Source organism: Flavobacterium hydrocarbonoxydans (assembly GCF_009789235.1).
GTDB classification, from domain to species: Bacteria; Bacteroidota; Bacteroidia; order Flavobacteriales; family Flavobacteriaceae; genus Flavobacterium; species Flavobacterium hydrocarbonoxydans.
Genome location: NZ_WSTB01000001.1, coordinates 115,344 through 173,014, shown reverse-complemented (window position 1 = coordinate 173,014; position 57,671 = coordinate 115,344). Strand labels below are relative to the sequence as shown.

At 34.5% G+C, this 57,671-nt stretch carries 60 protein-coding genes (1 of these 60 only partly in view); 18 read left to right on the top strand and 42 right to left on the bottom strand.

Annotation, left to right across the window (positions count from 1 at the left end; translation table 11 throughout):
• From GON26_RS00785 to GON26_RS00745, 9 genes are all read left to right on the top strand, one after another.
• Positions 1 to 353, top strand: the 3' portion of a protein-coding gene (locus GON26_RS00785) for a hypothetical protein (RefSeq protein WP_160372835.1). The gene continues 253 nt to the left of window position 1, outside the view; only the last 353 of its 606 coding nucleotides appear in the window; its start codon lies beyond the left edge, outside the window; it ends in the stop codon at positions 351 to 353.
• A 152-nt stretch (positions 354 to 505) separates the two neighbouring features.
• Positions 506 to 1,042: a hypothetical protein gene (locus tag GON26_RS00780; RefSeq protein ID WP_160372834.1), complete on the top strand. Its 537-nt coding sequence runs from the start codon at positions 506 to 508 to the stop codon at positions 1,040 to 1,042.
• A gap of 47 nt (positions 1,043 to 1,089) precedes the next feature.
• Positions 1,090 to 1,476, top strand: coding sequence for a hypothetical protein (locus GON26_RS00775; RefSeq protein WP_160372833.1), 387 nt, complete (start codon positions 1,090 to 1,092; stop codon positions 1,474 to 1,476).
• 59 nt (positions 1,477 to 1,535) lie between these two features.
• The gene (locus GON26_RS00770) at positions 1,536 to 2,030 is read left to right on the top strand and encodes a hypothetical protein (protein WP_160372832.1); all 495 of its coding nucleotides are present in this window, start codon (positions 1,536 to 1,538) and stop codon (positions 2,028 to 2,030) included.
• A gap of 36 nt (positions 2,031 to 2,066) precedes the next feature.
• Positions 2,067 to 2,453, top strand: coding sequence for a hypothetical protein (locus GON26_RS00765; RefSeq protein WP_160372831.1), 387 nt, complete (start codon positions 2,067 to 2,069; stop codon positions 2,451 to 2,453).
• A 1-nt stretch (position 2,454) separates the two neighbouring features.
• Entirely contained in the window at positions 2,455 to 2,988 is a 534-nt protein-coding gene (locus tag GON26_RS00760) for a hypothetical protein (protein WP_160372830.1), read from the top strand.
• A gap of 100 nt (positions 2,989 to 3,088) precedes the next feature.
• The gene (locus tag GON26_RS00755; protein ID WP_160372829.1) at positions 3,089 to 3,682 is read left to right on the top strand and encodes a DJ-1/PfpI family protein; all 594 of its coding nucleotides are present in this window, start codon (positions 3,089 to 3,091) and stop codon (positions 3,680 to 3,682) included.
• Positions 3,683 to 3,729: 47 nt separating this feature from the next.
• Positions 3,730 to 4,170 (top strand): hypothetical protein, encoded by a 441-nt coding sequence (locus GON26_RS00750; protein WP_202110809.1) that lies wholly within the window; start codon positions 3,730 to 3,732, stop codon positions 4,168 to 4,170.
• Positions 4,171 to 4,228: 58 nt separating this feature from the next.
• Positions 4,229 to 4,744 (top strand): hypothetical protein, encoded by a 516-nt coding sequence (locus GON26_RS00745; protein ID WP_160372828.1) that lies wholly within the window; start codon positions 4,229 to 4,231, stop codon positions 4,742 to 4,744.
• A 176-nt stretch (positions 4,745 to 4,920) separates the two neighbouring features.
• Here GON26_RS00745 and GON26_RS00740 read toward each other — a convergent pair whose 3' ends face one another.
• From GON26_RS00740 to GON26_RS00730, 3 genes are all read right to left on the bottom strand, one after another.
• Positions 4,921 to 5,655, bottom strand: coding sequence for a hypothetical protein (locus tag GON26_RS00740; RefSeq protein WP_230407874.1), 735 nt, complete (start codon positions 5,653 to 5,655; stop codon positions 4,921 to 4,923).
• A gap of 316 nt (positions 5,656 to 5,971) precedes the next feature.
• Positions 5,972 to 6,406 (bottom strand): DUF6526 family protein, encoded by a 435-nt coding sequence (locus GON26_RS00735; protein ID WP_160372827.1) that lies wholly within the window; start codon positions 6,404 to 6,406, stop codon positions 5,972 to 5,974.
• A 41-nt stretch (positions 6,407 to 6,447) separates the two neighbouring features.
• Positions 6,448 to 6,942: a DNA-deoxyinosine glycosylase gene (locus GON26_RS00730; protein WP_160372826.1), complete on the bottom strand. Its 495-nt coding sequence runs from the start codon at positions 6,940 to 6,942 to the stop codon at positions 6,448 to 6,450.
• Between the two features lie 184 nt (positions 6,943 to 7,126).
• Here GON26_RS00730 and GON26_RS00725 point away from each other — a divergent pair, with 184 nt between their 5' ends.
• Positions 7,127 to 8,149, top strand: coding sequence for a helix-turn-helix domain-containing protein (locus GON26_RS00725; protein WP_160372825.1), 1,023 nt, complete (start codon positions 7,127 to 7,129; stop codon positions 8,147 to 8,149).
• Positions 8,150 to 8,294: 145 nt separating this feature from the next.
• On the opposite strand, the gene GON26_RS00720 is transcribed toward GON26_RS00725, so the two are convergent.
• From GON26_RS00720 to GON26_RS00695, 6 genes are all read right to left on the bottom strand, one after another.
• Positions 8,295 to 9,494, bottom strand: coding sequence for an NAD(P)/FAD-dependent oxidoreductase (locus GON26_RS00720; RefSeq protein ID WP_160372824.1), 1,200 nt, complete (start codon positions 9,492 to 9,494; stop codon positions 8,295 to 8,297).
• 1 nt (position 9,495) lies between these two features.
• On the bottom strand, positions 9,496 to 9,963 hold the full coding sequence (locus GON26_RS00715; protein WP_160372823.1) for a low affinity iron permease family protein: 468 nt from the start codon (positions 9,961 to 9,963) through the stop codon (positions 9,496 to 9,498).
• Between the two features lie 15 nt (positions 9,964 to 9,978).
• Entirely contained in the window at positions 9,979 to 12,792 is a 2,814-nt protein-coding gene (locus GON26_RS00710; protein ID WP_160372822.1) for an AsmA family protein, read from the bottom strand.
• A 92-nt stretch (positions 12,793 to 12,884) separates the two neighbouring features.
• Positions 12,885 to 13,703 (bottom strand): MlaD family protein, encoded by an 819-nt coding sequence (locus GON26_RS00705; RefSeq protein WP_160372821.1) that lies wholly within the window; start codon positions 13,701 to 13,703, stop codon positions 12,885 to 12,887.
• Positions 13,704 to 13,736: 33 nt separating this feature from the next.
• Positions 13,737 to 14,516 (bottom strand): ABC transporter ATP-binding protein, encoded by a 780-nt coding sequence (locus tag GON26_RS00700; protein ID WP_160372820.1) that lies wholly within the window; start codon positions 14,514 to 14,516, stop codon positions 13,737 to 13,739.
• A gap of 1 nt (position 14,517) precedes the next feature.
• Positions 14,518 to 15,276, bottom strand: coding sequence for an MlaE family ABC transporter permease (locus GON26_RS00695; protein ID WP_160372819.1), 759 nt, complete (start codon positions 15,274 to 15,276; stop codon positions 14,518 to 14,520).
• A gap of 619 nt (positions 15,277 to 15,895) precedes the next feature.
• Here GON26_RS00695 and GON26_RS00690 point away from each other — a divergent pair.
• The gene (locus GON26_RS00690; protein WP_160372818.1) at positions 15,896 to 17,296 is read left to right on the top strand and encodes a M20/M25/M40 family metallo-hydrolase; all 1,401 of its coding nucleotides are present in this window, start codon (positions 15,896 to 15,898) and stop codon (positions 17,294 to 17,296) included.
• Between the two features lie 454 nt (positions 17,297 to 17,750).
• Here GON26_RS00690 and GON26_RS00685 read toward each other — a convergent pair whose 3' ends face one another.
• The 14 genes from GON26_RS00685 to GON26_RS00620 all read right to left on the bottom strand — a co-directional run bounded on the left by GON26_RS00685 (position 17,751) and on the right by GON26_RS00620 (position 28,281).
• Entirely contained in the window at positions 17,751 to 18,428 is a 678-nt protein-coding gene (locus GON26_RS00685) for a YiiX family permuted papain-like enzyme (RefSeq protein WP_160372817.1), read from the bottom strand.
• A gap of 222 nt (positions 18,429 to 18,650) precedes the next feature.
• Complete coding sequence (locus GON26_RS00680; protein ID WP_160372816.1) at positions 18,651 to 19,550, bottom strand: hypothetical protein; 900 nt, start codon at positions 19,548 to 19,550, stop codon at positions 18,651 to 18,653.
• 21 nt (positions 19,551 to 19,571) lie between these two features.
• A complete protein-coding gene (gene kdsA, locus GON26_RS00675; protein ID WP_160372815.1) occupies positions 19,572 to 20,390 on the bottom strand; it encodes a 3-deoxy-8-phosphooctulonate synthase in 819 nt (272 codons plus the stop codon).
• A gap of 244 nt (positions 20,391 to 20,634) precedes the next feature.
• On the bottom strand, positions 20,635 to 21,132 hold the full coding sequence (locus GON26_RS00670) for a DUF6169 family protein (protein WP_160372814.1): 498 nt from the start codon (positions 21,130 to 21,132) through the stop codon (positions 20,635 to 20,637).
• Positions 21,116 to 21,265 (bottom strand): hypothetical protein, encoded by a 150-nt coding sequence (locus GON26_RS00665; RefSeq protein ID WP_160372813.1) that lies wholly within the window; start codon positions 21,263 to 21,265, stop codon positions 21,116 to 21,118. The genes GON26_RS00670 and GON26_RS00665 overlap by 17 nt, the downstream gene beginning before the upstream one ends.
• A 51-nt stretch (positions 21,266 to 21,316) precedes the next feature.
• Positions 21,317 to 22,117, bottom strand: coding sequence for an arylamine N-acetyltransferase family protein (locus tag GON26_RS00660; RefSeq protein ID WP_202110808.1), 801 nt, complete (start codon positions 22,115 to 22,117; stop codon positions 21,317 to 21,319).
• Positions 22,118 to 22,137: 20 nt separating this feature from the next.
• A complete protein-coding gene (locus GON26_RS00655) occupies positions 22,138 to 22,590 on the bottom strand; it encodes a 2-dehydro-3-deoxyphosphooctonate aldolase (protein ID WP_160372812.1) in 453 nt (150 codons plus the stop codon).
• A gap of 283 nt (positions 22,591 to 22,873) precedes the next feature.
• Positions 22,874 to 23,149: an ATP-dependent Clp protease adaptor ClpS gene (locus tag GON26_RS00650; protein WP_160372811.1), complete on the bottom strand. Its 276-nt coding sequence runs from the start codon at positions 23,147 to 23,149 to the stop codon at positions 22,874 to 22,876.
• Between the two features lie 30 nt (positions 23,150 to 23,179).
• The gene (gene prmA, locus GON26_RS00645; protein WP_160372810.1) at positions 23,180 to 24,013 is read right to left on the bottom strand and encodes a 50S ribosomal protein L11 methyltransferase; all 834 of its coding nucleotides are present in this window, start codon (positions 24,011 to 24,013) and stop codon (positions 23,180 to 23,182) included.
• A 182-nt stretch (positions 24,014 to 24,195) separates the two neighbouring features.
• Positions 24,196 to 24,948, bottom strand: coding sequence for a triose-phosphate isomerase (gene tpiA / locus GON26_RS00640; RefSeq protein WP_160372809.1), 753 nt, complete (start codon positions 24,946 to 24,948; stop codon positions 24,196 to 24,198).
• A 158-nt stretch (positions 24,949 to 25,106) separates the two neighbouring features.
• Complete coding sequence (locus GON26_RS00635; RefSeq protein WP_160372808.1) at positions 25,107 to 25,601, bottom strand: TlpA family protein disulfide reductase; 495 nt, start codon at positions 25,599 to 25,601, stop codon at positions 25,107 to 25,109.
• Positions 25,602 to 25,891: 290 nt separating this feature from the next.
• Positions 25,892 to 26,344: a hypothetical protein gene (locus tag GON26_RS00630; RefSeq protein WP_160372807.1), complete on the bottom strand. Its 453-nt coding sequence runs from the start codon at positions 26,342 to 26,344 to the stop codon at positions 25,892 to 25,894.
• A gap of 205 nt (positions 26,345 to 26,549) precedes the next feature.
• Positions 26,550 to 27,650: a BT_3928 family protein gene (locus GON26_RS00625; RefSeq protein ID WP_160372806.1), complete on the bottom strand. Its 1,101-nt coding sequence runs from the start codon at positions 27,648 to 27,650 to the stop codon at positions 26,550 to 26,552.
• A 91-nt stretch (positions 27,651 to 27,741) separates the two neighbouring features.
• Positions 27,742 to 28,281, bottom strand: a complete 540-nt coding sequence (locus GON26_RS00620) for a DUF1599 domain-containing protein (RefSeq protein WP_160372805.1) — start codon at positions 28,279 to 28,281, stop codon at positions 27,742 to 27,744.
• 281 nt (positions 28,282 to 28,562) lie between these two features.
• On the opposite strand from GON26_RS00620, the gene folP reads away from it, so the two are divergent.
• The gene (gene folP, locus GON26_RS00615; protein ID WP_160372804.1) at positions 28,563 to 29,387 is read left to right on the top strand and encodes a dihydropteroate synthase; all 825 of its coding nucleotides are present in this window, start codon (positions 28,563 to 28,565) and stop codon (positions 29,385 to 29,387) included.
• Between the two features lie 61 nt (positions 29,388 to 29,448).
• On the top strand, positions 29,449 to 30,081 hold the full coding sequence (locus GON26_RS00610) for a hypothetical protein (RefSeq protein ID WP_160372803.1): 633 nt from the start codon (positions 29,449 to 29,451) through the stop codon (positions 30,079 to 30,081).
• Positions 30,082 to 30,115: 34 nt separating this feature from the next.
• On the opposite strand, the gene rlmH is transcribed toward GON26_RS00610, so the two are convergent.
• The 8 genes from rlmH to GON26_RS00570 form a co-directional block, all read right to left on the bottom strand.
• Complete coding sequence (gene rlmH, locus GON26_RS00605) at positions 30,116 to 30,589, bottom strand: 23S rRNA (pseudouridine(1915)-N(3))-methyltransferase RlmH (protein ID WP_026982293.1); 474 nt, start codon at positions 30,587 to 30,589, stop codon at positions 30,116 to 30,118.
• A gap of 94 nt (positions 30,590 to 30,683) precedes the next feature.
• Positions 30,684 to 30,986: an antibiotic biosynthesis monooxygenase family protein gene (locus GON26_RS00600; RefSeq protein ID WP_160372802.1), complete on the bottom strand. Its 303-nt coding sequence runs from the start codon at positions 30,984 to 30,986 to the stop codon at positions 30,684 to 30,686.
• Between the two features lie 208 nt (positions 30,987 to 31,194).
• Entirely contained in the window at positions 31,195 to 32,610 is a 1,416-nt protein-coding gene (locus GON26_RS00595; protein WP_160372801.1) for an amidohydrolase family protein, read from the bottom strand.
• A 225-nt stretch (positions 32,611 to 32,835) separates the two neighbouring features.
• Positions 32,836 to 33,120, bottom strand: a complete 285-nt coding sequence (locus GON26_RS00590) for a GNAT family N-acetyltransferase (RefSeq protein WP_160372800.1) — start codon at positions 33,118 to 33,120, stop codon at positions 32,836 to 32,838.
• A gap of 6 nt (positions 33,121 to 33,126) precedes the next feature.
• The gene (locus tag GON26_RS00585) at positions 33,127 to 33,522 is read right to left on the bottom strand and encodes an OsmC family protein (RefSeq protein ID WP_160372799.1); all 396 of its coding nucleotides are present in this window, start codon (positions 33,520 to 33,522) and stop codon (positions 33,127 to 33,129) included.
• A 5-nt stretch (positions 33,523 to 33,527) separates the two neighbouring features.
• Positions 33,528 to 34,409, bottom strand: coding sequence for a pirin family protein (locus GON26_RS00580; RefSeq protein ID WP_160372798.1), 882 nt, complete (start codon positions 34,407 to 34,409; stop codon positions 33,528 to 33,530).
• Between the two features lie 185 nt (positions 34,410 to 34,594).
• On the bottom strand, positions 34,595 to 36,862 hold the full coding sequence (locus tag GON26_RS00575; RefSeq protein ID WP_160372797.1) for a glycosyltransferase: 2,268 nt from the start codon (positions 36,860 to 36,862) through the stop codon (positions 34,595 to 34,597).
• On the bottom strand, positions 36,843 to 37,901 hold the full coding sequence (locus tag GON26_RS00570) for a glycoside hydrolase family 130 protein (RefSeq protein ID WP_160372796.1): 1,059 nt from the start codon (positions 37,899 to 37,901) through the stop codon (positions 36,843 to 36,845). The genes GON26_RS00575 and GON26_RS00570 overlap by 20 nt, the downstream gene beginning before the upstream one ends.
• Positions 37,902 to 38,679: 778 nt before the next feature.
• On the opposite strand from GON26_RS00570, the gene GON26_RS00565 reads away from it, so the two are divergent.
• Positions 38,680 to 38,841 carry a DUF1328 domain-containing protein gene (locus GON26_RS00565; protein ID WP_160372795.1) on the top strand — a complete coding sequence of 54 codons (162 nt, stop codon included), beginning with the start codon at positions 38,680 to 38,682 and terminating at the stop codon, positions 38,839 to 38,841.
• A gap of 132 nt (positions 38,842 to 38,973) precedes the next feature.
• Here the strand turns inward: GON26_RS00565 and GON26_RS00560 are convergent, their stop codons facing one another.
• The 6 genes from GON26_RS00560 to GON26_RS00535 form a co-directional block, all read right to left on the bottom strand.
• Positions 38,974 to 39,183 (bottom strand): hypothetical protein, encoded by a 210-nt coding sequence (locus GON26_RS00560; RefSeq protein ID WP_160372794.1) that lies wholly within the window; start codon positions 39,181 to 39,183, stop codon positions 38,974 to 38,976.
• A gap of 11 nt (positions 39,184 to 39,194) precedes the next feature.
• A complete protein-coding gene (locus GON26_RS00555) occupies positions 39,195 to 39,575 on the bottom strand; it encodes a DoxX family protein (protein ID WP_160372793.1) in 381 nt (126 codons plus the stop codon).
• 292 nt (positions 39,576 to 39,867) lie between these two features.
• Positions 39,868 to 41,286: a TolC family protein gene (locus tag GON26_RS00550; RefSeq protein ID WP_160372792.1), complete on the bottom strand. Its 1,419-nt coding sequence runs from the start codon at positions 41,284 to 41,286 to the stop codon at positions 39,868 to 39,870.
• Between the two features lie 130 nt (positions 41,287 to 41,416).
• Positions 41,417 to 44,581 (bottom strand): efflux RND transporter permease subunit, encoded by a 3,165-nt coding sequence (locus GON26_RS00545; protein WP_160372791.1) that lies wholly within the window; start codon positions 44,579 to 44,581, stop codon positions 41,417 to 41,419.
• An 11-nt stretch (positions 44,582 to 44,592) separates the two neighbouring features.
• Positions 44,593 to 45,735 carry an efflux RND transporter periplasmic adaptor subunit gene (locus tag GON26_RS00540; protein WP_230407873.1) on the bottom strand — a complete coding sequence of 381 codons (1,143 nt, stop codon included), beginning with the start codon at positions 45,733 to 45,735 and terminating at the stop codon, positions 44,593 to 44,595.
• Between the two features lie 321 nt (positions 45,736 to 46,056).
• Positions 46,057 to 46,650: a TetR/AcrR family transcriptional regulator gene (locus GON26_RS00535; protein ID WP_160372789.1), complete on the bottom strand. Its 594-nt coding sequence runs from the start codon at positions 46,648 to 46,650 to the stop codon at positions 46,057 to 46,059.
• Positions 46,651 to 47,562: 912 nt separating this feature from the next.
• Here GON26_RS00535 and GON26_RS00530 point away from each other — a divergent pair.
• The gene (locus tag GON26_RS00530; RefSeq protein WP_160372788.1) at positions 47,563 to 48,012 is read left to right on the top strand and encodes a response regulator; all 450 of its coding nucleotides are present in this window, start codon (positions 47,563 to 47,565) and stop codon (positions 48,010 to 48,012) included.
• Between the two features lie 15 nt (positions 48,013 to 48,027).
• Positions 48,028 to 52,041 (top strand): PAS domain S-box protein, encoded by a 4,014-nt coding sequence (locus GON26_RS00525; RefSeq protein WP_202110807.1) that lies wholly within the window; start codon positions 48,028 to 48,030, stop codon positions 52,039 to 52,041.
• Positions 52,042 to 52,252: 211 nt separating this feature from the next.
• On the opposite strand, the gene GON26_RS00520 is transcribed toward GON26_RS00525, so the two are convergent.
• Genes GON26_RS00520 through GON26_RS00510 form a run of 3 tightly spaced genes read right to left on the bottom strand, consistent with a single transcriptional unit; the run spans position 52,253 to position 53,422 of the window.
• Positions 52,253 to 52,627, bottom strand: a complete 375-nt coding sequence (locus GON26_RS00520) for a DoxX family protein (protein WP_160372787.1) — start codon at positions 52,625 to 52,627, stop codon at positions 52,253 to 52,255.
• Between the two features lie 7 nt (positions 52,628 to 52,634).
• Positions 52,635 to 53,099, bottom strand: coding sequence for an SRPBCC family protein (locus GON26_RS00515; protein WP_160372786.1), 465 nt, complete (start codon positions 53,097 to 53,099; stop codon positions 52,635 to 52,637).
• 2 nt (positions 53,100 to 53,101) lie between these two features.
• Entirely contained in the window at positions 53,102 to 53,422 is a 321-nt protein-coding gene (locus GON26_RS00510) for an ArsR/SmtB family transcription factor (protein WP_160372785.1), read from the bottom strand.
• A gap of 245 nt (positions 53,423 to 53,667) precedes the next feature.
• Between GON26_RS00510 and GON26_RS00505 the strand changes: the two genes are divergently transcribed.
• Positions 53,668 to 54,984 carry a gluconate:H+ symporter gene (locus tag GON26_RS00505; RefSeq protein WP_160372784.1) on the top strand — a complete coding sequence of 439 codons (1,317 nt, stop codon included), beginning with the start codon at positions 53,668 to 53,670 and terminating at the stop codon, positions 54,982 to 54,984.
• Positions 54,975 to 56,411: a gluconokinase gene (locus GON26_RS00500; protein ID WP_160372783.1), complete on the top strand. Its 1,437-nt coding sequence runs from the start codon at positions 54,975 to 54,977 to the stop codon at positions 56,409 to 56,411. Before GON26_RS00505 ends, GON26_RS00500 begins: the two co-directional genes overlap by 10 nt.
• An 83-nt stretch (positions 56,412 to 56,494) precedes the next feature.
• Here GON26_RS00500 and GON26_RS00495 read toward each other — a convergent pair whose 3' ends face one another.
• Both GON26_RS00495 and GON26_RS00490 read right to left on the bottom strand, forming a co-directional pair.
• Positions 56,495 to 56,920, bottom strand: coding sequence for a response regulator (locus GON26_RS00495; RefSeq protein WP_160372782.1), 426 nt, complete (start codon positions 56,918 to 56,920; stop codon positions 56,495 to 56,497).
• An 81-nt stretch (positions 56,921 to 57,001) separates the two neighbouring features.
• Positions 57,002 to 57,433 carry a hypothetical protein gene (locus GON26_RS00490; RefSeq protein WP_160372781.1) on the bottom strand — a complete coding sequence of 144 codons (432 nt, stop codon included), beginning with the start codon at positions 57,431 to 57,433 and terminating at the stop codon, positions 57,002 to 57,004.
• Positions 57,434 to 57,671: the final 238 nt, after the last annotated feature.

The following is a 57,671-nucleotide window of genomic DNA, read 5'->3' as shown; positions in this document are numbered from 1 at the left end:
ATTGGGAAATGGGCGGTGCAACAGCGACAACAGTTTCTTATCAGACAGGTGATGCAAGTTTATATTTAAGTTCAGGCGGTGGTGTTATTGGTGGCGGACAACATCAAAATGTAAATAGTGCAGCAAAACAATTTGTAAGTTTAGCACAAACATTTCTCGACAAGACAACTAAAACAGAAAAGACACCTTTACCATCAACTGACGAAGTGAAGTTTTACTTTTTGACCAACAAAGGCGTTTTCGTTGGACAAGAGACAATAAAAAATTTCGAAAATAATTCCTCTTTCTGGCTAAAATTATTTGAAGAAGGAAATAATATATTAACAGAACTTCGCAAGACAAGTGAGAAATAAATTGCGCATATCTGACAGATGTTTCGTCCTGAAAAAAGTTTACTTATTTATACCTAATCCTAAAATAGATTTACAACTCATCATTAGTCCTGCTCTCCGAAGTCTTCCTTAGGAAAAGCTGCGCATTCTATGATAAAAAAACGAAATAATCTTTGGAAAAAACAATATTTGAAACTGAAAGAATTCCATTTAAAGAAAGATGTAAAAAGGATATTAAAATTAAAATTTTTGCCTTTTTATTTTTTGCATCAATCCCAATATTTTCTTCTAGTGAATTTAATATTATTTCAATATTATTTATTCTCTTTTTTTTATTTGTTTTCTTATTTATAACTTATAATGAATCAAAAGAGTTTGTATATAAAATTGAATTTGAAAATGAAAAGATAAATATATTTGGTAGTAATTTTGACAATGATTGGATTGAAATATTTGAAATTAAGAAAGTAAACATCCAAATTAGAAAACATGTATCAAAAACGGGAAGTGTCATTGGATATACGATAATATTCAAAAGCGGAAAGAAAAAAATCACAATAAACAGATTATATAATTGGAATAATTTTGATTTACATCAGATATTCACAGAGTTTAAAAAAATCAAAGGGGAAAAAATAATAATTGATGAGAAATCATTAATAGATGGAATAAAGAAAAAAGCTGAAGATGAAGACGAGTGGGAACAGTAAGTACTTAAAGATGAATTAACCTTTAAAATAAAAACCAAAAAAAAAACATGACTAAAAAAATTGTTTTAATAGCATTATTATTACTAGGTTCAATAGGATATTCACAATCATTGGATTGTAGTAAATTCAAAAACGGAAAATTTTATAATACAAGTTTTCCTAGCTCCTATTTTGTCATTAAAGACGCAATTATGGAAGATATTGACAATGACGTTGTTCTTTGTACTTGGAGCTTATACTGGCTGAGCGATTGTGAATATGAAGTTGTTTGTACTAAAAGTATGATCGAGAATATTACAATTGGAGAAAAAATAGTAGTAACAATTACAGATATAAAGGATGACTGCTTCAAATTTAATAGAAAATTAATAGGCAAAAAATTTGATGATGGTTCAGACACAGTGAGTTTTTATAGCTGCATTAAAAAAGATTAATAGCCCAGATATTGAAGTAAACCCTGCTAGAGCGAGCATACAGGAAGAAAAACAGAAGTATGAAACAAAATATTAAAATCCCTTTTAGTGAGAAATTTAATTATACTATATTCTTATTATTCAGCTTTGGAACTCCTATAATTATTGCTTCAAAATATGATTTAGAAAATAGACTAAAAAGTATTATGATAATGTTTATTTTATTATATTTTTTAGGTTTTTACTGCATTTTTAAAATTTATCAATATATTAAATCAAGCTTTTTTGAATGTACTCTAACAATCGAAAAAAAAGAAATAATTATAGAAAAGCTTGGTGAAGAAAAATATTTTAAAAACTTACCTAAATTTGAAAAAAGTATAATAAGAATGCATTATAAAAAATATGCTTTGGGTCTAGACTATGAAATAAATTTTTACTTAACTGAAAACCAAATTGAGTTTAACGCATTTTGTAATCAACGAAGTGGAATTTTCGATTTTGGAACTCGAAAAAGAATACTTAAAAAAATAAATGAATTCTTAAAACAAAATTGCACAGCCTACAGCCCTTGATAAAGGAGTATCTTACTCCTGAACACAATTTCATATATGAAACCAAAAATAATGTATATCGAAAATAAATCCGAAGGCCATAATGGTTTGGCTTGGATTGGACTCGTTGAATTTTCGAAATCAGGACAAACAGTTTATTTTGACAATAAAGCGTTGAAAAAATTCAAAACAACTGGAATAAGTGGTAATCATTATGACATAGAAACCGGTGAAGAGTATTGGGTTTCGGGGGTCAAAAAAAATGGTGAAGACCGACATAAATATGGTGGGGGAAAAGTAATGCTTGATAAGAAATCGGTTGAAGAATATTTAAAGTTTATAAATGCCGAAAATGTTGATGAGAAAAAATTTATTTTAATTGAATTCAGTAAAACGGATAAAAGCAGGTTTGACGAAATTGAAAATGCTGAAATGGGAATTTAAAATGAAGAAAACTTTAAAAATATTAGGTATAATAATCTTTAGTATACTGCTATTATTCATCTGTTCCTATTTATATCTTACAGATTTTGGTCGAAAAGGAATTCTTTCAAATGAGCCAAGGAATTCAAAAATTGAGATTCCGGTAACATATAACATTGGTTGGTGGGCTTATCAAGATGATCTAACAATTGATAGCTTAAAAATTGTAATAATAGAAAGCAAACTTAATTTGTTCAATTCAAAATCATTAATTTCTTATTCAGTTTATGGAAAAATGAAATATGACGGTCATTGGGAACCAGAAATAAAAAATGTTCATTTATCTGAAAGAATTGAAAAGGATAGTGTAAAAAACCGAATTATTGAAATTACACCTATTATCTCCGTAAAAGAAAATGAGACACTAAAAGGTGGAATTAAGCAATTTAAATTTAAGAACGAGCATACTATAATATCGAACCAATGGGGAAATAACACCATTAAATTTATTTGTGGAAACAAAGAACAGATAATAATATTGCAACAAAGAAAATAAAAATACTACCGAAACAGTTACAGCTGATTTGGCAATTGGCATAGTCTCAAACCAGATGTAGTCCCAGAACGTTTGCAATAATTTTAAAAGACACTAGATTATGAACATAGCAGTTTTACTATTTGACGACTTTGAAACCTTAGATGTTTATGGGCCTGTAGAAGTTTTTGGGCGGCTATCAGACTTATATACGATTAAGTTTTATTCGCTAAATGGTGGACAAATAGAAAACAGACATGGAGTTTCTGCCTTGACTGAGAAATTGGAAGACATTAAGGAGGACTTGGAAATTTTTATAGTTCCGGGTGGCATGGGCACAAGAAAAGAAGTTGAAAATAAATTACTCATAGACAAAATAAAAGAAATAGCAACATTCAGCAAATTTGTATTGACTGTTTGTACGGGAAGTTCACTACTTGCCAGGACTGGACTTTTAGACAATAAAACAGCAACTTCAAATAAACGGGCTTTTGCCTGGGTAGTTACAAATGGTGCAAATGTAAATTGGAACGAAAAAGCACGTTGGACCATTGACGACAAATATTATACATCATCGGGAGTAAGTGCCGGAATAGACATGACATTGGGTTTCATAAGTGACCGACACGGAATTGATTTTGCAAGACGAATTGCAGTTGAAATAGAATATAACTGGACGGAAGATAAGGACAACGACACTTTTAAAGTGGAATAAAATACCCTGCTAACGCGAGCATCTCACTCATGAACACAATTTTGCATATGAAACCAAAAATAATGTATATCGAAAATAAATCCGAAGGTCATAATGGTTTGGCCTGGATTGGACTCGTTGAATTTTCGAAATCAGGACAAACAGTTTATTTTGACAATAAAGCGTTGAAAAAATTCAAAACAACTGGAATAAGTGGGAATCATTATGACATAGAAACCGGTGAAGAATATTGGGTTTCGGGTGTCAAAAAAAATGGTGAAGACCGACATAAATATGGTGGTGGAAAAGTAATGCTTGATAAGAAATCGGTTGAAGAATATTTAGAGTTTATAAATGCCGAAAATGTTGATGAGAAAAAATTTATTTTAATTGAATTCAGTAAAACGGATAAAAGCAGGTTTGACCAAATTGAAAATGCTGAAATTGAAATTGAAAATGATAGTCGCGAAGCAATGTATTGGGATAATAATCGTAAAAAGTTACTATAAATCCTTGTCTTGCCCTCAAATAGGTTTAGATAAAACTATAAAATGATTATTAATAATTATGACTCCAAATAAAAATTTAAAATTTTATATAAAATATTTTCTTCCTGGACTTGCTTTAATTTTGTCTTTAATTGCTGCTGCTCAATTTTACTCATCAAAACTAAATGAAAATGATTTAAAAGAAGTTGTTGGAAAGGTTACATTAATAAAGAAAGATAAATTTAAGCATCATAAATATGCAGATGATAGAATAACAATTCATATCGAAGGACATTCTGAACCTTTCTATTTTTTGGAGAATAATATAAATTACTTTAATACTATAATGGAAAATGTAACGGAAGGTGAAATAATTTCCATTAAACATAGAACAAAATTGCAATCAATAATTGGGAGTGGAAGCGAATTCAAAATATTTAAATTATCAAAAAAATCGATAGTTCTTTACAACTTCGAAAACACAAAGCAACATTTTTGGAATGTTGGTAAATTTTTATTTTGGCTTTCTTTAGGAGTATGGATATTTTATATTTGGTTACAAATAAAGTTTAAAGCAAAAAAAGGCAGTATATAACAACAAGATTTTACTTGAATGCGTAGCACAAATAATGAAGCCCAGATAGCATAAGCGTCTCGCTCGTGAACACAAGCAATGACAAAACAATGAAAACTTTGCGAGAACGAGCAAGATGCTCGCACTAGTATATGTAAAAATCTGCAAAATCTGCGTGAAAAATAAAACTACATTTTTTAATGATGTTTTACATGTTTTCCAAAAGTATAGGCGGCAGTAATGGTAGGACCATTATAACCCCATTTGAAGAAGCCGTTTAATCTTTCTTTTTCTACATCGACTTTAAAATTTAGACCGGTATAACCCGCTACCAGACTAAAATTGCCGGTTACATTGTATAAAACAGATAGATTATAACTCATGATTCTGCCGCTGATGTTATCGATTTTAAGGGCTAAATAATTGATGTTGGTATATAAACCCCAACGTCTTCCCAAAACAAATTTTCCCCAAATTCCAACATCGGGAAGGGGAGCGGTAAAATCTAAATTTTCACGGAGTTCTGCATCCACATTTTGACCTTCTGCACGTATCCCTACATCTCCTAAAAGCACGTGTGCACCAAGGAGTAAACCAGCTTCATATTTTGGTTTGGCTAAAATAGCGTAGCCATAAGCTACTCTTATTATTTGGTTGTTGCTAAAGGCCGTAACTCTTGTATTGATATCAAATTCTTTATCACCAAATTCAATCGTTTTTTCTAATGTTTTTGATGCAGAACGGTCCAGATAAAAATATTCAAAATCCAGTCGTGATCTTTTTGAAATGCGCCATTCAAAGGAGCCAGTAAACGAAACGTTATTTTTTTTAAAGCCTAAATCATTTTCGAAATCTATAGTAGTACCAATTTTTCCGTTGTTGGTACCTACCTGAACTTCTGTATTGTTTACCGGAAAAAATCCTCCGGCCATAATCCGAAATCGTCTGTTGGCCCACGGAAGTTCATCCGGATTATATTCCTGTGGGAGAACTAATTCTTCATTTTCTAAAGCTGTAAGTGGGTTTTCGACAGGTATTTCTGCTACCGTCTGAGCATTCGAAGAAAACCAAAAAAGGGAAACAATTTAAAAATAAATTAATTTTTTCATTTTCTTTATTTTTAAGTTTAGAACATCTTTTTCTTAAATAAAGTTAGTGAAAATAATAATCCAATCGTTTTTTTAAGTCAGTTATTTTGGTTTAACTAAGCTGTTTTTCAGTTTGTTATGTTTATTGATAAAAGGAAAATTAAACACGACTGTAATCGCCATTCCAGTTTACAATCGATTTTTTGATAGCATTTCCTGAAAGTTTATTCTCAAGAGTTTTATCAATAAGCGCTAGAAGTTCGTTATCTGGTGCAAAACGCAAAGCAAATAACTGATCATCCGTAAATTTATATTCGATTTCCTCAAAACGTTTTCCGGACAGTGTAAAATAACGGTAGCGCAGTTCTAATTTTACAATTCGGTTTTGCAAGGTTAAGGCATAATGCTGACGAAGCATAAACGCCAGACAAAACAAAAATACAAAGGCAACACTTATAAAAGCCCAGATAAGCTGTTGTTCTGTGGTAAAAGCAAAATAAATACTGGCGCTAAGGAATGCAATAAGAATAGGGTAATACACAAAATGATGTGGGGTATAAAAACGAATGTGGTTTTCTAAATTTTGAGGTTTCATAATTATTTTTTTAGGGATTAATAAAGTATAATGTGCAGTAATTATTTTTTTTCCTGAATCGTCTGAATAATTTTCCACTCATTCAATTTCGAGTCAAAGGATTTGCTGGCATTTGCTGGACTTGTTGAAGGTAAGGTAATAAGTTGATAGGTTTTCTCTAAAGACACATATTTTTTGAAAAAGGCGGCCGCCTTTTGTCCATTAAAAATAATAGTGTGAATGTGGGGATGTTTTTCCAGAAAGGATTCAAAATCATTTGCCATTTCGTTTTTTATGGCACTGTCTAAACTTCCTATCCGGTCACAATACTGCAAAACATCCCATAGTGCGATTTTGTTTTTAATCAAAAGTTTCTTTTTAGTTTGATACTCATTCGAAAAATCTTCATTTAAAATAAGAAACATAAATTTCCAGAAATTATTCTGATTATGACCATAATATTGATTTAATTCTAATGATTTTGTACCGGGCATTGTGCCTAAAATCAAGACAGTAGCATCAGAATCTGAAATCGGTAAAAAGGAAAAACTTTTCATAAAAATTAATTTTAAAATAATCATTTACAGCTAATTATAAAACAATAAACCGAAATTATATAACATTTTCAGTTAGGGTATAAACGAACTTTGGAAAACGGTTTTTAAAGCATTAAACAATCTTATTAACGCTTTTTCTTAAAAACTATAAAAGTAAATTTTAGAATTTCTAATTCCCAAAAAAATGAAAATAGTTACGATACATACAGAGAAAATTAAAGATATTTTTGAAGAATTAAGTTCAAATTTTGGTGGAAAACTGCATCATGACTTAGACGAATATTCTTTGAAAATTAATACTCCAAACGCTAAAGGTTCTATTATAGGTGCCTCCTTTAATGACGGTATTGCTTATGTGCAATTTGATATGGTTTTCTCGAATGATGTTAGTGTAAGTATTTTAAATTCAGTTGCTTCACCGGTTTATTTCGCCTATTGCTCAAAGGGAAATTTAGCGCACAGTTTTGGTGTTTCAGGCATCGAAAGAAAACTTAAAACCTATCAGACCGCTATAGTTTCTTCTAAAAGCGATAAAGAAAATGTTTTGTTTTTTGAAAAAGACAAACAAACTAAATTTACTTTGATTATCGTAGGAACTCAGGTTGCTGCCAATAAAAAAATGAATTCTCTGAACGAAAAAATAAAAGAAACTTTTGTTAACACTGATGGAGAAGAATTCTTTTACCTGGGTTCGTATAATTTGCAAATCGCCGAAAAAATCGAACAATTAGATGCTATTACACAAACTGGCATTGTTCGAAATTTACTTAAAGAAGGCATTATGAGAATTATCCTTGCGATGGAAATTCAACAACATACAGATGATCTGAATCACGCCTCTAAAGAAGCAAATGGTCTTACTTTAAGAGAAATGGAAGAAATCAAAGAACTTTCAGATTTAATAAAAGCAAATCCTGAAGAAGCCTTTACCATCAAAACGTTAAGTAAAAAATCAGGTTTATCTCCAAATAAATTACAGGAAGGTTTCAAAATGATTCACAACAGAACGGTCAACGATTACATCACCCACATGCGAGTTTTAAAAGCCGAAATATTGATAAGAACGTCTGATTTGAACATCTCAGAAATAGTGTATTGCATAGGTTTTACCAGCAGAAGCTACTTCTCTAAAATCTTCAAAGAAAAATTCAACTGCAGCCCAAAAGATTATAAATTTAATATTCATCCGTTGGCGATTACAGCTTAGTTTTTTTAAGGTGTTAAGGTTCTGAGTTGCTAAGACTCTAAGTTTTTTTTAGTTGCTGAGATTCTGAATTTCTAAGGTTCTAAGGTTTTTATAAATAAAAGCTTAGCAACTCAAAACCTTAGCAACTTAGTACCTCAAAAAAAATCTATCTCCCAAACCTATAATACTCTAAATCCGTATGTTTTTTGTTTTCTATCGAAGGTACTATCGAATCCATTCCTAATACACTGAAGGTAATGCCGTTTCCGCCAAAACCTAATACGTAATGTTCATTTCGATTAGTATTTGGTTTTCCAAAATAAGGCAATCCGTCTTTAGTTTCTCCAAAAGTTCCAGCCCAGGAATAATCTATTTTGAAAGGGATTCCAGGAAATTTTTTCTGAAATTGTTTCAAAAGATATTGTTCTTTTTTAGGTAATAATTTATCCCGTTTCGTTGGGTCTTTAAACTCCTCATCGCCGCCTCCTGCAATAATACGGTTGTCGCTGGTGGCACGAAAATACATATACGGGTCTCCGGTGTCCCATAAAACAGCATTTTTAAAAGCGACAGGCAATTCAGGAAATGCTTCAGAAATGATGACATAAGTACTTTTTAAGTCCACCACTTTTTCGGTAAGTGTTTCTGTACTTTCGTAGCCACTGCAATGAATTATATGATCCGCCGTGATATTGAATTTGTTTTCGGTATGGGCAATAAGTTTGTCTTTCTGATTTTGAATGGAAGTAATATTGGTACGGTCAAAAATCTGCATTCCTTTCTCTTCACAAAATTTAAGTAAATCCTGAGCCAGTTTATAGGGATCCATCACGGCAGCTGTTTGCGATTCGATGGCTGCAAATGCCTGAAGGCCTAATTTTTCTAAATCTTGTTTTTCTAACCATTTTACATCAAATCCGTTTTGTTTGCGCGCTTTAAATTCGGCTTTCAAAAACGGAAGATCTTTCTTAAGATTACAGTAATAAATACTTTTTTTAAATTCAAATTGACAATCACTTTTGATAACATCTACAATTTCAGCCAAATTAAAAATGGCTTTTTTTCCATTATTATAACTGTCAACAGCGCATTCTAATCCTCTGATTTTTATGAGTTCATGCAAAGCTACATCAATTTCATATTGAAGTAAAGCGGTACTGGCTGCAGTACTGCCGTTGCAAATATCCCGACGGTCAGTCAGGATGACTTTATAGCCGTTTGTTATTAATTTATAAGCAATTAAAGCGCCTGTAATTCCGCCTCCAATAATCAGGATTGGAGTAGTCAAATCAGATTCGAGAGAAGGGTAACTTTTTTCCAGGGCGTTTTTTAAAGGCCAGAAAGTTTCGGTAGATCTTAATTTCATTTTAGTATATTGTTTGACCTTCTAAAAGTCTTATATTCTTATTTTTAGCTGTTTTTATTTCAACTTTTTCTGTAGTAGGATTTGCATTACGGTTAAGAGCTTCTTTTTGAGCAATTTCGGCTATAGCCTGATAATAATTCTGAACAATACTATTTTCTTTTTCAGTACTTCGTCTCACTTTATTTAAATGATTGCTTGAATATTCGTTTGAGGCAACCAGCTCATTTAATTTTAACTGAATGTCAAGCGAATTTTTGCTTTGCATTTTATGAATTAAAACCACCAGTAAGATGATCCCATTGATTGCTAATTGCCAGATTTCGGAGTAACCAAAAAAAGGTCCTGAAATAGCCCATACAAAAATGATTACGATACCGCTAATGATGACGGTGGTGTTTCCAAAAATTTTAGAAAGTATTTGAGTGAAATTTTCGAATAAAAAATTGTGATTTGGTTTTGTATTTTTCATTTGCTGGTAGAGAATTTAGAGGGTACTGACTTTTTCTTTTTTAATCACTTTATTGTGTTTTTCGTCGTAAATAGCATCGTCAATTTTTTTACCTGTTTTGCTAAATACTTTTATTTGAGGATCCAGATGCGTTCCGGTAATGACAATCGGAATTCCGATAATCCCAAAAGGAGGAAGTCCTAAACGCATTCGTAAGTCTAATAATCCGTCGAAACTGCTAGTCCCTTTTATAGTAGGTTTAAACGTAGCCACATTAAAAGTAAACGGCTGAATATGAATTAAATTATTATCAATAGATGATTTTATTTCGATTCCTTTCATATCAGGATTATTGAGGGAATTTTGTCCCGTTTTAGAACTTATACCGTCAAATAATTTTAATCCTTTAATTTTTACATCTCTTAAATTCAGGATTCCGTTACCCTCAAAAGACGCATAAATGGGGCTCATATTTCCGTTTAAATCTCCTTTAATGGTATAATCTACAGATATAATCCCCTGGGCTTTTTCAGCAGCTGTAACCATTTCATGAAACATCGGTATTTCGTTATAAGCTCTTTGTACACTAAAATCTTTCGCCGTAAAATGCGCATCAAAATGTGCTGCTGTAGGGTTTTCATCTTTATAAGTAGCATCAATTCCTACGATGCAGTCAATGATATTAAAAGTGGCTTTTTCTAAATAAAAATTACCTTTAGTGATTCCTGTTTTTCCGGTAAGTTTATTTAAAACCAGACCGTTATATTCTACTTTATCGGCTTTTGTGGTTAGTGAAACATTTAAGTTTTTAGGAATGATTACCACGCCGCTCATTTTAGGATGGTCTTCTTTAGCATATTCTACTGCCAGATTACGATCCTCATTTTCACCTTTTTCGAGTGCCATAAATTCATCAACATTAATCAGTTTTGATTTCATGTTGAAGTTACCGCTCAAAGTTCCCTTTGATTCTAAAAAATAATTGATGGTATTAAGTAAATAGCCATTGATATCAAAATCCGACTTTCCATAAGAAGCATAAAATTTCTCAAACCACATCTTCTCATTCTGAAAACGGAAGTTTCCCTGTTTGATAAAAAAGGCTTTCGGGAAAAGCTCCGAAGTAGCTTTAATATTTCGTAAAACTAATGTTCCTTTATTGTCCAGCTTATCATATTGACCTGTAGTGGCGTAGCTTTGTTTACCCTTTAATAATAAATCAGCTTTGGCATAACCCGTAATATCAACTCCTTTTTGCGAAAAAACTTTATAGATGCGGCCTACGTTAAGTTCACCTTTTATTTTGGCATTATAAGCCAAATCATTAAAGTCCGAAAGGGCGGCTTTTACATACACCGGATTTCCTTCAAAAACAAATGAGGCTGGCGCAACGGCTACAATCAAATCTTCAAAAGTTCCTTTTTGATTGAGAATATTTGCTACGAAAGTAATATCGGTTATAGGGTTCGGATAAGAGTCTGTTTTGAGCCAGCCGTTGTGTAAAGCAATACCGCCTCTGGTTTTGGGAAATAATTTTTTGGAAGTACTAAAAAGCCCTTTGGCCTGAATATCGGTTCGTAAAATTCCTTTTAGATCAATCGTATTCAAACCCAGCGCAGCATCAACCGTAGCAAGGTTCAAAGCTCCCTTAACGCTTCCGTTTACCGTCATTTCGTTATAACCCGTACTCTGAAAAAAGGCTTTAAAATAGTCGTTATGTCCTACATTAAAATGAAGGTCTCTCAGGTTTATTTTTAGTTTTTCAAGATCAAGCGAAGGCATCATGGCATTTAAATCCATCTGAAAATCTGTTAGCGGAACGGGTGCATTTTTATAATTTACTGAACCATTATCAATTTTTAGATTAAAGGCCAAATTGGGTTTCTGCTTTTTAGCCACATTATAATTTCCTCTAAAAGTGAAAAGCAAATCACTGCGCCCGGACATTTGTGTATTTTCCATCCAGCCTAAATATTCAGGAGGCATGACCGAAAATAAATCCTTTAAAGTGGTGTTTTCAGAAGCCGCCTTGATATTTATTTTGTAGCCTTCTTTTAGTATGGTGAAAATACCGGTAAATTTTAAAGGTAATTTATTGATGTACAATTCATTTTTTTGAAGAATAAACGACAAAGCATGTGTGTTAATTCTTGTAACCAAATCGGCATGTAGTTTTTTCTTTCTAAGGTAAGCCGTTCGGTTATAATAAAAGTCAACAGTTTCTATTTCAGCATCGGTGCTTAAATCGAATATATCTTCGCTCAGATTCCCTTTTCCAATGTAATTAAAACCTTTTGCATCCACCAGAATTTTAGCCGAACGGTCATTATATTTAATATGACAATCCTCCAAATCGATTCTTTCTAACCGAAGCGCTGTCCCTTCCTCAGGCTGATTGGGGTCATTTTTAGAATCATTTCGGTCTTCAGGAGCCACATAAATATTGTAATTGGCTTGTCCTTTTTCGTTTACCATAACGTTTATCAACGCTTTAGAAACATATAATTTATTGATTTTTACTTCGCTGTTAAAAAACAATCTTTTCAGGTTGATTCCAAAGGCAACCTGTCCTGCTTTTAATAAAGTATCATTGCGAAACGGAGCGGATCCGGTGAGCGATACATCGTCAAGGGAAACCGTAAGTGATGGGAAATGAGTAAAAAACGAAAGTTTAGAATTCGTAAATTCTAATTTCGAATCTAAACGTTCGTTCGCTATTTTTTTTACTTCAGATGCTACTTTACCCGGAAAAAGAAGCGGAATCAAAAACAGCAATAGCAAGATAGAAGCAATTGTAATTCCAATTACTTTACCTGTTTTTAGTGCTATATTTCTGAAAGATAAATTCATAATTTGCTTTTTTTTAATAGTCAGTTTAAAGAAAAGTAAAGACAAAAATTGTATGCTGGCTGGCATACAATTTTGTTATTGGGCTGGAATTATTAGCTTTTTTCTTTTGCCTTTTTTTCAGCTTCTTCCTTTTTTTCTTTTTCAGCTTCGGCTTTTTTCTCAGCAGCTTCTTCTTTCTCTTTCTCTGCTTTTTCCTGCTGTTCTTCTTGTTTCTCTTTCAGTTCTTCCTGTTTTTTTTCTTTCTCTTTTTCTTTTTTCTTGAAATAGCCTTTTAAAAGAAAATTGCTTTTTGCCGCTTCCATGTTTTCACTAAAACCTTTTGTTCCTTTTTCAAGATTACTAATGGTTTGATCCATAGCATTTGCCATTCCCGGATCACGTACCAGTCTTGCCAGAGCTCCATTACCATTGTTCATACTGTGACTGAAAACGGCCAACTCTTCTGAAATAACCCCAACATTATCCATGCTTTTTTTGACACTTTTCATGATGTCGTTCATTTCAATTCCGCTTAGAGAGGCAATTTGGCCATTATTCTCTATCACTTTTTTAGATTTTACACCCGGAGTGATCGTTAGTACTTTGTCACCCATTAATCCATCCGAACCTATACTGGCTTTAGCATCAGTTTTAATAAATTCACGAACTTCTTCTTTCATGACCATGGCCACCGTAACAGAGGAATCGTTGACTAATTGAATTTCTTCGACAGTACCTACATTAATTCCTGAAAAACGAACATTATTGCCAATCTCTAAACCGCTTACGGTTTTAAAAGTTGATGTAATGCGAAATGTTGAACCAAAAAGGTTTTTTTGTTTACCAATAAAATATATTGCCATTATAAAAAGCAATAATCCTATTGATACAAACATTCCTAATTTCCAAGTATATCCAGATTGCTTATCCATGATTTCTAGTGTTTTTTATTTTTATTTTTTGTTTTATTCAAAAAACGAACGCACCCATTCGTCGTCGCTTTTTTCCAGTTCTTCGTATGTTCCTTCGGCGTGAATCACACCTTCTTTTAAAACCATAATTCTATCGGCAGTGAGTTTGGCGCAAGCCATATCGTGTGTGATAATGATAGATGTTGTTTTGCGTTTGTGTTTGATATCCAAAATCAGTTCGCTGATTTCCCTGGACGTTATGGTGTCTAAACCAGTTGTGGGTTCGTCGTACAAAATAATTTCGGGTTTCAGGATTAATGTTCTGGCTAAGCCAATTCTCTTTTGCATTCCACCCGATAATTCAGAAGGCATTTTGTCGATAGCATCAGCCAGACCCACACTTTCGAGAGCTTCTATCACCTGATTTTCAACTTCATCTTTACTTAAATCTCTTTGGTGTTTTCTTAAGGTAAAAGCTAAATTCTCCCTAACCGACATCGAATCGTACAAGGCGCCGCTTTGGAACAAAAAACCAATTCGGACTCTGATTTCATTGAGTTCACTTTTGTTTAAGTGAAGTACATTTTCGCCAAAGACATTTATTTCGCCTTTATCAGGTTCAATCAATCCCACAATACATTTTATGGTTACGGATTTTCCGGAACCGGAACGTCCTAAAATCACTAAATCCTCACCTTTGTTTACCGTAAGATTTACACCTTGCAAAACGTGATTCTCTCCACCAAAGGTTTTATGCAAATCCTTGATTTCAATCATCGTACGCTGCTCTTTTGCTTTTGCTTTTGTTGCTATATTTTCTTTTTCCTCAATCATCTTACATGAATAAATCGGTTATTTGAACAGCTACCATATCGATTATAAAAATGGCTAACGATGCCGTAACTACTGCTGAGTTGGCTGCTTTCCCCACACTTTCGGTTCCGTTAGAGGCATTAAACCCTTTATAACATCCGATCATTCCAATAAAAAAACCAAAGAAAAAAGTCTTGATGGTGGCTGGAATGACGTCTAGAAATTCCAATGACTGAAATATCTGAGCCAGAAAATGATACAAAGTCACATCGCCGTGAATATTAATTCCGAAATAGCCACCCAATATCCCGATTGCATCGGCAAAGAATACTAATATCGGCACCATTAAAGTTGTGGCTAAAATGCGGGTTACAACCAAATAATTATAAGGATTAATGGCCGATACCTCCATGGCATCAATTTGTTCGGTTACCTTCATCGAACCTAATTCGGCACCAATGCCTGAAGATACTTTTCCGGCACAAATCAATGCGGTAATCACGGGAGCAATCTCACGTATTAGTGATAGGGCTACCATTCCGGGTAACCAGGATTCGGCTCCAAATTTTACCAAGGTCGGACGCGATTGCAACGTGAGTACCAGACCCATGATAAAACCTGTAATAGCTACCAAAGGCAATGATTTGTAACCAATGATATAACACTGTTTCAGGAACTCCTTGAATTCGTAAGGCGGAATAAAAACCTCCTTAAAAAATTTGCCAGCAAACAAGGTTACACTGCCTATATCGTCGAATGTTTTCTTTATTGTGAGTATCAAAATAGTTAGTTTTTGGTGATGAAAAAGAGTTTTATTTTAATGAAAAAAATCTTCCTTATTTATAGTTGAAAATTACTCCCATAGTAACCAAAAAAAATTACAGAACTTTTGTTGAAGTTTATATAATTATCATTGGAAAAAATCAAGTGTAATAGGTTTTGTTTATTGATTATTAGTTGATTGTGTCTTTTGTAATCAGGATTTGTCACGTTGATTGTCTAAATAGTTTAGTTGTTTTTGGTGTAAAAAGGATGTTTTTGTCGAGAATTTGAATCAATTTTTAATGTCAGATTTGGTGTGATTCAGATTAAAAGAAAATCAAAAGTAGAGGCATCGATTCTCTGATTGGAGTCTAATCAGATTAGCATATATTAGAATACTTTTGAGAACTATCAAAAAGACAATTTTAGGCTTATCTGTTAAAATTAATTCAGTTTCCTGAAAAGGATTGCCAAAAAGACAAAGGAGTTCTCCGGAATTTTGTTTCTTTGTTATGCTTTAAGTATGATAAAAATTTAGATGGGGCTCTGGCGGAGCTTTCGATAGCAAATTAGTCTGTAGCTTTGTCCTGAATTATTTTTTTAAAGCATGAAATAACCCCAAAAAACACAATTAACGTATGAAAAAAGCAACTCTTTTAACTGTCTTAGTTTTAAGCGGATTGACCTCATTTGCACAATCAAATGATGAGAAAAACATTAAATCATTCTACAAAAAAGCCTTAACCGATTCTAAATGTTATACTTGGTTAGAATATTTGTCAAATGACATCGGGAGCCGTTTATCCGGATCTGATAACGCGGCAAAAGCGGTTCAATATACCAAATTACAATTAGAGGCCTTAGGACTTGACAAAGTGTATTTGCAGGAAGTAATGGTGCCGCATTGGGTACGCGGAGAAAAAGAAACAGCTTATATTTTAGATAATAAAACCAAAACGGTAGTGCCAATTTGCGCTTTAGGAAGCTCGGTTGCAACACCAAAAACAGGTCTTACTGCTGAAGTTATTGAAGTGCAGGGAATCAAAGAATTAGCAGCCTTAGGCGATAAAGTAAAAGGGAAAATTGTTTTTTACAACAGACCCATGAATCCTGAAAACATTGAAACCTTTACTTCTTACGGAGCTTGTGTTGACCAAAGATATGCAGGTGCAAAAGAAGCAGCAAAATTAGGAGCAGTAGGAACAATTGTGCGTTCGATGAACTTGCGTCTGGACGATTTCCCACATACAGGAAATCAAAGTTATGGCGATTTACCAAAAGAAGAATACATTCCAACAGCCGCTATCAGTACCAATGGCGCTGAATTGTTAAGCGAGTCTTTAAAAAACAATCCAAATTTAAAATTCTATTTCAAACAATCCTGCGAAACTTTACCAGATGTTTTGTCTTATAATGTAATTGGAGAAATTACCGGAAAAGAACATCCGGAAAACATTATGGTTGTGGGTGGTCACTTAGATTCATGGGATTTGGCCGATGGTTCGCATGATGATGGAGCAGGAGTAGTGCAAAGTATGGAAGTAGTCCGCATTCTGAAAAGTTTCGATTATAAACCTAAAAATACGATTCGTGTAGTATTGTTTATGAATGAAGAAAACGGAATGAGAGGCGGAAAAAAATACGAGGAGATTTCGAAACAAAACCACGAAAACCACATTTTTGCTTTGGAAAGTGATTCAGGCGGATTTACACCAAGAGGATTTTCTATTGATGCAGATGACGCAAACCTGAAAAAAATTCAGGGGTATAAAGACTTTTTTGAGCCGTATTTGGTACACAGTTTTACCATTGGACATGCTGGCTCTGATATTGATCCTTTGACCAATTCTAAAACTTTGGTAAAAGCAGGTTTAAAACCAGATTCGCAGCGTTATTTCGATTATCACCATGCCGCAAATGATAAATTTGATGCTATCAATAAAAGAGAACTGGAATTGGGTGCAGCAACTATGGCTTCATTAATATATCTTGTAGATCAAAACGGAATTGTACTTCCTGCTGCCACGGGGACAAATTAATTTCTGAAAATATTCAAAATAAAAGCCACTTTTACGAGTGGCTTTTTTTATGCAGATTTCTTTCATGAAGGAGACACCACTGTATGGTAAGCTGTGACAGGATTTATTTTTAAAAAATAATATCACAACTTCTGTGAAAAAAAATAAACTAAATAAAATTTGTCACAAGTTTTGTGTCAAAATAAAAAACTAATTAAAATTTGACACACTTTCTGTAGCAAAAATAAAAACATAAATAAAATTGCTACACTTTTTGTAGCAAAATAAAAAATAAGAAAAAAATTGCTACAAGAATGAATGTAACGATCGTTTTATTCACAAAAAAAAAGCTTTAAGAAAATAAATTCCTGCAGCTTTTTTTTATGGATTTGTATGCTAACTTATTGTGGTGCGTACGTTAACAAATAGTGTGTAACTTTTTTTGGAGAGTTTATAAGAGTTTTTTAGATAAAAATCAATAAGTATCAACAACCGTCTTCAATAAATCAGATTCCACAAGATTAGAAGGCGCAACCACTTTTTCTTCCAATGGAATTGCATCTCCGTAGCGTTCCTTTAAAATGATCTGTACTCTTGGGTCAGTCAAATTAAATTCTTTCAGCTCATGCAAAGGACATAATTCGATTCCGGCACCATTTTTATAGATTTTCCAAACCAATTCTGAGCAGTAAATCCTTTCATCAGACCATTCAAAAAAAGAATCGTATTCTTTTCCCTTAAACTGACTGCCGTAATTCTTCATCTCTTTAAGCAGTATCGGACTCAATACCGTTTCAGCATTTTTTAATCTTTTAACCACAATTTTTTGATCTCTTCCGTGTTTGATCCAGTCTGTTAGTGGCGTGATTTTTACGGGCTGAACCGCTTCAAAAACAAACTTTTTTCCATCCATGACATAAATAATTCCGCAATGCGAAAATTTAGAATTTGTTGCAATTCTAACCGCTTCACACTGACTGGACTCTGAAGTTTGGAAAATGATATCACCATCCTGAATTTTTTCTAATAATCCGTTTTCAGCTTTAGATTGCGAAAAGGAACTAATAGGAAAAACTAATAGGGTAACATACAAAGCACAACAGAAACTAATTAGAAAAGTAATTCCGAGAAAAAGATATTTAGGTTTTTTCATGTTTAAATTAACAGTATTGGTTGTTGTATTTCCTTGTAAAATAAATAATAGCCCGCTGATTTAACAGATTAAACAGATTTTCACTGAAAAAAATGCAATTTAAAACACCGGTGTAAATCAGTTTAATCTGTTAGATTCGTGGTCTATAAAACTAAGCAAATAAAAGACAAAAAAAATAGTTACCACATTGATAACTATTTTTTACATATATTTTATAAAATATTAGATTCTAAAAATTCCTCCTACAGCAATAATGCGCTGAAAGAAAAAGAAATCCTGCGATGCACTGTCATCAGAACTTTGTGTCGTTCTAATGTCCTGCATATTGATGTAACCACCTTTTAACTCACCCTGAAGATAGAAATGTTTGAAAAAAGTAAAGTTGATACCCGCTTTTGCCGAAACACCGTATCCGGAAACATGAAAATCATCATGACGTTCTTTTCCTAACAATGTCGTGTTGGTTTTAGGATATAAAATTCCACCGCCTAAACCTTCGGTTAAGTTAATCTGCACTTTATCAATATTAGGTAAACCAAACCATTTCGAAACATCATCATGTCTGGAAACTTCGGTATTGATGTAATTTAAACCATCAGTATGCTCGTACATTAAAAAAGCAGTACCATTTCCATTATTACCACCTTCCTCAGCACCACCTTGAGACATATCTACAGGTGTATTGTTGTAATCACCATTATAAATTGAACCAGGCTGATCTTCAGGCAGATTAATAGTACCCGTAACATTAGCAATTTGATTTTGTGTCATCACATATTTCATGTGGTCAACACCAATCGCAACACTGTAATGATCATTTATAAAATAACCAAATTTCAGGTTCGTTTGCGGAATCGTCATTCTCGCCGGATTAATATAATCAACATGCCAGCCTTTTGGCTTATCGTGGGCTTTCATATTATCAACCGTAAAGTTGTAATCTTTCCCTCGAAAAGTCACATCAGATTTAGAATAACTATCTCTATTGCCACCCCAGGATACAAAGAACTTTCCTTTATTGTGTGCTGTATATTTATCTTGTATTGCAATTTCTTCCTGAGCAAATGTATTTACAGCAAAACACATTAGGAAAAAAGGCAAGAATAAAAATTTATTTTTCAATGAATATATTGATCTTAGATATTAGAATGAATTAACTGTTTTTCTAATGGCAACTAGTTTTGTCATTAGACCTTCAAAATAGTCCAAATGAAGCATATTAGCCCCATCACTTTTTGCATTAGCAGGGTCAAAGTGTGTTTCGATAAAAATACCGTCAACACCTACAGCAATACCCGCTTTGGCAACAGTTTCAATCATATCAGGTCTTCCGCCAGTCACACCGGCAGTTTGGTTAGGTTGTTGCAGCGAGTGCGTAACATCCAGAACCGTTGTAGCATATTGTTGCATTGTAGGGATACCACGATAATCCACAATCATATCCTGGTAGCCAAACATTGTTCCACGATCCGTAACCATCACGTGTGGATTATTGCAATCCAAAACTTTTTGTACAGCGTGTTTCATACTTTCCGGACTCATAAATTGTCCTTTTTTCAGGTTTACCACTTTTCCTGTATTGGCAGCAGCCACAACAAGATCAGTCTGACGCACCAGGAAAGCAGGAATCTGAAGCACATCAACATATTGCGCCGCCATATCTGCATCTTCATTCGTATGAATATCCGTAACAGTCGGAATATGAAAAGTTTCCGAAACCTTTCTTAAAATTTTTAATGCTTTTTCGTCACCAATTCCCGAAAAACTATCAATTCTGGAACGGTTCGCTTTTTTAAACGACCCCTTAAAAACGTAAGGAATCTGAAGTTTGTCGGTAATACCAACTAATTTTTCGGCAATTCTAAGAGCCATTTCTTCACCTTCAATAGCGCAAGGACCCGCCAATAAAAAGAAGTTACCACTATCAGTATGCTTAATTTGAGGAATATCTTGTATGTTCATAGTATGTTTTTTAAACAGTGCAAAGGTAGTTATGATTTACTATTTACGGTTCCTGATTTAAGTTTTTTTTAAGAAGCTCATCCTGCTATCCGCTGCAATCTTTTTCTCCAAACCCTTTTTTTCTTGGTCTTTGCAGGAGCTTCCTCCGGTCGCTCTGCAAAAACCAGAAAAAATAGGCTTTCTCAAAAAAGGATTTTCGCTGCTATCAGGGCTAGGGCACTCGTGGAATTATGTTTTTATAATTCTATTTATCGTTCAAAATTTCTTGTATAGTATTGTAAACTTCCAGAATGGTATCTTTATTTTGGTTATCCTGATGATACAAAAGCGAAGAATAAATAGAAAAGTTTTCATTTTCCGTTTGACAGATAATTATATTATCAACTTTGGTTATGGTTTTTATTAAACCGCTTTTTTGATACCAGCGATTAAAAACATTAAACCTTTTTTGACTCTTTTTATCTTTATCATCGCAAACATAAATAATAGAATTTTGTGAGTTTTCAAAAAAGGATGAAATTATTACTTTGATCGTAGCCGAAACTAAAATATCAAGTTTCTCTGTTTCATCAAAATTAGCTTTTTCAATAATAATTTGAAAGATATTATTGATTTCTAATCCAGAAACAGCACTAAATGTTTCATCAATGATAAATGCAACACGATATTCTATATTATTTTTTGTAATGAAATAATAGAATTGAGAATCCTCGCAAAAAGAATAGTTATAGAGGTTTGGCAAGAGTAATTCCTTTTTGTTTTAAAGCTTCGGCAGAGGTTTTGCCTTGCAAGAACAAACGCACTGTATCTTTATTAGCAACCATTTTGGCTAAAGAGTTTAATACAGCTTGTTTATTTGTTGTAATCTTTTTCATACTACAAATTTATAAATAAAATTGTAATAAAATTAATTTTTTATGTAAAAATTAAAAATCAATATTTTTCAATTTAAATTCAGATTCCAAAATAGCTTTCAGTTTTTCTTCTTCAAAAGAAACAACTTCACTCACACCGTTTATTACCGATTTAATCGAATTTTTAAACACTATTTTTTTACCAAGAGGATTTTGCAAAACAACAATCAGGTTCTGTACAAAAAAGGAATCAGGATGCGAGTAATTATAATAATTTGCAGGTTTAAAATCAATCCATCTCTGCGGTGCCAGATCAAAAGAATACAAATTTGACCATTCTTTACCAATCAAAACCTGAAGTAAATAGTCATCTTCTTCAGTCTTGACCAAAGTAAAAGTATCATAATCATGCTGAATTTCAGTATCAGTTTCACTTAGTTTCAGTGGTTTCCGAATACTATTGCCGCCAAAACCCAAATCAATCAAATAGTCTTCATCTTCGATGGTTGCAATGATTCCAAAATGTGTTTTAGCATTTTGCCCCGGATTTACCAAAGGGCGGGCTGCAATATAATAATGCGGAATCCCAATTTCCTGTAGAGCCAAAGAAAACAGACCATTAATCTGATAGCAATAACCCCCGCGGTTTTTATTTACAATCTGATCTACAATATCGTCACCATGCAACGAAATAACTTTACCAGCCTGCACATCAATATTTTCAAAAGGGACACTAAATAATTGGCTTCGCATTAGTTTTGTAATACCTTCAAGATTCAATTCAATCGCTCCAGAAAACTGAATTCTGTCTAAATATTGCTGTAAATTAAAACCTGGAGCTTCAATTTTATACTGGTTTTTTGACTTTTCCATGTTTCGCAAATCAAATTTAATTACTCCTTCTTCAAACTCAATCCCATCGGAACCATCAAAATACCTTTTTCATAAATATTCAAATATAGAATAACAGGTTTCTTTTGTCCGTCCCATTTTAGTTCGTAAACATTCAGGAAGCCAGCGCCCATATCGCTTCTTTTGGTCGGGAAGGGGCAACAGGTTTCGAGTCTGCTGTAGGTTATTTTTTCACCGTTTGGTCCAGCCAAAGCATTCAGAAAACGGGTTTCGTTAAGTGCTTCGTCTCTGGTATTTCTAAAAAATATATTTACAGGATAATCAGGATGGTAACCGTATTTTTTGTCTTTGCTGAATAAAGTAATCGCAAAGGTGTTGTTTTTGGTTAAAACCAAATCGGGAGCATTATCATCTACATTTTTCAAAGTAGATTTGGTACTGATACACGAAGTTGCGGTAATCATTAAAACGATAAAAAATGCTATTTTTTTCATGGTGGGTTAGTATTTAATACAAATGTAAAAGGTTTTTGGTCAGGACCCAAACATAATAAACAGTCAAACTTACACACAAATTCAAACCTATTTTAAATTATATATAGCTAAAAATCAGTTTCATTAGTTCAATCAGTAAGCTATTTATTAAGTTTTTCAATTAAGTCTTAAAAATATCTACAGCAATCAGATATTGTGCCAGTAAAAATGTTTTCAAAAAAAAAACATTCTATTGTATCCAAATATAGAATAAAATAGAATGTTTTTTCAAAAGAGTTATAATCTAAACAATCTCAGCGCTCAGTCCAGCTTCCAATAGCTGTGTACATTGCGGTTTCAGTTTGTCCATTGGCCCCGTCTTTACGGTGCATTTTCCGTTGTAATGTACAATTAGCGAACATTGTTCTGCCTGTTCGGGAGTATGATGGCATACGCGCATTAAAGTATCAATTACGTGATCAAAAGTGTTTACATCGTCGTTATAAACAATGATTTCGTTATTAAAACCAACGGCTTCTTTTTCCCGGACTTTTTCTCTTATTTTTTCTTTAGTACTCATGTTTTTTAGGTTTTTGTACTGTTGTAATAACTAATTTACGTATTTTAATGAGACCCAGTTGTTTCTTTGAAACTTTTTAACATAAGTCAATCCTTTTTCGGTGCAGGAAGCATCAATAAACGGAATGTCTTCTTCGTAAAAACCACTCAAAAGCAAAATACCCTTTGGGTTCAGGCAATCAACATAACTTTGCATGTCATTGAGTAAAATGTTACGGTTGATATTGGCAATAATCAAATCGTAATTTTTGCCTTTTAATAAGGCAGCATCACCTTCGTAAACGGTAATATGCTTACAGTTATTGCGTTCTGCATTTTCGATAGAATTCAAATAACACCAGTTATCAATATCAATGGCATCCGTTGGCTGAGCCCCTTTCATTTCGGCCAAAATAGCCAAAATCGCGGTTCCGCAACCCATGTCTAAAGTTTTCATTCCAGTCACATCAATCTCCAGTAAATGCTGAATCATCATGTGAGTCGTCTCGTGATGACCGGTTCCGAAACTCATTTTTGGCTCGATTACAATATCAAATTCGGCATCTGTTTTGGGATGAAAAGGAGCGCGTACGTGGCATTTACCGTCCACATCAATTGGTTCGAAATTTTTTTCCCATTCCTCGTTCCAGTTTACCTGATCGATTTCTTCAACCGTATATTCAATTTTAAATTCCTCCGATTGTAAAATATAAATATCATCCAATATATTTTCATCCCACAAATCTTTTTTCACAAAAGCCGAGATTCCGTTTTCTGTTTCTGTGAAAGTCTCAAATGCTTTTTCGCCCAATTCAGCAATTAAAATTTCTGATCCTGGTTCTTTGGGTTCAATCGTAAAATGATACCCTAAATATATATTCGACATAAATAATTTTTTTGCAAAGGTAGTAATAGAATGGAGATGTTGCCTAAAAAACTGGCGAACATTTTTAAATTAAGAATTATTTAAAACTAAAAAAGCGCTCGCACAGCGAACGCTTTTTTATATAGGCAGGATTTCAAAATCTAAAATCTAATCCCGATAGCTATCGGGACTAAAATCTAAAATTAGATAGCCGTAACAATAGCTAAGAAATCATCCGCTTTTAATGCAGCACCTCCAATTAAACCACCATCAACATCTGGTTTAGAGAAGATTTCTTTGGCGTTATCCGGTTTTACAGAACCACCGTACAAAATAGAAACTTCGTCAGCAATATCGTTTCCAAAAGCTTTACGGATCGTTTCTCTGATAAATTCGTGCATTTCCTGTGCTTGTTCCGGCGAAGCAGTTTCTCCGGTTCCAATTGCCCAAACTGGCTCGTAAGCCAAAACAACTTTTGACCAGGATTCTTTTGCGATATGGAAAATTCCGTCACGCAATTGATTTTCAACAATATTAAAATGATTTCCAGATTGACGGTCTTTTAATTCCTCACCAAAACAGAAAATTACAGTCATGTCATGAGTCAATGCGGTATCCACTTTTGAAGCAATTAGTGCGTCACTTTCGTGAAAAATTGCTCTACGCTCAGAGTGACCTAAAATTACAGTGTTTACACCAATGCTAGTCAACATTTCAGCAGAGATTTCTCCAGTAAAAGCACCACCTTCAGCCTGATGAACATTCTGAGCCGAAACTCCGATAGTTGTATTTTTTACTTTTGCAACAGCAGCTTGCAGGTTAACAAATGTTGGTGCTACAATTACCTGAGCGGTAGTTTGAGCTGGTATTTTAGCAATTAATTCGTCTAGTAATTCTTGAGTTTGTCCAGCATTTTTATGCATTTTCCAGTTTCCTGCAACAATCTTTTTTCTCATTTTGGTAGTTTTTATTTTTTGTTTTTATTTTAAATTTTACAATTGCCATTGACGTTTGCAATTGTCATTGACGTTTGCGATTGTCATTGCCATTGACTTTTGCCATTGACTTTTGCCATTGACTTTTGCCATTGTCATTGCCATTTGCCATTGAATCTTTATTTCAAACTTTTTAAAGTTTCACTGATTTTATCAAAGTCTGTTTCGATAGCACGGTATAAAACAATGTTTCCGGTTTTGTCAACGATGATGTATCTCGGAATCCAATCCAGATCGATTGATTTTCCAAATACACCTTTCATACCGTCTGTCATCATAAAATGATCGCCTTTTAACGCATGTTTTTCAATTCCGATTTTCCATTTTTCAGCCGTTTTATCCGCCGAAAGGAATAAGTAGGAAACATCAGGATTATTGGCTTGAAGTTCTTTTACTTTTGGCATTGCTTTTACGCAATCACCACACCAGGAAGCCCAAACTTCGATAACCAAAGTTTTTCCTTTGTATTTTTTTAATATGTTTTTGAAAGTAATCTGACTATCATCTGTCGCTAATAATTTTTGAGACAAGGCTTCTTTTGAAAAACTCGTTTTCTGAGCCTGCGAACAGGAAAAAGTTATAAATGCGATTACGAATAAAGCTATCTGTTTCATTTAAATTTAGTTTTGAACAAAGTTAAACAAAGATATGGAATGCCAAATGCAGATTAACAAAATTTGAAGAGTCGTTTATTTTATCACAAATGCTGAATTTTCGGTTAGAAAAAACCGAATGAAAACGTAATAGTAGCTTCTTTTAAAGTATAATTTGATTGCTTTTTTCTGCGGAACAGAAAAATTGCTTTAAAAAAGTATAATAAATTTTAGAAAAAAAGTATTTATTAGCTATTCAAAAGCAAATAAAAACGCTTTTTAGAAATCAATAAAGAGATATTTAGAAAGGACTAATTACGATTTGGTTCCACCAGAATTTTATAAACGCCGGTAGTTTTGTCCAACAGATTGGCAGCATTTTCAACCTTTAAATTTGAATATTCAGGTTCAGAAAATTCGTTTTTCACCAAAATTGCATCGCCAGTAAAATCAAAAAGGTTTTTACCCGCTATTTTAACCGCATAGTTTATAGACTCGCTTTCTCTACCTATGTTTTCGATTACAATAAGATTTAAAGAATTATCAGTAATAAAGCTGAAGTTTACAGGACTGTTGGATTCTAAATTTGTAATGGTGATTTCACCCGGATTATAAGTTCCGTTTGTAAATAGATTTTGCCCATTATCTTTGTTTAGTACCTGAAAAGCAACTGTTTCTGGAGAAAGCAGGTTGTCTAGCGGATTGTATTGATTGTTACATCCGATTAATAAAAAAGCGAATATGAAAATATATAAAGTTTTCATTCTTATTGCTTTAGGTAGTATTTATTTGTTTTAACAAATTTCACGAATATTATTGATAATCAAAAAATTATAATGTTATGATTTTGTGAATATTAATTTAAATTTTAGTTTTCCGTTCGATTTCTTTTGATTGCAGTAAAAAGCCCCACAAAGAAATTTTTTGAATATTTTCTTTGTGGGGCTTTGGTTTTATTTTTATTTTAGATTATAACTTTAAATCCTTAATATCGTTATAATGTACTTTTTGAATGATGGTTCCTTTTTGTATAACTACAATGCTCGGATTCGATCTTTCAATTGTTTTTAATGCAATGGCATCACAGAAATAGAAGTCAACATTCAATCCATATTGTTTTTTTGTTTTTGCAACTTCATCTGCTCCGGAAGCCGTCATGGCAATTACTTTGTATCCTTTTGCTTTACCTTCCTGGTTCAGTTTTTCTAATTGCTCCATTCCGCCATGTTCGGATAATTTTAAATCATAAGTAACAAAAATTAATAATTTAGGTTCTTTAAGCAATTCTTCTTTATAATCAGAATCGTCTTTTGTCATCGTAAAATCATGAATCGGCGGCACATAACCTTCTGTAATCACCTTGTCTTTTCGGTCCACAAAAACGGCACCTTCCGGAATATTCATTAAATCTTTTTCAGTAAATTCTTTTTCAACTCCGTTTACTTTATAAATAAAAATCATCTCTACTACCGATTTTGGAGCACCTTCCGGAATTTCCATTCCTTTCTCGATATTGGTTCCTACTTTATAAGGTCTGAAATCTTTTATAGGATTATGATTCAAAACCCAAACAGCCATAAATGCACATAAAACAACGCTTACATACACTGCAAAATTGGTTTTTTGAGTTTGAAATAACGGTTTAACTAATTTTTGGTTAAAGAATAAAATCAATATAAAGAAAAGCAAAACCACATCTTTAGTAAATGACTCCCAAGGGGTTAAATGTAAAGCATCTCCAAAACAGCCACAATCTTTTACCACATCAAAATAAGCCGAGTAGAAGGTAAGGAACGTAAAGAAAACGATCAAAATCAATAAACTCCAAATCGTCATTTTCGTTTTGTACCCAACCAATAACATTACACCCAAAACAACTTCCAGGATCACTAAAAAGATTGCTAATCCTAAAGCCAATGGCTCTAAAAAAGGCATGTTGAAAACCGGTTCACTAAAATATTCTGCCAGTTTATAAGAGAAACCAACAGGATCGTTTAGTTTTATTAATCCAGAAATGATAAATAATACGCCGACAAAAATGCGGGAAAATTGGGTAATGATGTTTTTCATAATTTGTGTTTGATTAAAATTCCAATCTTTAAAAACCCAAATTCCAAATTTTAGAATTGGGATTTGGATTTTTTTTTTTTTGGAATTTATTTTATTTTAAAGGATTAAGAATCAAAGCAAAAACGGCATAATTTATCATATCCTGATAATTTGCATCTATGCCCTCAGAAACTAAAGTTTTTCCTTTATTGTCTTCAATTTGTTTTACGCGAAGTAGTTTTTGCAGAATCAAATCAGTTAAGGAACTTACGCGCATATCACGCCAGGCTTCACCATAATCGTGATTTTTAGCTTCCATTAAGTCTTTGGTTAGTTTGATTTTAGCATCGTATAATTCGGTTGCTTTTTCAACATCCAGATCGGGCTGATCGACAACGCCTAATTCTAACTGAATCAAAGCCATAATCGAATAATTGATGATTCCGATAAATTCTCCTTTTTCATCCTCATCTACTTTACGAACTTCGTTTTCCTGTAAACTTCTGATTCTTTGTGCTTTTATAAAAATCTGATCGGTTAAGGAAGGCAGTCTCAAAATGCGCCATGCACTACCATAATCCGTCATTTTATTGATAAATAAGGTGCGACAAACCTTGATTACATTATCATATTCTAAGGAAGTATTCTTCATTTATTGCTGTATATTTGCTAAAATTTCTTCAAAAATAAGGATTAAATTAAAGAGTTTCAAGTTTCAGGTTTTCTTTGTTTCAAGTTTTTTCTAAACAAAGTGTTAATGGGACAATTTGAAATTATAAAAAATGTTTCAGGTTTCAGGTTTCAAGTTGAAGTACATTACGCAAGTACAGTAACTTGAAACAAGAAAAACTTGAAACAAAATTTAATAACTTGAAACTTGACACGAGGCTTTAGCCGAATTGGCGAAGCAAACAAACAAAAACTTGAAACAAAATGTTGATTAACTGCAAAGGCCAACTTATTGATTTGTCAACTCCTAAAGTAATGGGGATATTGAATGTTACTCCCAATTCATTTTTTGACGGAGGAAAATATAAAAATCAGAACGAAATTATTTCGCAAGTAGAGAAAATGCTTCTTGATGGCGCCACTTTTATCGATATTGGGGCGTATTCGAGTAAGCCAAGTGCAGAATTTGTGTCTGAAAATGAAGAGATCGAGCGCATTGTTCCGGTAATCGAATTGATTTTGAAGCATTTTCCAAAAGCATTATTATCAATAGATACTTTTAGGACCGAAGTTGCCAGAGTCAGTATCGAAAGTGGTGCGGCGATTATCAACGACATTGCTGCGGGAGAATTAGACGATAAAATGTTTGACGTTATTGCGAAGTATAATGTTCCGTACATTATGATGCACATGCGCGGAAACCCACAAACGATGCAAAGTTTGACTGAATACGATGATATTGTAAAAGAAATGCTTTTTTATTTTTCTGAAAAAGTAAACAAAGCCAGAAGTCTCGGAATTAATGATTTGATTCTGGATCCCGGCTTTGGCTTTGCCAAAACAACCGACCAGAATTATGAAGTCCTACAAAAAATGGAACTTTTTAATGTATTGGAATTACCCGTTTTAGCCGGAGTTTCCAGAAAATCTATGATTTATAAAACGTTGAATAATTCGGCACAGGAAGCTTTAAACGGCACTACGGTTCTCAACACGATTGCTTTGACAAAAGGCGCAAAAATTCTTCGTGTTCACGATGTGAAAGAAGCAGTTGAATGTGTGACTTTGTTTGAGAAAATGAATTTTTGATATTGAATAATCGATCATTTTGTCATTTCTGACATACTTTATGTTTTTAAATAAATAAAATATGAAATACGGTATTCTAATTTTTGCTGTTCTTCTTTTTTCCTGTGGAAATAAAGAAGAAGTTTTACTTCCAAAAGCAAGTGTTTCGATTGTAAAAGAGGTACAAGATCTTTCACCCATTTATATCTTTTTTAAAGTAAATGGAAAAGATACTATTGCCGAAGTAAACCGAAAAAACAGTATTATTTCGACCAATTGGATTTTTAATATTGATAAACGCTTGCCTTTAAGATTGGTAATTCCAGAAGTAATGAAACTTCAGGAAAAAAAGCGAGCTGAAAAAGCCCATAAAAACGAAAAAGCGGAGAATTATTATTCGTATGCTGATTCTATTGGAAATAATTTAGCCTTTTTGCCTTTCACGAAAGTGTATTATAAAATGGACAAAACTACTGATGAAGGATTTGTATTTCACTTTAGGAAAGGAAATGATATTGTTCTTCTTAATGAAAAAATTGAAGTTAAAAAATCAGAAGTTTTAAAGTATTTTTATCAAATTGATTTCGCTGTAAATCCTGAAATTGTTTTCATTTTTGATGAGAACATGAGTTACGAAGAATATATTCAAAATAGAATTTTAGTTCATGATCTAGATACTTTCAATGATGAAATTCCAAGCGAATTCATTTTCTAGAACCTGAAACAAAGAAAACCTGAAACAAACTTTTCTACTGATGATGATAAGGTTCATTTCGTAAAATCGTAAATCCGCGATACAATTGTTCGATAAAAAATAAACGAACCATTTGGTGTGAAAACGTCATTAGCGAAAGCGAAATTTTTCCTTGTGCTTTGCTATAAACCGTATCTGAAAATCCATAAGGACCTCCAATTACAAAAACCAAAGTTTTAATTCCAGAGTTCATCTTTTTCTGTAATTCTTCAGAGAAACCAACGCTGGAGAAGTTTTTTCCGTTTTCGTCTAAAAGAATAAGTTGATCGGTTGGAGATAATTTTGAGAGAATCAGTTCGCCTTCTTTTTCTTTTTGCTGACTTTCGGATAAATTTTTTACGTTTTTGATATCGGGAATAATCTCCAAATCAAATTTGATATAAAACGACAAGCGTTTGGTGTAATCGTCAATTAAGGTTTGCAACGATTTATTATCTGTTTTGCCAATGGCGATAAGTTTGATGTTCATTTGTTATTTTTTTAACCGCAAATTTCACAAATTATCACAAATTTTTAAAATATAACATTAGTGTAAATCTGCTTAATTTGTGTAAATCTGTGGGCTATTTTTTATATTCAAACACAGTTTCAAAATGTTCTACAATAGGAAAAGGTTCGTAATAATGATGTAAAATCTTTTTCCATTCGAGATAAACATCGGAGGTTCTAAAACCTACGGTGTGGCTTTCTAGATCTTCCCATTCGACCAATAAAAGATATTTATTTTCGACTTCGAGACATTTCTCTAAACGATGACCTAAATAACCATCAATCGAAGAAATAAATTGACTTGCTTTAACAAAATCAGCTTCAAATTGATGGGCTAAATTTGGTTTTACGAAAAGATTGGCGGCTTCTAGAATCATATATTTTTTTTATTTTTTCACGCAGATTTTAAACAGATTTAAGCAGATCACCGCAAATCAATTAAAAGAATACTATAAAAACATTTGCTAAATCTGCGAGCGATATTATTTTTCTAACAGATTTGACAAACTAAATTTTGGTAATTATTTTGGCATAAAAAATCTGTACTAATCTGCTTAAATCTGTTTAAAATCTGCGTGAAATATTTTAGTTTTTAGAAAACTTAGCTTCGAAAGTTTTAAATCTCGCATCCAAATCTTTCAATAATTGTTTTTTTACCGAATTATCTTTTATAAAACTATAATTGATGCTGTTGTAAACGTATTTTTTTATGATTTCATACGAGACATCAGGATATCTTTTAGCCAGTAAAACATATTGTTCAGTCATATTGGTTCTTAGAATTCCTGCGTCGTCGGTACTAATCACGATGGGAACATTAAATTCTTTGTAGAGTGTAAACGGATGACGGTTTTCTTTAACTTTCAGAATAAATTCGTTACTTCCTAAATTAATTTCAATCGGAATGTTGTTTTTTGCCATATAGCGCAATAAATCATAGGCGTTTTCTTCGTAAGCAATATCAACTCCATGTCCGATTCTGTTAGCTCCGGCGATATAAATGGCGTCATTAATATGCCATGTTAAATCTTCGGGCTGTACCAATCCTAAAGTTAGTTCGCCTGCGTGCAGCGTATATTTTACCTCAGGAAATTTCGAATGACAATATTTGAACATCACCATGTGCAGCCAATAATCTTTCATCGAAGTTTCGCCGTGTTCTGGAGAAACGATGTTAACTCCCGCAACCAATTTGCTATCGTTTGCAGAGATAAAAGCAATCGTCAGATTCTTGAATAAATCTACTGGATCCATAAAACGTAACACAAAATTTTGATAACGCATCGTAAAGCGTTCGTCATCCATTTTTAGGTCTTTATGCAGTTTTGCGATAAAGTTGGTATTGAAATCTTCGGCGTATTTTTTAGTGTCTTTTTGTTGCAAAGATTTGTATAATTCGTCCAGAAGTTTCAAAACTGCTTTTTCGTCTTTTTGTTTTGCAGCATCGCGAAGTTTAGAGTTAAAATCAGCTAAATCATCTAACTTCATATCACACGGAATCGTCGATAATTGTGTTTCGATATAACTTACATTTTCAGCAATGGCACGTTTTTTCAGTTCGAGCATTCCTTCGGCAAAATGACCTTGGATAGTAGGTTCAAATTTCTGAAAAGAGTCAAAAAACAAATCGTCAGAAGGTACCGAACCATTATAATCTTTTGCAGACCAGGTTTGCATCACTTGTTGTTTGTAAAAATCTAGTTTTCCGCTGCTTTGTAATGAAGAAAAAGTTTCCCAATTGCCATTTGAAGGTTTAGTTTTTGAAACGGCCATCGATTCTAAATCCAGATAAAAATCTTCTGCAATAGCTCTTTCTAAAAGAGGTTCTGCATAAATAGATCCTGAAAAATGATGGTGTAAATCGCCGCCTTTAGGCATTTGCTGGAAGAAAGCGGTTAGGAGCGCTTCGTTGTTTCTGATTTTTTCTAAATAGTTCTCAGCTGTTTGAGAAAAGCCAATTTGTACTATCAAAAAACAGAAAAATGTAATTATCCTCGTCATACTCTAAGTTTAAATTACATGCAAATATAAGCTTTTTGTAGGAGATTTTAAATTTTTGTTTCACGCAGATTTTAAAAGATTAAAGCAGATACCGCAGATAATAATTTAAATTTAATCTTCGAAAAAAAAACTTAGAGTCTTTGAGCCTTTGTGACAAACTCATCACACCTAAAAGACGCACTGCTGTGCGTCTCTACGATAAACCGATGTCCCTATGCCTGAATCTTAAGAAAAAAGTACATCATGAATGTCAGCCGTTTTATCAAAAACACTTTTGGCAAAAGGACAAAGCGGAATGATTTTTAAATTATTTGCTCTGGCGTATTCTACCGCTGCCATCACCAGTTTTTTGCCAACACCTTTTCCGTTAAATGCTTCGTTTACTTCGGTGTGGTCTATGATAAATTTTGAATCTCCAGCCCAGGTGTAGGTCATTAAACCTGCTTCTTTACCGTCTTCTATTGCTTGAAAATTGCCTTTTCTTCCTTCGTTATTTTGTTTGATTTCCATGATAAGTTATATTAATGTTGTTTTGATTTCGATTGAATGGGTTAGTATTTTATGAATAGGGCAACTGTTTGCAATTGTTTCTAATCGCTGTCTTTGGGTTTCTTCTATTTCTCCAATAACTTCAATTTTTCGGGTAAATAAGGAGACGTTTCGGTCAGCATCTCTTTCAAAATCAATTTTGATATTGATTTCAGAAACCTCCCATTGTTTACGATTGATGTACATTCTCAAAGTAATTAATGTGCAGGAAGCCAATGAAGAAGCCAACAGTTCTGTAGGGCTGAAACCTAAATTTTTGCCGCCCATTTCCTGTGGTTCATCAGCAATTATGATATTGTCGCTGGCTGATTTTATTTCGGTGCGATACAAACGCGTATCAATTTTTGCTGCTATAGTATCCATAGATATTATTTAATTCTTGGTTCAGGTAAAGGAACAAATTCGGTTTCACCGGGAACTTTCGGAAAAGTTTGCGCTGTCCAGTCTTGTTTGGCTTTTTCGATTAGATTTTTATCCGAAGAAACAAAATTCCAAAAGATAAAATGTTCTTCAGGGAAAGGTGTTCCTCCAAAAATATAAACGGTTGAATTTTCAGAAATTTCGAATTCACACAAAGTACTGTCGTTGGTAATCAAAATTTGTTTTGGATCGTAAACGTGTTCGCCGCTTTTGATGCTTCCTTCCAGAATATACAAACCACTTTCTCCATATAAATCTTTTCCAATATTGATTTTCTGAGCCGATGTACTTTTAATTTCGATAAAATATAAAGGACTATAAACCGGAACAGGCGATTTTATGCCAAAAGCTTCTCCAGCAATCAATTTATAGGAAACACCGTCTTTTTCCCAACTCGGAATGGCATCAGCTTCGATGTGGGCAAAATTGGGTTCCATTTGTTCTAATTCTTTCGGAAGTGCAACCCAAATCTGCAATCCGTGAAGCATTTTATCAGAAGTTCTTAAATATTCCGGTGTTCTTTCAGAATGTACGATTCCTTTTCCTGCGGTCATCCAGTTTACGGCTCCGGGTTTTATTTCGAGTTCAGTTCCTAAACTATCACGGTGCATGATGCTTCCTTCAAACAAAAAAGTCAATGTTGAGAGTCCGATGTGTGGGTGAGGAGGGACATCCATATTTTCATGATCACTTAAATGTGCCGGTCCCATGTGGTCGATAAATACAAAGGGTCCGACGGCTCTTTTTTCACGGAAAGGTAATAATCTGCCTACCATAAAATTGCCAATACTGGCTGAGCGCTCTTCGATAATTAAACTGATATTTGACATGTTCTTAGTTTTAGTTGTAACAAAATTACAGTAGGAGTCATTCTCTGTAACTTAATTTAGATTAAGAAAGTTTGTTTTGCTATTTGTTTTATAAAAGTAAGAAAAACGGTTGGTTTCTGTTTTTAAAACATAAAAAAATCCCTCAGACGAGGGACTTTACTATTTAGAAATCTATTCGTAACAAATTATGAATTGACTAAAATATCTGATGAAGTATTTAAATGAATTACTTTGCAATCTGCTGTCTTTAGGTTTTCCATTAATAAACGGGCGGTCAGATAACAAACGGTAGATTCGGCACCCTGATTCAGGTTTACATTTTCTTTTTCTAAACCATCGTATCCACCGCCACTAATAGGATTGTACATAATTTGGTTTAAGTGATTTTTGCCTAAAAACCAATCAAAAGCAGCTTTCATTTGCTGTTTGTACGCCGGTGTTTTAAAGGCACTATAAAAGGCATTGTAAGTTTGAATGGTGTAGGAAACATCAATAGGCTGCTCTCCAAAACTTTCTGGCTCACTATCTTTATGATACCAGCCGTTGTTCGAAATAACTTTAAATCCTTTTTCTGTAAATAATTTGGAAGATAAAAAGTCAAGTGATTCAATGGCAACTTTTTTATAAATTGGTTTATTGGTCACCAAATACGCATACAACATCGATTCCGGCAAAATACCATTAGCGTATGTCATATAATTTTCGAACCATTTCCAGTTTTTTGAAGAATGAATTTCATAATTCGACAATAATTTGGCATTCAGTTTTTGAATGATAGCGGCCACATACAAATTAGGAACGGTACAATGGTACAGATACAAACCTTTGGTAGCAAAACCAATCGAACGTGGAGACTGGATGGTTTCGGCCCATTTTAATGAATTCAGAAAACATTTAGAAGCTTTGTTGACTAATGCTTCCGGCAAAATATCCTGAATAGAAACCACTGTTCCCAATGCCCAAATTGCTCTGGCATTCGAATCTTCCAGATTTACTTCGGCATTTTGCTCAATATGTTCGCGATTATTTTCATCGACATAATTCATAAAATTGCCTTTTGGTTTCTGGCATCGTTCGATAAAATCTAAGTAAATCAGAATATAAGGTAAATCGTCTTTGTCTTCGGTCAGTTTGTAATGATGGCAAAAGGCAACGAGCGCACGGGCATTATCGTCTAACGTATAACCGGAAGAAAGATCCGGCACCGAAATTTTACTGAATTGAATAATCCCTAACTCAGTAGTCATTTTTTTGATGTGTGCCAATTGAATTGAAGGATAGGTAAATTTGATTTCAGCATTACTTTCCATCAGTTCTTTATAGGTATTCATGTGCGCAATGGCAGCGTTTTCCCAAGAAGAAGCACGGGTTTTTCTGAAAGCCTGGATTCCCATTTCGACACGCAGCTCTTCATCCGAAAGCAGTTTTATGGCAGCATCTGCAAATTGTTCTTCCTGACCAATATCTACTAAAATACCAGAATCTGAAGTTAGTACTTCTAGTGTATGCGGGATTTTTGATGCTACAATAGGACAAGCGCAGCTCATGGCATAAGAAAAGGTTCCGCTTACAGCCTGATTGGGATCTTTAGACGTAAACAGATAAATATCGGTCGCTTTTAGATATTTTAAAAGTTCGTCGGTATCCAGATATTCGTTGATAAAACGAACGTTATTTTCTAAATTTAATTCTTTTACCATTCCTTCCAATCTATCACGATACGCATCAACACCATCAATAATAAGGTTTGGATGTGTTTTTCCGATAATTAAATACAGTACATTGGGTGTGTTTTTAATAATTTTTGGAAGTGCTCTTAAACCGGTTTCGATATTTTTTCCTTCGCCCAAAAGCCCAAAAGTAGAGAGTACCATACGGTCTTCCATATCCAGTTTTTGTTTGGCCTGCAAAGGAGTTTCATAAATTACAATATGCGTTCCGTGGGGTACATACGTTATAATTTCTTCTTTGATATTGTATTCGTTTATCAAAATATCTTTGGACTTATTGGTCATCACAAAAACCGAATTGCTGTACGAAAGCAACAGTTGTACAAACGTCTTCAATTCGTTATTAGGATTAGGAATAACAGTATGAAAAGTAAAGGTTACCGGTTTTTTGATTTCGTTTAAAAAACCTAATAAATAATCGCCATAATTGCCGCCAAACAAACCAAATTCGTGCTGAATATGAACCAGTTTTACATCTTCGTCCTGATTGATTTCTTTTGCTACCTGAGTATAATCTTCTTTTTCTCTGGTGTTCAAAGTATAAGCTTGTGTTGATTGGGCTTTGGGTTTATTAACCAATTCACAAATTTCACAAGTAACAGATTTGCCAAATACATCTGTGATTCCTTTGATAGTATCCTGCGTATAAGTTGCGATTCCACATTGTGTTGGGGGAAATGTAGATAGAAAAACTATTTTTGATTTATTTGATATTGTCTTCATGAGGATTGTTTTTTAGTTCAGTTAATAAGTCGTTTAGGTTCACAGAGGCAACAGCGATTTTATCATCGGCAGCGCCATAATATATATATAAAAGGTCATCAAAAATTGCGGTACCTGTTGGGAAAATGACATAGTTTACATAACCATGTCTTTCACCATATTCGGATGGGGTAATCAGAGGTTTTTTTAATCTCGAAATCACTTTTCCGGGATTGTTCAGGTCTAATAATGCAGCGCAGGCATGATACACCAAACCTTTTTCGCGTCTTTCGGCAGCATGATAAATAAGCAGCCAGCCGTCAGGAGTTTCGATAGGAGGAGCACCTGGACCAATATGACTGGTTTCGTGCTCAAAAGTGGGCTCCATTACAATATGTTCCGGAAGATTTTTTAAATAATCTTTCCAGTAGTCTTCTGTTAATTCAGCTTGTTTTTCGAATGAGAAAATTTGAATTGAAGGAAATAAGCGGTGTAAGGCAACAAACTTTCCATTTATTTTTTTTGGAAAAAGAACCACGTTTTTATCCCATACAAATAAATTTTCTTTGATGGTTTCGGTCAGTGGATAGTTTCTTTCCAGATTGAAAGCCAGTATTTTGGCTACGCTTGGGTTTTGCAAATGTTTTCTAATCAGATTAGTAAATTCATTCAGCATAAACTTTGGCGTGATGATTCCTCTTTTTTTAAACGATTTCAAATCAGTAGAAGTTGCCAGAGCGCCACACGCATTGATTCCGTCATAGGTTACATAAGTCATATAAAAAGTATCCTCTATTTTTGTAATACGTGGATCTTCTACACCATGAATTTCATAAATATATTCAGGAGTGAATATTGGTTCTGTATTTCTTTCGACTACGGTCAAAGGACCTTCAAGTCGGCAATAACCTACCGTAGAAAAATTACCTTTTTTTGCAGCTCTGTAAAACATGTGAACTGTATTTCCTTCCTGGTAAATAGCTGGGTTTAAAACGCCTAATTCTTCAAAAGGTCTTTCGGTTTTTTCTAAAATTACGCCATGTTTTGTAACTGATTCCATATCGCTTAATTTATTTTTATCTAAAATTAGGGTTGGAATCAACTTATGATTAATCCAATCCATTAAAAAATTAACTCTAAAATATTTTTGTGGGAATTATGTAAGAATGGGAGCGAAGTATTATACGGGATTGAAAGGGTTTTGCTACGAAGGCACGAATTTTTTTGCCACAAAGGCACAAAGGCGCGAAGTTTTTTGCCACAGATTAAAGGATTAGAAGGATTAAAAAATCTGCTCAATCTGCTTAATCTGCGGGAGAAAAAACGTTTCTGCATTTTTGAGATTCAAATTGTCTATTCCAATTTTTCCATTCCAATTTTTGTAGAGGCGCACAGCAGTGCGTCTTTTAGGATTGATTTTTTTTGCCACGAAGACACTAAGTTTTTTTGCCGCGAAGGCACAAAGGCGCAAAGTTTTTTAATTTATTTTTGGAGCTAAAGCTCAAAGATGCAAAGCAAAACTTAGTGCCTTTGAGCCTTTGTGGCATTTTGTTTTAAAGATGCAAAGCAAAACTTGTAAAAAAAACTTAGTGCCTTTGTGCCTTTGCGGCAATATTTTTCAAAGATGCAAAGCAAAACTTAGTGCCTTTGAGCCTTTGTGGCAATATTTTTCAAAGCAGCAAAGCAAAAACTTATAAAAAAACTTTGCGCCTTTGTGGCAATATCTTTTTGTGCTAATAAAAAATTGGATTGAGTTAATAGGATTTATTTTATTAATAGAACTTTGGTAAACAAAACAGACTCAATCAGTCATATTTACTAACTTAAAAATTAAAGCTATGTTACGTTGGACAGTCATTTTTATTATTCTTGCCATAGTTGCCGGAATATTTGGTTTTGGTGGAATTGCCGCTGGAGCTGCTAGTATTGCAAAAGTTTTATTCTTCATATTCTTAGTATTATTTATTATCTCATTGATAAGCGGAAGAACAAAAGTGTAGCGATAAATGTAGAACTATATAAAAAAAAAGCGACTCTTGTGAAGATATACAAGAGTCGCTTTTTTTTATGTTTTTTTGTTTCAAGTTTCAGGTTTCAAGTTTCGAAGCTTCAAAATGATATCAATTTAAAACTTACAAAAGCACTTCGCACTGAAATCCGTATGAATTAAGAAGTTCAATAATTTTTTTATTTGAAATGGATGCGGCATAGATGCGTAGAATTTTATCGCAATCTTCCAAATCAAAATTGATGGCGCCGTTTGGAAAATGCTCAAGAAGCCTGGCTACAATCATTCGTGATTGTGCTGCTTCCTGAACATTTGTTTTAAAAACTTCGATCATCGTGGTTGTATTTACAGCGCGATATTTTTGTATCGTTCGATTTTATGATAATACGTATAGGAAATGGCCAGAATCACTAAAAAGATTAATGGAAAGAAAGATAGAAAAACTGCTCCGTCAACTGCAAAATGACTTATGGAGGCAAAAATAAAATCGAAACCAAAACCGGCATAAGCCCATTCTTTTACATTCTTAGGAACTTGTGGAATTACCAGTGCCAGAACGCCTAAAATTTTAAAAACGACCAGGGCATTCCCAAAGTATTCTGGATAACCTAAATGTCTGATTCCTTCTTTAGCCAGTTCGGATTGGGAGGTTAATGCAGGCATGACACCTTCGAATAGAAAAATAATAATGGTAGTAACCCAAAAAATAATTTTTGCTTTTTTCATTGATTTGTTTTTTAAATGGTTATTAGTTAATGTGTTACAAACTTACAAAATGTTATTTCTTTTCTAAATAGGTATTTACGACTATTTAAGGGGCATTTGAGACAGATTTTAGTTTTATGCTTTCTTATGAAAAGGATTGCCCTAGCCCCGATAGTAGTGGAAATCCTTTGTCTGGCTTCTTTAGCCAGACAAAGATTGCAACGGATAGCGGGAATAGCTCCTAAACAACAAAGCGCTGTAAAACCTAAGTCTTACAGCGCTTTTACAAATAAATAATAAAATAAAACGGGTATTATTTCCAACCGCCGCCTAAGGCTCTGTAGAGCTCGATATTGGCAGACAATTGCTCACGTTTGATATTGGCTAATTCTAACTCGCTTTGCAGTAAATTGGCCTGTGCAACCAAGACTTCAAGGTAATCTGCCATTCCGTTTTTGAATAAAAGATTGGCGTTTTTGATGGCTTGTTGCAGGGTTTTTACACGCTCTTGCAGAAAGAATTCCTGTTTTTCTAATTTTTCGACTCTCACCATAGCATCGGCTACTTCGCTAACGGCAACCAAAACCGATTGTCTGAAACTCAAAACCGCTTTTTCTCTTTCGGCTTTGGCAATGTTGTATTCGGTTCTGATTTTTTTGCTGTTTAATAATGGCTGCGTTAAACCTCCGGCAACGGTCCCGAATAAGGATGCCGGAATGTTGAACCAGCTGCTGGTTTCGAATGAATTGACACCACCTTGCGCCGTGATTTTTAAGGTTGGATACAAATTAGCTTTTGTGATTCCGACTTTTGCATTGGCTACTTTTAGCGCCAACTCGGCACTTTTTACATCGGGTCTTCGGCTTACTAAAGATGACGGAATTCCAACTGCCGCATTGTTCTTTACGTTGATAGCGCTCAAACGTGCAGTTCTCACTTTCGAATTAGGGAAAGAACCTGTCAGGACGCTCAAAGCATTTTCCTGAATAGCGATATTTTGCTCTAATAACGGAATCAGTTGCGCCGAATTTAATCGTTGTGCTTCTGATTGCTGGATCGCCAGTGAGGTTACTTGTCCCGCATCATATTTTAATTGAATGATTTGAGCAGTGCTGTCGTTCAGTTGTACGTTTTGCTTCGCAATTTCCAGTTGTGCGTCCAGCATCAAAAGGTTGTAATATCCTTTTGAAACATTGGCTACAATGTTAGTCTGCAACGCTTTTTTTACTTCTTCAGATTGCAAATAACTCGCAAATGCACCTTGTTTCTGACTGCGGATTTTACCCCAGATATCTGCTTCCCAGGAAAGTGATGCTCCGGCAGAATAATCGTCGAGGTGTTTCTGACCCAAAGCCTGATTCAGGTTCATTCCAGTAAAACTATTGTCGGAAGGATTGCTGGTGCTTCCGTTGACAAACAAATTTACTTCAGGAACATTGTTCCATTTGGATTGTGTGAAACGATATTGCGCAATTTCGATGTTTTTGGTCGCAATTTGCAAATCGTTATTTCGCGCCACGGCACTGTCTATTAACTGAATAATATCTTTTTCGGTAAAGAAGTTTTTCCACTCCAGATCAGCAATACTTGTCGTATCCTGAGAAACCGATGCATTCCTGAAATTTTCAGGAAATGCATCTTTTGGAGTTTCTATATCCTTCGAAACTTTACAGGATATGAAGGTGATGAAGACAAAAAGAATCATCACGATTTTGGTTATATACTTTTTCATTTTTATAATTCTTCTTTATTTTTCTGAACAGATATCATTTCTGTTGTCCAGATCTTTCGAAATTTTGTAGGATATGTAGGCGAGACCAAAAATGATTGTCACCAGAATGGTCGTTATATAATTTTCCATATTATTTTTCTTCGTTATGAATTACGGCTACCGGTTTTCCGGAAACCTTTTCTTGTAAATGTTGGAATATGATGAATAAAACCGGGATGATAAACAACCCAAGAATTACTCCAGAAACCATTCCGCCTGCTGCTCCAATACTGATCGAGTGATTTCCTTGTGCTGATGGTCCTTTGGCACTCATCATCGGAATTAATCCCACCACAAAAGCAAGAGACGTCATGATAATTGGTCGTAAACGCAATTTGGCAGCCTCGATGGAAGCTCTGACTAATGCCTGACCGGATTTTCGTTTTTGTACGGCAAACTCTACAATCAAGATGGCATTTTTAGCGAGCAGTCCGATCAGCATGACTAGTGCAACCTGTACGTAAATGTTGTTTTCGATTCCGGTTAAACCAATCGCTACAAACACTCCAAAAATACCTGCAGGGATGGATAAGATTACTGCTAAAGGCAAAATGTAACTTTCATACTGTGCAGCAAGTAAGAAATAGATAAAGATCAGACACAGTAAGAAAATTGTTGCCGATTGACCACCAGATGAAATTTCTTCACGGGTTTGTCCTGAGAATTCATAACTATAACCTGCAGGCAATTGTTGTGCAGCCACTTCCTCGATTGCTTTGATGGCATCTCCAGAACTAAATCCTGGTTTTGGAATTGCATTGATCGAAATAGAATTGAACAAATTGTATCTCGAAGCCGTTTCGGAACCATAAATACGGGATAGTTTTACCAGTGTGTTTATGGGAACCATTTCGCCTCTATTATTTTTCACAAATACTTTGTCAATTGCAGATGGATCGGCTCTGTCGGCAATATCAGCCTGAACAATTACACGGTAGTATTTTCCAAATCTATTAAAATCGGATGCCTGCGCACTACCAAAATAGGCCTGCATCGTTTGCAGAATATCTTTGACATTCACACCCAATTGATCGGCTTTTTGGTCATTGATATCCAATTGCAATTGTGGATAATCTGCTTTGAAAGAGGTAAACGCTACGGCAATTTCCGGACGTTTCATCAATTCGCCAATGAAGGTTTGAGAGATTCCACTGAATTTATCTAATTTTCCACCTGTTTTGTCCTGTAAAACCATATCCAAAGCTTCGACGTTACTAAAACCCGGAACAGTAGGGAAACTGAATACGAAGAAACTTCCGCCAGAGATTGTGCCTAATTGGCCACGAACCTGATTCATGATTTCGTCGATATTTTTAACTTCGCCACGCTCTTCATTTGGCTTAAGCAAAACAAAAACTACCGCTGATGATGGACTTGTAGAATTTGTTAGCAAGTTGAAACCAGAAATAGCGGTAACGTCTCTTGAAGCGTCTAATTTGCTTAAAATATTTTCGGCCTCAGTCATTACTTTTTGAGTTCCGTCAAGCGAAGTTCCAGATGGTGTATTTACCGCAATCGCAATAAATCCCTGATCTTCTGTAGGTATAAATCCAGCCGGAGTTGTTTTTACCATTATAATAGTAGCCACCGTAATGAGTGCTAATCCGCCTAATGAAAGCCATTTTCTTCGGATTAAAAACTGCAATCCGCTTACATAACGATTCGTTAGAGAATTGAAACTGCTATTAAATCCGTCGAAGAATTTTTCTTTAAAACCTCTTTTTACATAAGGAGTATTGCCATCATGTGCGGCGTGATTGTCTTTAAGGAACAAAGCGGCCAGGGCAGGGCTCAATGTCAAAGCATTTACTGCCGAAATTACAATTGCAATCGCCATCGTAAAGGCAAACTGTCGGTAGAAAACTCCCGTAGAACCTTCCATGAAACCAACTGGCAAGAATACCGCAGCCATTACCAGCGTAATCGAAATAATCGCACCCGTAATTTCGTGCATCGCTTCGTGGGTAGCTACTTTTGGTGATAGATGTTTGTGTTCCATCTTGGCATGAACGGCTTCGACGACGACAATCGCATCATCGACCACAATTCCAATGGCTAAGATTAAGGCAAATAATGTCAATAAGTTAATCGAGAATCCAAATAACTGCATGAAGAAGAACGTACCTAAAATCGCAACCGGAACCGCAATCGCCGGAATCAGTGTAGATCTAAAATCCTGCAAGAAGATAAATACCACGATAAATACCAATATAAAAGCCTCTATCAAAGTATGCTGAACTTGTTCTATCGATTGGTCTAATGAAACTTTGGTACTGTAAAAAATATTCTTTTTGATACCTGCTGGAAAGCTTTTCGCTTGTTTTTCCATCAGTTTATTAATCGCCACCTGAATATCATTCGAATTAGAACCGGCTAACTGAATTACTCCAATTACAATTCCTTTTTTACCATTCAGACGCGTTAAACTGTTATACGAATACGCACCTAATTCGATTCTCGCAACGTCTTTCAGACGAAGAATAGAACCATCCGCATTCGAGCGAATGGCTATGTTTTCGTATTCTTCGGGTTTGGTTAGTTTTCCTTTGTATTTGATAACATATTCAAAAACTTCTTTACTGCGTTCTCCAAATTTCCCTGGGGCAGCTTCCAAACTTTTGTCCTGAATAGCTTTCATGACTTCGTTTGGCGTCACATTATAAGTTGACATTTGTGTTGGATTCAGCCAAACACGCATCGAATAATCTTTTGTTCCACCAAAAATAGCAGCTGATCCCACTCCTGGAATACGTTTGATTTCAGGAATAATATTAATCTGTGCATAATTGGCAACAAAAGTCTGGTCGTATTTTGATTCATCATCGGTGTACATACCGATGGCCATAATAAAACTATTTTGTTGTTTTGCCGTGATTACCCCTTGCTGAACAACCTCCGCCGGCAATTGGCTGGTAGCTTGTGCTACTCTGTTCTGTACGTTTACTGCAGCCTGATCCGCATCAGTACCGAGTTTAAAGAAAACCGTAATAGCTAATGTTCCGTCATTACTCGCTGTAGAGCTCATGTAGGTCATATTCTCAACACCGTTTATCGATTCTTCCAGCGATGGTGCTACAGAACGTAAAACCGTTTCGGCATTGGCTCCCGGATATACTGCCGTAACCAAAACCGATGGTGGCGCAATATCAGGAAATTGCTGTAGTGGCAATTTGGTTAATCCCAGTACTCCCAAAATCACCAATAATATGGAGATAACGGTTGCGAGTACAGGTCTTTGTATAAAAATTTTGAACATTTGTGTAAAAATTATTTTTGATTAATGATTTGAGCCACTGCTGCTTTTGGTTTTTCAGGCTGAATCAATTGTCCTTCCTGAAGTTTGTCGATACCGCTTAAAACAATTTGATCACCCGATTTTACACCGTCACTGATTAAATAGTTGGTACCGCTTTTTCCACTGATGGTAATTGGCATTTTGGTAACTTTATTTTCTTTGTTTACGGTAAAAACAAATACTTTATCCTGCATTTCGATAGTAGCCGATTGTGGAATCAATATCGCATCATCATGCTGCACTCCTAATCTTATTTTTCCAGTATTCCCAGAACGGAGTGTTCCGTTTTTGTTTGGAAAAGTTGCTCTAACGGTAATGGCTCCGGTGTTTTTATCAAACTGTCCATCTACCATATCAATTTTCCCTAATTGAGGATACGCCGAGTTATCAGCAAGGATTAAAGTAACAGGAGGTAATTTCTTGATTTTATCACCCAATGTATTTCCAGCGTAAACTGATTTGAATTTGATAAAATCCGTTTCGCCTAATGAGAAGTAAGCGTAAACCTCATGTACATCAGACAAGTTGGTTAAAGGTTCGATATCAGCTGCAGCCACCAAACTTCCTTGTTTTTTAGGCAATCTTCCGATGTAACCACTTACCGGAGCTGTCACATTAGTATAACCTAAATTAATTCTGGCAGAACCTACCATTGCTTTTGCCTGCTCAATATTGGCAGCAGCAATTTTTTGCGAAGCTTTAGCCGTTTTCAGCTGATAGTCCGAAACTACTTTGTTTAAAACTAAAGGTGCTAATTTATCTACCTCTAGCTGCGCATTAATCGAAGCCGCTTCAGCCGCATGAAGATTAGCCAAAGCATTATTCAGTTGCTCACGATAAGGACGTTCGTTAATTTTAAAAAGTGTTTGACCTTTAGTTACATACGCCCCTTCGTCAACATATATTCTTTCCAGGTTTCCGCTAACCTGCGGGCGAATTTCTACATCTACAGCACCCTGCAAAGCCGCTGGATATTCAGCATCTGTTACAGCGTTTGAACTCGTGATAGCTAAAACGGGCAGGAGCGGAGCTGCTGCTACAGGTGCTTGTTGTTTATCGGCGCAACTGCTCAATACCAGTGCCAGGATAAAACTGGTTATAATTACATTTTTCATTTTTCTATTGGTTTTAATTTGTTGGACATTCTCTTTTTTTATTATAGTATTCACGGTATTCTTGAAATTTATATTTATCATTATTAAATTATCTAACATCGTTAAGTAAAAGGATGTAAAAATCCATATAGTTATGCTGCCCGATTCATATTCACAATCGGTATTAAATTATTTATCACTGTTAAGTAAAAGTTGAAAAAAACATAACTTTTACGTTAATTAAATTACCTAACACCGTTAAGTAACACTCTCAAAAAAATAGCGTTTTATTATTACGCTAATTAAATCATTTATCACTGTTAAGTAAAAAAGAAATTTTTTTTATTGTATCGATTTGATAATACCACCAATGGCATCTTTCAAAATTTGGGCATTAATCGTTTCCATCATTTCACTTCTGTTGATAATATTAATCGCAATTAAGCCATGAATAACCGAAAAGAAAGTAAAATATTTTTGTTTGATGACTTCTTCACTAGGCTGACTGTTTTTCATAATTTCAGCAATCACCGCAGTAAATAATTTATAAGGAGCCTCGGCAGCCGAACATTGTTGCGAACAACAATTCATCTGTACGCCAAACATTACCTGATACATTTCGGTATCGGTAAAGGCAAAATCCCAATACGCCATCCACATTGCTTCCAGTTGATCTTCTGGTTTTTCAAATTTTACTTTTGCTTCCTGAAGCTCTTTCGATAATTTTATAAAACCTTTACCGGTTAGTTCTGTCAAAATCGCTTCTTTATTCGAAAAATATTCGTAAATAATAGGAGCCGTATATTCAATCTTATCCGCAATTTTTCGCATACTCAGACCCTGCCATCCTTCTTCTTTCACGATAGCATAAGCAGCTTCAAGAATGTTATTTCTTGTCTCTTCTTTTTGTCTTAAAATACGATCTTTACTTGCCATTTTTAATGAGTATTAAATTGTTTAACACCGTTAGGCAAATGTATGACGGTTTTTCTAATTATAATATAAATTAATTATAATTTTTTCTTATTGTACCATAGCGTATTGTATAAAATCCTTTAATCCCTAGTAAATACAAGGTTTTAGAATAATTATTTTTTTTAGGAGCAGACGATTTCGTTATTTCAGAACCACTTGTCCAGCTGTCCACTATATTCCCGATTAACAAAAACTACGGCAAAAAAGCCTTGTTTTTCTAAATCGGGAGATGCCGTTTCCATCTGGGCTAGGTTAGAGAGTTTCTTTTTCATAATTTTCTACTCTACGGTTGTCATTCCGCAGATTCCGTTGATTTTCTAACTCAAAGTTTGTCATTCCGGAAATCCTGGAGATTTTTCAACTCAAAGTTTGTCATTCCGGAGGAATCCCACACAAGCTGAATCTCTACAGATAAGATTGCTACGAATGTCATTAAATTAAAAGATAAAACACAATCTTGTCATTCCGGTGGAATCCCAAAACTCAGTCAATCAAAAACTCAGAGATTCCTCCGGAATGACAAACTAAGCGCATAAAAAAAATCAATTAAATAATACTACACAATCTTTTCCTTCCGCAGATTTTCTAACTCAAAGTTTGTCATTCCGGAGGAATCTCACACACGCTAAATCTTTACGAATAAGGAGATGTATAGGCACTGACTGAAAAGAACACAAAACCTTTTAGAAACAGAAACAATTTGCCATAACACTAATTTATAATGTAACCGTTTTTTTCGTACTTTCGTCTATCAGAAAACGGAATGTAAGAGTCCATAAAAAGCAGCTTTACGTTGCTTAGACAATACTCTTAAAGTTTTTAGAAAAAGCAACCATACTGCCTGATTTTACTTAACAAATTATCCTACAAACAATGAACATACAAAATTACAATCTTTTATTGGCTGACGATGACCACGATGATTGCGATTTTTTTAGAGAAGCCTTAGACGAACTGTCTCTTCCTGTAACACTTGTAACCGTGAATGACGGCGTAGAACTTATGGATTTTCTGGAAGATAAAACGGCAGAAAACTTGCCGGATATCCTTTTCCTGGACTTAAATATGCCTAGAAAAAATGGTTTCGAATGCCTGATGGAAATAAAACGTTTAGAGAAATTAAAAAACCTTCATGTTATTATTTTTTCAACCTCTCTTGATCTCGGAATCGTAGATACCGTTTACGAAAAAGGAGCCTTATATTACATTCGAAAACCGGGTGATTTTGCTAAACTAAAAAAGGTAATCGCTACAGCAATCACAATGACAACACAACCTGATTTTAAAAAACCTGAAAGAGAAAATTTTATTCTTCAGCCATAAAATATCTGAATACGTATGACAAATAATGAATATTATTTTCTTGAAGGTGGTGGCGAAATGGGACAGCTCATCCGGGATAACGACTGGAGCAAAACTCCTTTAGGGAACCCCGATGCCTGGCCTCAAAGTCTTCGTACATTAGTGGCAGTAATGCTTAATAATCCTATCGGAATGTATATTGCCTGGGGAACCGAAATGACTCAGATTTATAATGATGCCTATCGTACGATTCTGGGAGATTTAAAACATCCTAAAGCTTTAGGCATAAGTACTCCGGAAACTTTTTCTGAAGCCTGGGACATTATCGGGCCTATGTTCGAGGATGTAATGAATGGCCAGTCGGTTAGTTATCCGGATTTTAAATTAATGCTGAATAGAAAAGGATATGAAGAAGCCTGTTATTTTGATTTTTCATACACCCCAATCAAAACTGAAGACGGAAAGGTAGGCGGCGTTCTGATTACGGTGATCGAAACGACCCAAAAAGTGCTGGCTACAGAAGCTCTGAAAGAAAGTAATTATAGATTTTTAAATCATATTATACAGGCTCCCGTGGCGATGTGTGTTCTTAGAGGTAAAAATTATACTGTAGAAATTGTCAATGATCAAATGATTGAGTTGTGGGGGAAAAAGGACGAAAATGTAGTCAACCAATCTATTTTTGATATTATCCCCGAGCCTCAGGATAAAGGCCTGGCAGCTTTATTAGCTGAAGTTTATAAAACCGGAGAAAAAATAATAGTAAATGAACTTCCTGTCCAGCTTCTGCGTAACGGAAAACTAGAAAACACCTACATCAATTATATTTACCAGCCACATAAAGAAAGTGATGGCACAATTTCGGGAATTGTGGTTATAGCGGTCGAAGTAACAGATCATGTGGTGGCACGTTATAAAATTCAGGATAGCGAACAAAAGATTCGACAACTGATTGAAAATGCTCCTTTTCCTATTGGGGTGTATGTTGGAAAAGATATTCGTATTGAACTGGCAAATCAATCAATTATTGATATTTGGGGCAAAGGAAATGATGTAATTGGAAAATCATACCGAACGATATTGCCGGAATTAGAAAACCAACTGGTTTATGATCAAATTACTTCGGTTATGGAAACTGGCGAATCTTTTCATGCCAGAAATACCCGCATTGATCTTGTAGTAGATGGAAAATTAGAGACTTTTTATTTCAGTTACAGTTTTACGCCTTTATACGATAAAAACGGAAATGTTTACGCAGTAATGAACACTGCAGCGAACGTTACGGATCTAAATTTAGCAAAGCAAAAGATAGAAGAAAACGAAAACAATTTGCGTAGTATGGTTCAAGAGTCTCCCATAGGGATTTGCGTACTGGATGCCGAAACTCTGATTGCCGAAATGGTAAATGAAAGCTTTATCGAAGTAGCCGGAAAAACCCATAATGAAATAGTAGGAAAACACTATTGGGATGCTTTTGCTGAGGTAAAACAATATTATCAAAAGGAACTTGATAAAGTTATTAAAGAAGGAATTCCATTTGATATTGATGAGGTTGAAATGGAGCTCATCAGGCATGGAAAAAAAGAAACAATATATGTTACGTTTGTATATGCTCCACTCAAAAATATCGAAGGCAAAGTAACAAAAGTCGCTATTTGGGTACTGGATAACACTCCACAAGTTGCTACCCGAAAAAAAATAGAAGAAGCAGATAAACGTTTCCGTAATACGGTAAAACAAGCTCCTGTAGGTATTACCATTTTGCGTGGTAAAGAGTATATGGTCGAAATGGCTAACGAAACCTACCTGAGATTGGTAGGCAGAGAGGAGACAGCATTAGTAGGAAAGCCTTTATTCGAATCGTTGCCGGAAGTTAAAGAAACGGTGAGTAGTCTCTTAGAAGGTGTTATGACAACCGGAATTTCTTTTCATGGAAATGAAGTTCCTGTACCGATTAAAAGAGGAGAAAAACTCGAAATTTTATACTTTGATTTTCTGTATCATCCTTTAAAAGAAGAAAACGGAGAGATTTCAGGAATCATTGTTACTGTTACAGAAGTGACAGACAAAGTTCAATCCAGAAAAATAACAGAGCAAAACGAGGAAAGACTTAATATTATCGTAGAGGCAAGTGAGTTAGGTACGTGGGAATTGAATGTAAAATCAAAAGATTTTAACTATTCTCAGCGCTATCTCGAAATCATTGTTGGAATTTCAGATTATACCGAAATTCCTCATGAAGAATTAGTAAAACATATACATCCGGAGGATTTACATATTAGGGTAGAAGCATTTGAAAAAGCTATTGCCACAGGATATATATACTATGAATCCAGAGTAATCTGGAATGACCAATCCGTACATTGGGTAGAGGCGAAAGGAAAAGTTTTTTATGATGAAAACAATCAGCCAGAAAAATTGATTGGTACTGCCAGAGATATTACAGATTTAAAAAAGCATCAACAGGAATTAGAAGAAAGTGAAAAACGTTTCCGCTCTCTAACAGAAAGTATTCCGCAATTGATATGGGAAACCGATGAAAAAGGAAATGCTTTATTTGCTTCTGGAAAATGGCTTGAATATACTGGAATTTTTCCTGGTGGAATAACAGAATGGAAAGCGATGATACATCCTGATGATTACGACGAAAACATTAGAATATGGAATCATTGCTTAGAAACAGGTGATGGTTACAGATCCGATGTCAGAATTAAAAGTAAAGAGGGAGAATACCGTTGGCATACTGTAATTGGTGAACCTGTTTTAAACGAAGAAAATAAAATTATAAAATGGGTAGGCGCTTTTACGGATATTCAGGCTGAGAAAACGTTTACACAGGAATTAGAAAATCAGGTAAATCTTCGAACAAAAGAATTGTACAAGATAAACGAATCGCTCAGAAAAAGCGAGGAGCGTTACCATTTGATGATTGAAGAAGTTCAGGATTATGCCATTTTGTATCTTAATCATGAAGGAATAGTTGAAAACTGGAACATTGGTGCCGAAAAAATAAAAGGCTACAAAGCCGAAGAAATAATAGGTAAATATTTTTCTGCTTTTTATACAGAAGAAGACCGAAAAAACAATCTCCCTCAAAAGTTATTGCAACTTGCCCGTGACAAAGGGAAAGCTTTGCAGGAAGGCTGGCGTATTCGAAAAGATGGAACTCTTTTTTGGGCAAGTGTTGTCATTACAGCAGTGCATAACAAAAAAAAGGAAGTAATTGGATTTTCGAAAGTAACACATGACCTGACCGAGAAAAAGAAAGCCGAAGACAAATTAAAGCTGAATGCACTTGAACTCGAACAAAAAAATGTAGAACTCGAACAAATGAATAAAGACTTACAATCTTTTACTTATATATCGAGTCATGATTTGCAGGAACCGCTTCGAAAAATTCAAACATTTGCGTCACAAATTATAGACAGAGAGGTGGATAATTTATCCGAAATCGGAATAGATAAATTCAAAAGAATACAAAACGCCGCACAGCGTATGCAGGCGTTGATAAATGATCTGCTGACTTATTCCAGAGCAAGTATTCAGGACAGAGTATTCGAAAAGACAGATCTTTCGCTGATTATTAAAGATGTAAAAGAAGATTTAAAAGAAGAACTCGAACATAAAAATGCAACTATAGAAGAGATTGATTCCTGTGAGGTTCAGATCATCCCGTTTCAATTCAGGCAATTAATATATAATCTGGTTAGCAATTCACTTAAATTTTCAAAGACGGATGTGCTTCCGGTTATAAAAATCAAATGCAATATCGCAAAAGGAAAAGATTTGCCAAATCCAATGCTTGCTGACGAGGTAGATTATTGTCATATCAGTATTATAGATAACGGTATTGGTTTTGACCAGGAATACAATTCAAAAATATTTGAAGTTTTTCAGCGACTTCACGGAAGAGAACGATACGCCGGAACCGGAATTGGACTGGCCATTGTGAAAAAAATTGTAGAAAACCATAACGGATTTATTACAGCAAATGGTGAAGCCAATAAAGGAGCAACTTTTAATATTTTTATTCCGATAGCCTTAAATTAAGGCTTGCTTTGCGTAAAACTTTTACCGCAAAGGTCACAAAGTTTTTACGCAAAGCTCGCCGTGTTTTTATTTTATTTCTGAAAATCTGGGATAAAGGTCACCAAGCTTTGCTAAAATTTGAATTAAAGTAATAATCCCTTTCAATAGGTTTAAATCTGTGGCCAAATTTTGCTGCCAAGAGCGCAAAGCTTTGTAAATTATACTTTATAAATTAATTTATCTTTCGATCAGCAGGACGGAAATACCAGGATACAATAGTCAGCATTAATAATAATGTTGGACCAAAATATTCTATTGCTCCATCACTAACTGCAAAATGCGAAATAATGGCTCCAGTCATTACAAAGAAAAAGCCGGCATAAGCCCATTCTTTCAATAACCCTGATTTTGGCAGTAATATGGCAACAGTGCCTAGCAATTTCCAAATACCAATAATAGTTAGAAAATAAGCAGGATAACCTAAATGCAAACTGGTTTTATCAACTTCCTCTTTCATTTTAATAAGTTGGACGATTCCTGTCGAAACCATTCCTAATGCTAGCCAAACGGTAGCAATCCAATAAATAATTTTGTTTCTTTTTGTCATAGTGTTATTATGTTAGTGAGGATATAATTTCCTGAAGTCGGTTATGTGCCCAGTTTATGCCTTGAGCAAAAGGCATTTTAAGTAATTGGTTTCTAAATTCGGTTGACTTAAATACCAATTGCATTGTTAGTTTGCTGGTCGTTTCAGTCAGTTTCTCAAATTCAAGGTATTCTAATTGAACCGGAAAGGTTGTGTTTTCCATTTCAAAAGTCCTTGTAATTTTTTGGTTTATAATAAATTCATGGATCACGCCATTTGCCCTGAATACAACATTACCTTCCTGTGAAGTTTCAAATTGATAACTTCCGTGCTTTTTGCTTTCAAGTTTCAGAACCTTCGTTCCCATCCATTGCTCAACGAGCTCGGCTTCTGAATATGCTTTGAACAACAAGTCAACAGGCAAATCAAATTCTCGTGTTATTGTCAATTCTTGTTTACCGTCTTCGGCATGTAATTTGGTTTTTTGTTCCATTTTTATTTGCTTTTATAATTTTTCATAACAGCTTCTAATTTATTAAACTTCTCGTCCCACATTTTGCGGAAAGGTTCAATGAAATCAGCTATTTCTTTCATTTTATCTGGGTTAAAATGATAATACATTTCACGGCCCTGTTGCTTTTGTCTGACCAGTTCGCATTCGGTCAGAATTTGTAAATGTTTAGAAACCGTTGGTCTTGCCGTGTCAAAGTTTGAAGCAATCGCTCCGGCTGTCATCGATTGTGTCATTAGCATCAAGAGGATAGACCTTCTTGTAGGGTCTGCAATTGCCTGAAATACGTCTCGTCTTAAATTCATTATGAAGTTATTTGACTACAAATATAAATGTAGTCACTTAACTACGCAAATAAAAAATCATTTTTTTATTCAATTGGCAATTATCGTAACATATTTATTTCAAAAAGTAAAAATTAAAGACCCAAATCTGATTTTATAATTGATTTAAAATGATATTTTTACGATTCAGTTTCCAAAACAACATCTCAAATAGCGGAAATCACTATTTTGGAAACTAATTTTTTAATCCATCACAATTCAAATCTATGTCGGTACTCATTCTGATTGCAAGTATTCTGTTATTATTGATTCTCATTTCAGGAGTGAAGCTTAATGCTTTTATTGCTTTAATTGTATCCGCATTTTTTGTGGGAATTGCAAAAAATATGCCTTTTCCGGATTTAATCAATGCGATTCAGCAAGGTGTCGGAAGTACTTTAGGCTCTTTGATTCTAATCATTGCATTTGGAGTTGTGTTAGGAAATTTACTTTCAGATAGCGGAGCTGCACAGCGAATTAGTTCGGTTTTGATTCGTTCTTTTGGTGTTAAACACATCAAATGGGCAATGGTCATTACAGGTTTTTCAGTTGGAATTTCAATGTTCTATAATGCCGGTTTTATTATTTTGATTCCGATGGTTTTTGCTGTCGCCAAAAGTACAAAACAGCCTATTATTTATCTTGGAATCGCAATGGCTTCGGCACTTTCGATAACACATGGTTTTTTACCGCCACATCCTGGACCTACTGCTATTGCGGTTATATTTAAGGCTAATATTGGAAAAACACTTCTTTATGGGTTATTAGTAGCACTGCCGTCACTTTTGGTTGCGGGAATTGTGTTTCCGGAATTCATTAAAAAAATACATGCAAATCCGCCAAAAGGATTGTTTGAAAGCAAGACCTTCACAGAGTCCGAAATGCCATCTTTTGCCATTAGTATATTAACGGCATTAGTTCCTGTAATTTTGATGGCTTCAGCAACTTTTAGCGAATTAACTTTACCGGAAGAATCTACTTTACGTCACTTTTTATTGTTTATAGGAGACCCAACAACATCGATGCTCATTGCGATTCTTTTCGCCATAGTAACATTAGGAATTTTGCGTGGCAGAAAAATGCCTGATATTATGGATAAGTCCGGAGCTGCATTGAGTTCAGCTACCATGATTATTTTGATAATTGCTGCAGGAGGTGCTTTTAAACAGGTTTTAATTGATAGCGGAATAGGAACCGATCTAACCACATTATTCGAAAAATCATCCTTATCTCCTTTGGTTTTAGGATGGTTAATTGCTACAATTATCAGAATTGCTTTAGGATCTGCTACCGTTGCAGGACTAACTGCAGCAGGTATTGTACAGCCCTTAGTAGCAGCATCTGGGGTAAGTCCTGAACTGATGGTGCTTTCTATTGGGGCAGGAAGTTTAATGTGTTCGCACGTAAACGATACCGGATTCTGGATGTTTAAAGAGTATTTCGGAATCAGTGTTTCGGATACTTTTAAGACCTGGACGGTTATGGAAACAATTATTGGAGTTATGGGATTAATTGGTGTATTGGTATTGAATATATGGATTTAACAGCAAAAAAAGAATCATTTTACATCGGGATAGACATGGGTACTACGGCTACAAAAGCGGTATGTTTTGATGCAAACGGTACCGTAATCAGACAAATTTCGCATAGTTACCCGATGTATCATCCCGAACCGAATTGGGCCATACAAAAACCGGATGAAATTTTACAAACCGTTTTGACCTGTATTAAAGAAATCACTCAGGATATTCAGCCTCAGTTTATTAGTTTCAGTTCGGCCATGCAAAGTATCATCGCAATTGATTCCACCGGAAAATTATTGACAGCGGCTATTTTATGGGCAGATAACCGGTCGGCTGCTTTTGCTGAAAAGCTTAAAAATACTGAATTAGGGAAACAATTTTATCAAAAGACAGGTATTCCGATTCACCCTTTTTCGCCCATGACCAAAATTGCCTGGCTGAAAGAATTTGAGCCCGAAATTTTTTCAAAAACCTTCAAATTTATTAGTATAAAAGAATACATCTGGCATTATCTGACCAATGAATATTGTACCGATACTTCGATGGCATCAGGAACCGGATTACTCAATATTCATACTTTAGAATGGGACAAAGAGATTTTAGACTATTTGCATATAAAACCGGAACAATTAACTTTGGTTAAAGAGGTAACGCATCAATGCAAAGGAATTTCGGATGATTTTCTGTATGTAATAGGTGGAGGAGATGGCGCATTGGCAAATCTTGGCACCGGTGCAATGAATAAAGATTGTCTTGCCTTGACCATTGGTACCAGCGGAGCCGTTCGATTGCCCATTGACAAACCCTATCTTGATGAGCAGATGCGAACGCAATGTTACCATTTGATGGGCAATCAGTACCTGACCTTAGGAGCTGTCAATAACGGAGCGATTATTTTGCAATGGCTCAAAGAAACACTTCTGAAAACCGATAAATCATACGAAACGCTTTTTGATGAAGCCGAAAAAATACCAGCCGGTTCTGATGGTTTGCTTTTTGTACCCTATTTGTTAGGCGAAAGAGCCCCAATTTGGGACGCTGCAGCACAGGGAACACTGTTAGGCATGCAAATCACCCACACGCAGGCACATTTTGTAAGAGCAACTCTTGAAGGTATTTTGTTTGGATTGTTCCAAATTACAGAAATTTTATTACCCGATCCTGATAAAAGAAAAAGGACTACTGTTATGGCCAGTGGCGGATTCGGAAAAAGCGAACTTTGGCTCCAGATGGTAGCTGATATTTTTCAGATGAAAGTCGAAACCTCACAAAGCATCGAGGGTTCTGCCTGGGGTGCGGTTCTGATTGGATTAAAATCTTTCGGGATTGATTCAGTTGCCGAACATAAAAAAGGAAAGACTTTTGTACCTAATGCAGCATACCAAAAGGTGTATCAGGATTCTTTCGATAAGTTTAAAAAAGTATATCCGGTACTCAAAGATTTATAAATCTGTTGGATGCAATTATAAAACGTATTGCATCCATTTTGATTATGGTATTTATGTGAGGACATTTTTTACTATTGAAGGACTTATTTAACATAGTTAGGAGAGACACATGTTTCCCAGTAACTAACAATAGTTTTAATGGTTTTCTTTATTTCTTTGTATTCAGATGGTTTTACAAAAAAGCCTTGAATAGATTTAGAATAAGCATCTACAACATGCTGTTGTTCGGCACTGGTAGAAAAGAATAAATAAGGAATTGATTTAAGTCTTAAATCTTCATTTTCATGAATTTTTGCCCGTAGTTCCATGCCGCTTAACTTAGGCATATTGATATCAGAGAAAATAATAAAAGGCTCAACATCTGTAGAAGTTAAATATTCTAACGCCTTTTCGCCTTCAGCAAAAAAGATAATTTCGTTTTTATAATCAAGTTCTTTAAATATATCAGTCAAAATTTCCTGATCGTCTAAATCGTCTTCAATTATAATTATTGGGCCACCTTTGTTCATGTTGTATTTTTGGTGAAGGTAGAGTAATAATTCGGGTTTACAATTTTTATTTGGTTACTGTAAAATTCCGTAAGTTTTAGATTATTCTATTTTAAATAACCCAATTGGTTTTATCCAGAAAATATCCGATTCAAGAAACTGAAGTTTTATTTTGATTATCTTATCACTTTTATCTCTGGGTGACTTTGTTACAAATCTCGCAACCGAATTAGTAAAATTCATAGTATGTTTTTCATCAATGTCTTTTTGCTTGTCCGAAAAAAACGAAACCAGATTGTCTTTAATTTTCCAGGTTCCTTTTCCATAATGATGAGTATCAGGAGGAATTCCTTCTTTAATATATTTGTGATAGTAGCATTCGAATGTTCCATCCTGATTCAAAGTCAGTTTGTATTCTATACGATTTCCGTCTTTGCTTTCGGGTGTGAATGCGTAATCACCCGCCACTTTATTTTCCTGAGCGAATAAGGTGAGATTAGAAATTAAAATAAAAAAAGTAAGTAGTGTTTTCATCTATTTTTAATGTTATACTAATAGTTGGCAAGATTATTTAGTACTAAGTGGCTGAGGTTTTCTATGTGAATTTTCTCATTTTATGCTTTCATTACAAATCATAACAATCGTATTTAAAAGTACTATTTTTTATCTAATTAGAGTATCATAAACACATATTATTGTTTTAGTTATCCATTTTGCCCGCTACTAATCATTAAACCAGACAGGTTTGATACTCAGAGTTAAAAATAAAATT

What these genes read in the sequence shown, in the direction of transcription:
- GON26_RS00555 (WP_160372793.1), bottom strand. Translation starts at nt 39,575, where the DNA reads ATGAAAAAAGCAAAAATTATTTTTTGGGTTACTACCATTATTATTTTT.
- GON26_RS00705 (WP_160372821.1), bottom strand. Translation starts at nt 13,703, where the DNA reads ATGGATAAGCAATCTGGATATACTTGGAAATTAGGAATGTTTGTATCA.
- GON26_RS00650 (WP_160372811.1), bottom strand. Translation starts at nt 23,149, where the DNA reads ATGAGTACTAAAGAAAAAATAAGAGAAAAAGTCCGGGAAAAAGAAGCC.
- GON26_RS00585 (WP_160372799.1), bottom strand. Translation starts at nt 33,522, where the DNA reads ATGGATACTATAGCAGCAAAAATTGATACGCGTTTGTATCGCACCGAA.
- GON26_RS00725 (WP_160372825.1), top strand. Translation starts at nt 7,127, where the DNA reads ATGAAAATAGTTACGATACATACAGAGAAAATTAAAGATATTTTTGAA.
- GON26_RS00720 (WP_160372824.1), bottom strand. Translation starts at nt 9,494, where the DNA reads ATGAAATTAAGATCTACCGAAACTTTCTGGCCTTTAAAAAACGCCCTG.
- GON26_RS00550 (WP_160372792.1), bottom strand. Translation starts at nt 41,286, where the DNA reads ATGAAAAAGTATATAACCAAAATCGTGATGATTCTTTTTGTCTTCATC.
- GON26_RS00580 (WP_160372798.1), bottom strand. Translation starts at nt 34,409, where the DNA reads ATGTCAAATATCAGTTTAATTATCGAAGAGCGCTCAGCCAGTATTGGC.
- folP (WP_160372804.1), top strand. Translation starts at nt 28,563, where the DNA reads ATGTTGATTAACTGCAAAGGCCAACTTATTGATTTGTCAACTCCTAAA.
- GON26_RS00715 (WP_160372823.1), bottom strand. Translation starts at nt 9,963, where the DNA reads ATGAAAAATACAAAACCAAATCACAATTTTTTATTCGAAAATTTCACT.
- prmA (WP_160372810.1), bottom strand. Translation starts at nt 24,013, where the DNA reads ATGTCGAATATATATTTAGGGTATCATTTTACGATTGAACCCAAAGAA.
- GON26_RS00535 (WP_160372789.1), bottom strand. Translation starts at nt 46,650, where the DNA reads ATGGCAAGTAAAGATCGTATTTTAAGACAAAAAGAAGAGACAAGAAAT.
- tpiA (WP_160372809.1), bottom strand. Translation starts at nt 24,948, where the DNA reads ATGAGAAAAAAGATTGTTGCAGGAAACTGGAAAATGCATAAAAATGCT.
- GON26_RS00500 (WP_160372783.1), top strand. Translation starts at nt 54,975, where the DNA reads ATGGATTTAACAGCAAAAAAAGAATCATTTTACATCGGGATAGACATG.
- GON26_RS00740 (WP_230407874.1), bottom strand. Translation starts at nt 5,655, where the DNA reads ATGGCCGGAGGATTTTTTCCGGTAAACAATACAGAAGTTCAGGTAGGT.
- GON26_RS00690 (WP_160372818.1), top strand. Translation starts at nt 15,896, where the DNA reads ATGAAAAAAGCAACTCTTTTAACTGTCTTAGTTTTAAGCGGATTGACC.
- GON26_RS00760 (WP_160372830.1), top strand. Translation starts at nt 2,455, where the DNA reads ATGAAGAAAACTTTAAAAATATTAGGTATAATAATCTTTAGTATACTG.
- GON26_RS00655 (WP_160372812.1), bottom strand. Translation starts at nt 22,590, where the DNA reads ATGAAAAAAATAGCATTTTTTATCGTTTTAATGATTACCGCAACTTCG.
- GON26_RS00560 (WP_160372794.1), bottom strand. Translation starts at nt 39,183, where the DNA reads ATGATCGAAGTTTTTAAAACAAATGTTCAGGAAGCAGCACAATCACGA.
- kdsA (WP_160372815.1), bottom strand. Translation starts at nt 20,390, where the DNA reads ATGAACATACAAGATATTCCTCAAATTAAGCATACTGATAGTGGTAAC.
- GON26_RS00565 (WP_160372795.1), top strand. Translation starts at nt 38,680, where the DNA reads ATGTTACGTTGGACAGTCATTTTTATTATTCTTGCCATAGTTGCCGGA.
- GON26_RS00530 (WP_160372788.1), top strand. Translation starts at nt 47,563, where the DNA reads ATGAACATACAAAATTACAATCTTTTATTGGCTGACGATGACCACGAT.
- GON26_RS00625 (WP_160372806.1), bottom strand. Translation starts at nt 27,650, where the DNA reads ATGAAAAACATCATTACCCAATTTTCCCGCATTTTTGTCGGCGTATTA.
- GON26_RS00495 (WP_160372782.1), bottom strand. Translation starts at nt 56,920, where the DNA reads ATGAACAAAGGTGGCCCAATAATTATAATTGAAGACGATTTAGACGAT.
- GON26_RS00775 (WP_160372833.1), top strand. Translation starts at nt 1,090, where the DNA reads ATGACTAAAAAAATTGTTTTAATAGCATTATTATTACTAGGTTCAATA.
- GON26_RS00610 (WP_160372803.1), top strand. Translation starts at nt 29,449, where the DNA reads ATGAAATACGGTATTCTAATTTTTGCTGTTCTTCTTTTTTCCTGTGGA.
- GON26_RS00700 (WP_160372820.1), bottom strand. Translation starts at nt 14,516, where the DNA reads ATGATTGAGGAAAAAGAAAATATAGCAACAAAAGCAAAAGCAAAAGAG.
- GON26_RS00490 (WP_160372781.1), bottom strand. Translation starts at nt 57,433, where the DNA reads ATGAAAACACTACTTACTTTTTTTATTTTAATTTCTAATCTCACCTTA.
- GON26_RS00750 (WP_202110809.1), top strand. Translation starts at nt 3,730, where the DNA reads ATGAAACCAAAAATAATGTATATCGAAAATAAATCCGAAGGTCATAAT.
- GON26_RS00510 (WP_160372785.1), bottom strand. Translation starts at nt 53,422, where the DNA reads ATGAATTTAAGACGAGACGTATTTCAGGCAATTGCAGACCCTACAAGA.
- GON26_RS00685 (WP_160372817.1), bottom strand. Translation starts at nt 18,428, where the DNA reads ATGAAAAAACCTAAATATCTTTTTCTCGGAATTACTTTTCTAATTAGT.
- GON26_RS00735 (WP_160372827.1), bottom strand. Translation starts at nt 6,406, where the DNA reads ATGAAACCTCAAAATTTAGAAAACCACATTCGTTTTTATACCCCACAT.
- GON26_RS00600 (WP_160372802.1), bottom strand. Translation starts at nt 30,986, where the DNA reads ATGATTCTAGAAGCCGCCAATCTTTTCGTAAAACCAAATTTAGCCCAT.
- GON26_RS00595 (WP_160372801.1), bottom strand. Translation starts at nt 32,610, where the DNA reads ATGACGAGGATAATTACATTTTTCTGTTTTTTGATAGTACAAATTGGC.
- GON26_RS00635 (WP_160372808.1), bottom strand. Translation starts at nt 25,601, where the DNA reads ATGAAACAGATAGCTTTATTCGTAATCGCATTTATAACTTTTTCCTGT.
- GON26_RS00505 (WP_160372784.1), top strand. Translation starts at nt 53,668, where the DNA reads ATGTCGGTACTCATTCTGATTGCAAGTATTCTGTTATTATTGATTCTC.
- GON26_RS00545 (WP_160372791.1), bottom strand. Translation starts at nt 44,581, where the DNA reads ATGTTCAAAATTTTTATACAAAGACCTGTACTCGCAACCGTTATCTCC.
- GON26_RS00515 (WP_160372786.1), bottom strand. Translation starts at nt 53,099, where the DNA reads ATGGAACAAAAAACCAAATTACATGCCGAAGACGGTAAACAAGAATTG.
- GON26_RS00520 (WP_160372787.1), bottom strand. Translation starts at nt 52,627, where the DNA reads ATGACAAAAAGAAACAAAATTATTTATTGGATTGCTACCGTTTGGCTA.
- GON26_RS00525 (WP_202110807.1), top strand. Translation starts at nt 48,028, where the DNA reads ATGACAAATAATGAATATTATTTTCTTGAAGGTGGTGGCGAAATGGGA.
- GON26_RS00540 (WP_230407873.1), bottom strand. Translation starts at nt 45,735, where the DNA reads ATGAAAAATGTAATTATAACCAGTTTTATCCTGGCACTGGTATTGAGC.
- GON26_RS00590 (WP_160372800.1), bottom strand. Translation starts at nt 33,120, where the DNA reads ATGGAAATCAAACAAAATAACGAAGGAAGAAAAGGCAATTTTCAAGCA.
- GON26_RS00745 (WP_160372828.1), top strand. Translation starts at nt 4,229, where the DNA reads ATGACTCCAAATAAAAATTTAAAATTTTATATAAAATATTTTCTTCCT.
- GON26_RS00660 (WP_202110808.1), bottom strand. Translation starts at nt 22,117, where the DNA reads ATGGAAAAGTCAAAAAACCAGTATAAAATTGAAGCTCCAGGTTTTAAT.
- GON26_RS00730 (WP_160372826.1), bottom strand. Translation starts at nt 6,942, where the DNA reads ATGAAAAGTTTTTCCTTTTTACCGATTTCAGATTCTGATGCTACTGTC.
- rlmH (WP_026982293.1), bottom strand. Translation starts at nt 30,589, where the DNA reads ATGAACATCAAACTTATCGCCATTGGCAAAACAGATAATAAATCGTTG.
- GON26_RS00575 (WP_160372797.1), bottom strand. Translation starts at nt 36,862, where the DNA reads ATGAAGACAATATCAAATAAATCAAAAATAGTTTTTCTATCTACATTT.
- GON26_RS00755 (WP_160372829.1), top strand. Translation starts at nt 3,089, where the DNA reads ATGAACATAGCAGTTTTACTATTTGACGACTTTGAAACCTTAGATGTT.
- GON26_RS00620 (WP_160372805.1), bottom strand. Translation starts at nt 28,281, where the DNA reads ATGAAGAATACTTCCTTAGAATATGATAATGTAATCAAGGTTTGTCGC.
- GON26_RS00765 (WP_160372831.1), top strand. Translation starts at nt 2,067, where the DNA reads ATGAAACCAAAAATAATGTATATCGAAAATAAATCCGAAGGCCATAAT.
- GON26_RS00630 (WP_160372807.1), bottom strand. Translation starts at nt 26,344, where the DNA reads ATGAAAACTTTATATATTTTCATATTCGCTTTTTTATTAATCGGATGT.
- GON26_RS00665 (WP_160372813.1), bottom strand. Translation starts at nt 21,265, where the DNA reads ATGAAAAAGATTACAACAAATAAACAAGCTGTATTAAACTCTTTAGCC.
- GON26_RS00710 (WP_160372822.1), bottom strand. Translation starts at nt 12,792, where the DNA reads ATGAATTTATCTTTCAGAAATATAGCACTAAAAACAGGTAAAGTAATT.
- GON26_RS00570 (WP_160372796.1), bottom strand. Translation starts at nt 37,901, where the DNA reads ATGGAATCAGTTACAAAACATGGCGTAATTTTAGAAAAAACCGAAAGA.
- GON26_RS00770 (WP_160372832.1), top strand. Translation starts at nt 1,536, where the DNA reads ATGAAACAAAATATTAAAATCCCTTTTAGTGAGAAATTTAATTATACT.